Origin of the sequence: Lactococcus formosensis (genome assembly GCF_037892375.1) — a bacterium.
GTDB lineage: Bacteria > Bacillota > Bacilli > Lactobacillales > Streptococcaceae > Lactococcus > Lactococcus formosensis.
The window spans coordinates 1,326,444-1,384,114 of sequence record NZ_CP141721.1; the positions used below are offsets into that span (position 1 = coordinate 1,326,444).

At 38.0% G+C, this 57,671-nt stretch carries 56 protein-coding genes and 2 tRNA genes (2 of these 58 cut by a window edge); 53 read left to right on the forward strand and 5 right to left on the reverse strand.

Going from position 1 to position 57,671, the window contains the following annotated elements; translation table 11 throughout:
* The 19 genes from rplI to VNN39_RS06600 form a co-directional block, all read left to right on the forward strand.
* On the forward strand, positions 1–252 hold the 3' portion of the coding sequence (gene rplI, locus VNN39_RS06510) for a 50S ribosomal protein L9 (RefSeq protein WP_014024508.1). The gene continues 201 nt to the left of window position 1, outside the view; only the last 252 of its 453 coding nucleotides appear in the window; the start codon falls outside the window, past its left edge; the stop codon is at positions 250–252.
* Position 253: 1 nt separating this feature from the next.
* Positions 254–1,630 carry a replicative DNA helicase gene (gene dnaB, locus VNN39_RS06515; protein WP_017369269.1) on the forward strand — a complete coding sequence of 459 codons (1,377 nt, stop codon included), beginning with the start codon at positions 254–256 and terminating at the stop codon, positions 1,628–1,630.
* A 108-nt stretch (positions 1,631–1,738) separates the two neighbouring features.
* Complete coding sequence (locus VNN39_RS06520) at positions 1,739–2,002, forward strand: Veg family protein (RefSeq protein ID WP_003134126.1); 264 nt, start codon at positions 1,739–1,741, stop codon at positions 2,000–2,002.
* 167 nt (positions 2,003–2,169) lie between these two features.
* Positions 2,170–2,943, forward strand: a complete 774-nt coding sequence (locus VNN39_RS06525) for a phosphotransferase family protein (RefSeq protein WP_017369268.1) — start codon at positions 2,170–2,172, stop codon at positions 2,941–2,943.
* 60 nt (positions 2,944–3,003) lie between these two features.
* Positions 3,004–3,657, forward strand: a complete 654-nt coding sequence (gene trmB, locus VNN39_RS06530) for a tRNA (guanosine(46)-N7)-methyltransferase TrmB (protein WP_017369267.1) — start codon at positions 3,004–3,006, stop codon at positions 3,655–3,657.
* Between the two features lie 3 nt (positions 3,658–3,660).
* Positions 3,661–4,110, forward strand: coding sequence for a transcriptional regulator NrdR (gene nrdR / locus VNN39_RS06535; RefSeq protein ID WP_003134132.1), 450 nt, complete (start codon positions 3,661–3,663; stop codon positions 4,108–4,110).
* A 33-nt stretch (positions 4,111–4,143) separates the two neighbouring features.
* The gene (locus VNN39_RS06540) at positions 4,144–5,307 is read left to right on the forward strand and encodes a DnaD domain protein (protein WP_165713446.1); all 1,164 of its coding nucleotides are present in this window, start codon (positions 4,144–4,146) and stop codon (positions 5,305–5,307) included.
* 2 nt (positions 5,308–5,309) lie between these two features.
* A complete protein-coding gene (gene dnaI, locus VNN39_RS06545) occupies positions 5,310–6,194 on the forward strand; it encodes a primosomal protein DnaI (RefSeq protein ID WP_096369285.1) in 885 nt (294 codons plus the stop codon).
* Positions 6,187–6,903 (forward strand): nitroreductase family protein, encoded by a 717-nt coding sequence (locus VNN39_RS06550; protein WP_338997144.1) that lies wholly within the window; start codon positions 6,187–6,189, stop codon positions 6,901–6,903. The genes dnaI and VNN39_RS06550 overlap by 8 nt, the downstream gene beginning before the upstream one ends.
* Positions 6,900–7,520, forward strand: coding sequence for a pentapeptide repeat-containing protein (locus VNN39_RS06555; protein WP_165713443.1), 621 nt, complete (start codon positions 6,900–6,902; stop codon positions 7,518–7,520). The genes VNN39_RS06550 and VNN39_RS06555 overlap by 4 nt, the downstream gene beginning before the upstream one ends.
* A 208-nt stretch (positions 7,521–7,728) precedes the next feature.
* On the forward strand, positions 7,729–9,666 hold the full coding sequence (locus VNN39_RS06560) for a BglG family transcription antiterminator (protein ID WP_165713442.1): 1,938 nt from the start codon (positions 7,729–7,731) through the stop codon (positions 9,664–9,666).
* Position 9,667: 1 nt separating this feature from the next.
* Entirely contained in the window at positions 9,668–9,967 is a 300-nt protein-coding gene (locus tag VNN39_RS06565; RefSeq protein WP_003134140.1) for a PTS sugar transporter subunit IIB, read from the forward strand.
* Positions 9,968–10,018: 51 nt separating this feature from the next.
* Positions 10,019–11,386 (forward strand): PTS ascorbate transporter subunit IIC, encoded by a 1,368-nt coding sequence (locus VNN39_RS06570; protein WP_096369288.1) that lies wholly within the window; start codon positions 10,019–10,021, stop codon positions 11,384–11,386.
* Positions 11,387–11,515: 129 nt separating this feature from the next.
* The gene (gene tkt / locus VNN39_RS06575; RefSeq protein ID WP_165711554.1) at positions 11,516–13,516 is read left to right on the forward strand and encodes a transketolase; all 2,001 of its coding nucleotides are present in this window, start codon (positions 11,516–11,518) and stop codon (positions 13,514–13,516) included.
* A gap of 335 nt (positions 13,517–13,851) precedes the next feature.
* On the forward strand, positions 13,852–14,067 hold the full coding sequence (locus tag VNN39_RS06580; protein ID WP_096369290.1) for a hypothetical protein: 216 nt from the start codon (positions 13,852–13,854) through the stop codon (positions 14,065–14,067).
* Between the two features lie 227 nt (positions 14,068–14,294).
* Positions 14,295–15,632, forward strand: a complete 1,338-nt coding sequence (gene nox / locus VNN39_RS06585; RefSeq protein WP_338997148.1) for a H2O-forming NADH oxidase — start codon at positions 14,295–14,297, stop codon at positions 15,630–15,632.
* 156 nt (positions 15,633–15,788) lie between these two features.
* Complete coding sequence (locus tag VNN39_RS06590; protein WP_338997149.1) at positions 15,789–17,240, forward strand: helix-turn-helix domain-containing protein; 1,452 nt, start codon at positions 15,789–15,791, stop codon at positions 17,238–17,240.
* A 122-nt stretch (positions 17,241–17,362) separates the two neighbouring features.
* Positions 17,363–18,034 (forward strand): WxL domain-containing protein, encoded by a 672-nt coding sequence (locus VNN39_RS06595; RefSeq protein WP_338997150.1) that lies wholly within the window; start codon positions 17,363–17,365, stop codon positions 18,032–18,034.
* A gap of 23 nt (positions 18,035–18,057) precedes the next feature.
* On the forward strand, positions 18,058–18,483 hold the full coding sequence (locus VNN39_RS06600; protein ID WP_165713437.1) for a hypothetical protein: 426 nt from the start codon (positions 18,058–18,060) through the stop codon (positions 18,481–18,483).
* A gap of 43 nt (positions 18,484–18,526) precedes the next feature.
* Here the strand turns inward: VNN39_RS06600 and VNN39_RS06605 are convergent, their stop codons facing one another.
* Entirely contained in the window at positions 18,527–19,291 is a 765-nt protein-coding gene (locus tag VNN39_RS06605) for a class A sortase (RefSeq protein WP_339006979.1), read from the reverse strand.
* A 303-nt stretch (positions 19,292–19,594) separates the two neighbouring features.
* Between VNN39_RS06605 and VNN39_RS06610 the strand changes: the two genes are divergently transcribed.
* From VNN39_RS06610 to der, 17 genes are all read left to right on the forward strand, one after another.
* The gene (locus VNN39_RS06610; RefSeq protein WP_165713436.1) at positions 19,595–19,930 is read left to right on the forward strand and encodes a hypothetical protein; all 336 of its coding nucleotides are present in this window, start codon (positions 19,595–19,597) and stop codon (positions 19,928–19,930) included.
* A 25-nt stretch (positions 19,931–19,955) separates the two neighbouring features.
* Positions 19,956–20,777: a WxL domain-containing protein gene (locus VNN39_RS06615; RefSeq protein ID WP_165713435.1), complete on the forward strand. Its 822-nt coding sequence runs from the start codon at positions 19,956–19,958 to the stop codon at positions 20,775–20,777.
* Between the two features lie 27 nt (positions 20,778–20,804).
* Positions 20,805–21,590 (forward strand): WxL domain-containing protein, encoded by a 786-nt coding sequence (locus VNN39_RS06620; RefSeq protein WP_339006981.1) that lies wholly within the window; start codon positions 20,805–20,807, stop codon positions 21,588–21,590.
* Positions 21,591–21,625: 35 nt separating this feature from the next.
* Positions 21,626–22,339 (forward strand): WxL domain-containing protein, encoded by a 714-nt coding sequence (locus tag VNN39_RS06625; RefSeq protein WP_338997155.1) that lies wholly within the window; start codon positions 21,626–21,628, stop codon positions 22,337–22,339.
* Between the two features lie 190 nt (positions 22,340–22,529).
* Positions 22,530–23,660, forward strand: coding sequence for a DUF916 and DUF3324 domain-containing protein (locus VNN39_RS06630; protein ID WP_338997157.1), 1,131 nt, complete (start codon positions 22,530–22,532; stop codon positions 23,658–23,660).
* A gap of 63 nt (positions 23,661–23,723) precedes the next feature.
* Positions 23,724–24,794: a DUF916 domain-containing protein gene (locus VNN39_RS06635; RefSeq protein WP_338997159.1), complete on the forward strand. Its 1,071-nt coding sequence runs from the start codon at positions 23,724–23,726 to the stop codon at positions 24,792–24,794.
* Positions 24,748–25,317, forward strand: a complete 570-nt coding sequence (locus VNN39_RS06640) for a hypothetical protein (protein WP_165711545.1) — start codon at positions 24,748–24,750, stop codon at positions 25,315–25,317. Before VNN39_RS06635 ends, VNN39_RS06640 begins: the two co-directional genes overlap by 47 nt.
* 12 nt (positions 25,318–25,329) lie before the next feature.
* Entirely contained in the window at positions 25,330–27,357 is a 2,028-nt protein-coding gene (locus VNN39_RS06645) for an RTX toxin (RefSeq protein WP_339006983.1), read from the forward strand.
* Positions 27,358–27,390: 33 nt separating this feature from the next.
* Entirely contained in the window at positions 27,391–28,482 is a 1,092-nt protein-coding gene (locus VNN39_RS06650) for a WxL domain-containing protein (protein WP_338998102.1), read from the forward strand.
* 85 nt (positions 28,483–28,567) lie between these two features.
* Entirely contained in the window at positions 28,568–29,470 is a 903-nt protein-coding gene (locus tag VNN39_RS06655) for an alpha/beta hydrolase (protein WP_339006985.1), read from the forward strand.
* A 24-nt stretch (positions 29,471–29,494) separates the two neighbouring features.
* Positions 29,495–29,896 carry a hypothetical protein gene (locus tag VNN39_RS06660; RefSeq protein WP_086582876.1) on the forward strand — a complete coding sequence of 134 codons (402 nt, stop codon included), beginning with the start codon at positions 29,495–29,497 and terminating at the stop codon, positions 29,894–29,896.
* Between the two features lie 119 nt (positions 29,897–30,015).
* Positions 30,016–31,752, forward strand: coding sequence for a ribonuclease J (locus VNN39_RS06665; protein ID WP_017369240.1), 1,737 nt, complete (start codon positions 30,016–30,018; stop codon positions 31,750–31,752).
* A 135-nt stretch (positions 31,753–31,887) separates the two neighbouring features.
* Positions 31,888–33,210 carry a TrkH family potassium uptake protein gene (locus VNN39_RS06670; RefSeq protein ID WP_017369239.1) on the forward strand — a complete coding sequence of 441 codons (1,323 nt, stop codon included), beginning with the start codon at positions 31,888–31,890 and terminating at the stop codon, positions 33,208–33,210.
* Between the two features lies 1 nt (position 33,211).
* Positions 33,212–33,865 carry a potassium channel family protein gene (locus VNN39_RS06675; protein ID WP_017369238.1) on the forward strand — a complete coding sequence of 218 codons (654 nt, stop codon included), beginning with the start codon at positions 33,212–33,214 and terminating at the stop codon, positions 33,863–33,865.
* 89 nt (positions 33,866–33,954) lie between these two features.
* Positions 33,955–35,511, forward strand: coding sequence for a signal recognition particle protein (gene ffh / locus VNN39_RS06680; RefSeq protein WP_338997166.1), 1,557 nt, complete (start codon positions 33,955–33,957; stop codon positions 35,509–35,511).
* A 118-nt stretch (positions 35,512–35,629) separates the two neighbouring features.
* Complete coding sequence (locus tag VNN39_RS06685; protein WP_017369236.1) at positions 35,630–36,655, forward strand: AI-2E family transporter; 1,026 nt, start codon at positions 35,630–35,632, stop codon at positions 36,653–36,655.
* 181 nt (positions 36,656–36,836) lie between these two features.
* Entirely contained in the window at positions 36,837–38,147 is a 1,311-nt protein-coding gene (gene der, locus VNN39_RS06690; protein ID WP_004256153.1) for a ribosome biogenesis GTPase Der, read from the forward strand.
* Between the two features lie 66 nt (positions 38,148–38,213).
* On the opposite strand, the gene VNN39_RS06695 is transcribed toward der, so the two are convergent.
* Together VNN39_RS06695 and VNN39_RS06700 are read right to left on the reverse strand one after the other, a co-directional pair.
* The gene (locus tag VNN39_RS06695; protein ID WP_017369234.1) at positions 38,214–38,912 is read right to left on the reverse strand and encodes an LrgB family protein; all 699 of its coding nucleotides are present in this window, start codon (positions 38,910–38,912) and stop codon (positions 38,214–38,216) included.
* Complete coding sequence (locus VNN39_RS06700; RefSeq protein ID WP_017369233.1) at positions 38,912–39,307, reverse strand: CidA/LrgA family protein; 396 nt, start codon at positions 39,305–39,307, stop codon at positions 38,912–38,914. Before VNN39_RS06700 ends, VNN39_RS06695 begins: the two co-directional genes overlap by 1 nt.
* 229 nt (positions 39,308–39,536) lie before the next feature.
* Between VNN39_RS06700 and rimP the strand changes: the two genes are divergently transcribed.
* From rimP to VNN39_RS06760, 12 genes are all read left to right on the forward strand, one after another.
* Positions 39,537–40,013, forward strand: a complete 477-nt coding sequence (gene rimP / locus VNN39_RS06705) for a ribosome maturation factor RimP (RefSeq protein ID WP_017369232.1) — start codon at positions 39,537–39,539, stop codon at positions 40,011–40,013.
* A 91-nt stretch (positions 40,014–40,104) separates the two neighbouring features.
* Entirely contained in the window at positions 40,105–41,232 is a 1,128-nt protein-coding gene (nusA, locus tag VNN39_RS06710; protein WP_004256172.1) for a transcription termination factor NusA, read from the forward strand.
* A 4-nt stretch (positions 41,233–41,236) separates the two neighbouring features.
* A complete protein-coding gene (rnpM, locus tag VNN39_RS06715) occupies positions 41,237–41,563 on the forward strand; it encodes an RNase P modulator RnpM (protein WP_017369231.1) in 327 nt (108 codons plus the stop codon).
* Between the two features lies 1 nt (position 41,564).
* Positions 41,565–41,870, forward strand: a complete 306-nt coding sequence (locus VNN39_RS06720) for a YlxQ-related RNA-binding protein (RefSeq protein WP_338997169.1) — start codon at positions 41,565–41,567, stop codon at positions 41,868–41,870.
* Between the two features lie 18 nt (positions 41,871–41,888).
* Positions 41,889–44,612 carry a translation initiation factor IF-2 gene (gene infB, locus VNN39_RS06725; protein ID WP_338997171.1) on the forward strand — a complete coding sequence of 908 codons (2,724 nt, stop codon included), beginning with the start codon at positions 41,889–41,891 and terminating at the stop codon, positions 44,610–44,612.
* A gap of 42 nt (positions 44,613–44,654) precedes the next feature.
* Positions 44,655–45,011: a 30S ribosome-binding factor RbfA gene (rbfA, locus tag VNN39_RS06730; RefSeq protein WP_003135548.1), complete on the forward strand. Its 357-nt coding sequence runs from the start codon at positions 44,655–44,657 to the stop codon at positions 45,009–45,011.
* Between the two features lie 171 nt (positions 45,012–45,182).
* Entirely contained in the window at positions 45,183–46,118 is a 936-nt protein-coding gene (locus VNN39_RS06735) for a cation diffusion facilitator family transporter (protein WP_338997173.1), read from the forward strand.
* A gap of 69 nt (positions 46,119–46,187) precedes the next feature.
* Entirely contained in the window at positions 46,188–46,361 is a 174-nt protein-coding gene (locus VNN39_RS06740) for a hypothetical protein (protein ID WP_157780110.1), read from the forward strand.
* Positions 46,362–46,524: 163 nt separating this feature from the next.
* Positions 46,525–47,481, forward strand: a complete 957-nt coding sequence (gene manA, locus VNN39_RS06745; RefSeq protein ID WP_338997175.1) for a mannose-6-phosphate isomerase, class I — start codon at positions 46,525–46,527, stop codon at positions 47,479–47,481.
* A 265-nt stretch (positions 47,482–47,746) separates the two neighbouring features.
* Positions 47,747–47,947, forward strand: coding sequence for a hypothetical protein (locus VNN39_RS06750; RefSeq protein ID WP_338997177.1), 201 nt, complete (start codon positions 47,747–47,749; stop codon positions 47,945–47,947).
* A gap of 398 nt (positions 47,948–48,345) precedes the next feature.
* A complete protein-coding gene (locus VNN39_RS06755) occupies positions 48,346–50,109 on the forward strand; it encodes an oleate hydratase (protein ID WP_017369223.1) in 1,764 nt (587 codons plus the stop codon).
* 225 nt (positions 50,110–50,334) lie between these two features.
* Positions 50,335–50,422, forward strand: a tRNA-Ser gene (locus VNN39_RS06760).
* A 65-nt stretch (positions 50,423–50,487) separates the two neighbouring features.
* Here the strand turns inward: VNN39_RS06760 and VNN39_RS06765 are convergent.
* A tRNA-Arg gene (locus VNN39_RS06765) sits at positions 50,488–50,560 on the reverse strand.
* A 33-nt stretch (positions 50,561–50,593) separates the two neighbouring features.
* Positions 50,594–51,586 (reverse strand): Gfo/Idh/MocA family protein, encoded by a 993-nt coding sequence (locus VNN39_RS06770; protein ID WP_026063792.1) that lies wholly within the window; start codon positions 51,584–51,586, stop codon positions 50,594–50,596.
* Between the two features lie 248 nt (positions 51,587–51,834).
* Here VNN39_RS06770 and udk point away from each other — a divergent pair, with 248 nt between their 5' ends.
* The 5 genes from udk to smc form a co-directional block, all read left to right on the forward strand.
* Positions 51,835–52,458, forward strand: coding sequence for a uridine kinase (udk, locus tag VNN39_RS06775; RefSeq protein WP_003135541.1), 624 nt, complete (start codon positions 51,835–51,837; stop codon positions 52,456–52,458).
* Between the two features lie 161 nt (positions 52,459–52,619).
* Entirely contained in the window at positions 52,620–53,600 is a 981-nt protein-coding gene (gene pta / locus VNN39_RS06780) for a phosphate acetyltransferase (RefSeq protein ID WP_017369221.1), read from the forward strand.
* A 220-nt stretch (positions 53,601–53,820) separates the two neighbouring features.
* Entirely contained in the window at positions 53,821–54,210 is a 390-nt protein-coding gene (locus tag VNN39_RS06785; protein WP_017369220.1) for a hypothetical protein, read from the forward strand.
* A 103-nt stretch (positions 54,211–54,313) separates the two neighbouring features.
* Entirely contained in the window at positions 54,314–55,009 is a 696-nt protein-coding gene (rnc, locus tag VNN39_RS06790) for a ribonuclease III (RefSeq protein ID WP_017369219.1), read from the forward strand.
* Positions 54,999–57,671, forward strand: partial view of a chromosome segregation protein SMC gene (smc, locus tag VNN39_RS06795; protein WP_338997181.1) — the 5' portion only. It continues 846 nt past the right edge of the window; only the first 2,673 of its 3,519 coding nucleotides appear in the window; its start codon is at positions 54,999–55,001; its stop codon lies off the right edge, out of view. The genes rnc and smc overlap by 11 nt, the downstream gene beginning before the upstream one ends.

A 57,671-nucleotide genomic window follows, 5' to 3' on the forward strand; every position in this document is an offset into this window, starting at 1 on the left:
TTGAAAGAACGTCTTGAACAAGATGATGTTATGGTTGAAATCAAGATGAAGGTTGGAACGACAGGTCACACCTTTGGCGCTGTGGATAAAGCTGATATCGCGAAAGCACTTCAAAGCCAATTGGATGTCAAAGTAGACAAACGTAAAATTCAATTGATTAATAAGATTCAAGCGCTTGGAATTAAAGATGTTCCAATCAAATTGCACCGTGATGTAACTGCTACAGTCAAGGTCAAAGTAAGCGAGAGATAACATGCCTGATATTGATATTATCAAAGCACCGCCACAAGATTTAGCCGCCGAACAAGCCGTTTTGGGGGCTATTTTCCTTGATAGTGACCGCTTGATTGAAGTGAAAGAATTTCTTTCTACGGATGACTTTTACAAAAACGCACACAAGATTATCTTTCGAGCTATGGAACACTTATCGGACAATCGTGAAGCGATTGATGTGTTAACTGTCCGCTCGCTTTTAGAAAATCAAAACGACCTAGAGGCCATTGGGGGGATTGCTTATATTGCTGAGCTTGCCACCGCAACACCAACAGCGGCCAATGCCTCATATTACGCAAAAATTGTTGCTGAGAAATCTTTACTGCGTCAGCTAATCACTAAACTCACTCAAAGCGTAGAGAAAGCATACAGTCAGGAAGATCCAGCCGAGGATGTTCTTGCAGAAGCTGAAAAGTCATTGATTGATGTGCAGCAAGGACGTAATACGTCAAGCTTCCGCCGTATATCAGATGTCTTGTCGATGAATTTGGATGATCTGGAAGAACGTGCTAAACAGAAATCAACAATTACAGGTATCGCGACTGGTTACCCGGCCTTGGATGCTATGACAACAGGGCTCCATGAAGAGGAACTTATTATTCTTGCCGCGCGTCCAGCCGTTGGTAAGACGGCCTTTGCATTAAATATTGCGCAAAATATTGGGACGAAGCAAGATAAAACTGTTGCTATCTTTTCATTGGAAATGGGTGCGGAAAGTCTTGTTAACCGGATGCTCGCAGCGGAAGGAACAATTGAGTCTCATAACTTACGTACTGGACAACTTAATGACGAGGAGTGGAACCAGTATTTTATTGCTATGGGAACACTTTCGAAAGCAAGTATCTACATTGATGATACCCCAGGGATTAAAATTACAGAGATACGTGCACGCTCTCGTAAGTTAGCACAGGAAACAGGTAATCTTGGACTTATTGTTATTGACTATTTGCAGTTAATTTCGGGTACAGGACGAGAAAACCGCCAACAAGAAGTCTCAGAAATTTCACGTCAGTTGAAGATTTTGGCAAAAGAACTAAAAGTTCCTGTCATCGCTTTAAGTCAGCTTTCACGTGGAGTAGAGCAACGTCAAGATAAACGGCCTGTCTTATCAGACATTCGTGAATCTGGGTCAATCGAGCAAGATGCTGATATTGTTGCCTTTCTTTATCGGGATGATTATTATGATCGTGCCGGGGCAGATGATGATGACGATGGCTTTAATGAAGTCCCAGAAGTCGACAATAAAGTAGAAGTTATTATTGAAAAAAACCGTTCAGGAAGTCGGGGAACTGTAGAATTACTCTTCCTGAAAGAATACAATAAATTTGCCAGTATTGATAACAGATATGAAGACTAGCATTTCTAGGGGTATTCGTGTTATAATGGATAAGATTTAAAATTTATAATGGTAAGCTAGGCGGAAAACGCCTGTCTTTGCATTTCTAGAGAAAAATTGGAGAGTAAAATGGATAACCAAAATCAAAGCCAAGAAGTAGGAAAAATCGTAGATATCAGAAAACAAGTTGAAGAACATGTTGGCCAAACCATTGAAATTACATCACAATTTGGACGTAAACGTGAAAATCGTCATAAAGTCAACTTGATTGAGACTTATGCCACACACTTTGTTATTGAAAATATCCCAGCACGTGGTCCAAAAACAACAGAGTCTTATCAATATGCTGACATTTTGACTCAAACAATTTTGATTCACTATCCAAATAAATAATTTGTTCAGTGATGTAATCTATTTGTGAAGCTTTCTATAGCATTTTTTGATGTGTGAAAGACTAGATAAAAGCTTCAGGGGTGACGTTGCCGATAGCGGCACGAACACTCACTAGAAGAAAACTTCCCAAAAGCAAAACCATAAAAAAACCAAAGAAAGGAGTAAATATGACATCTTCAAGCCTATCAATGATGCCTGTCAAAGGCGGTTCAGGAAATGCTTTTGTTGGCGAAAGCGACAATAAACGTGTTTTTATCAAAAAAAATTGTAGCCCTTTTTTGACAAGTGTGTATCTTGAAGGTATTACGCCACAAGTTCTATGGACGAAGCGTACAGCAGAAGGTGACATGTTAGCTGCTCAACCTTGGATTAATGGTCATACGTTGAAACCTTATGAAATGAATGATTCACGTATTGGCGAAATTTTGCGGCATTTACATCAAAGCGAAAAACTTATCGAAGCCTGTAAAAAGTTAGATAACGAAGTCATGCTTCCAGCTGATCTTTTGGAACAAGTACTGAGTAAAAGCTCAATCTTTGAAACCAACGGCTTTCTCTCAAATGTCGTTGTGGAACTCTCAGAAAATCTTCCTGAGTTAAAAGAAGAAGACGTTACAGTTGTTCATGGTGATGTGAATCATAAAAACTGGCTGGTAGATGATGACAGTGACAAAGTTTATCTTGTGGATTGGGATACGGTCCTTTTAAGTAGTCCTTTAGTGGATATAGCACATGTTCTAACCCACTATATAAAACCCGAAAACTGGGAAGAGTGGCTCCATCAAGCAGGTTATAAAACAGCTAAAAATATAGAACATGAATTAATCTGGTATGGAAAGCTTTCTTTCCTACGTCAGATTTCGGAATATATGGCAAGAGAACAAATTAAGGAAACAGAACAAGAAATTGCTCGTTTTCAAAATTTTTGTCGTTTATTTTAAAACTTAGAAAATAAAAATAGGAGGCTTGCCTTCTTATTTTTTCAATAAATAGGAGAAAAAATGCGCGTAAGAAATCGTAAAGGCGCTGCGGAACACTTAGAAAGTAACGCACATGTTGTTGTAGAAAACCCAGCAGACTTTAAAGGACGTTGGGCAGAGCGTTTTGGAAATGATCACCCGATTCATATTGAAGTTGGATGTGGTAAGGGCGGTTTTATCACAGGAATGGCTGCCCAAAACCCAGAGATTAATTATATTGCGATTGATATGCAACTGTCCGTCTTATCTCACGCTTTAGACAAAGCTTTGGAAGCCAATCTACCTAATGTGCAAATGATGTTGGTTGATGGCGCAGCTTTAACAGAATATTTCGAAGATGCTGAAGTTTCGCGTGTTTATTTGAACTTTAGTGATCCTTGGCCAAAAACACGTCATGAAAAACGTCGTTTGACCTACAAATCATTCTTAGAGACTTACGAACAAATCTTACCATCAGAAGGAGAAATCCATTTTAAAACAGATAACCGTGGCCTTTTTGAATATTCATTGGCAAGTATGAGTCAGTATGGTATGATTTTAGAAAAAGTATGGTTAGATTTGCACGCAGATGAAGAGTTTGCCAAAGTCAATGTAATGACAGAGTATGAAGCAAAATTCTCAAGCAAAGGTCAAGTGATTTACCGTTTAGAAGCAAAATTCCCAAAGAGAGGTTAAGCTATGAGATGTCCAAAATGTCAATCTGAATCGTCACGAGTTGTAGATTCACGTCAAGCTGATAATATGATTCGTCGTCGTCGTGAATGTGAAAATTGTGGAAACCGTTTCACGACTTTTGAACGGATTGAAGAAATGCCACTTTTGGTCATTAAACGTGACGAGACACGTGAAGTTTTCAATCGTGATAAAATTATCACAGGAATAGTACGCAGTGCACGTAAACGACCTGTGACGAGTGAATCCATTGAAAAATTAGTTGATCGTGTCGAACAAAGAGTTCGCCGCTTGGAAAAAAATGAAGTACGTACCGAAGTCATTGGTGAATTTGTTATGGAAGAATTAATGGATTTGGATGATATTACCTATGTCCGCTTTGCGAGTGTGTACCGTTCCTTCAAAGATGTGAGTGAAATCGAAGACCTACTTAAAAAGATTACGAAAAAAGACTAACTGTTCTAAAAAAGAGAAATAAAAGGAAAAACTATGAGACCAGGCGATTCATTTTCTATTCTAAATCGAGGAAAAATCAGCTTTGATGCCGATACTTTTTCGCTACTTTACTTGCCTATTATTGGGCGAGACGCTTTTGGCCTCTATCAACTCTTGCGCGTTTTTTCGACGGGCAAGATTTCTCATTTTTTAGAGTATCTTGACTTTGGGCTCAATCCTTTTCTCGAAGCTTTAGATAAACTCTCAGGGATTGGACTTGTGCGAGTATTTGATCAACAACCGGGATATCTTCTAGAAGTAAAAAGTCCTTTAACTTTTGAAGAATTTTTAGCAGATGAATTTTATAAGCAATTGCTGATTTCACGTATCGGGGAAAATAAAGTTAACGCTTTGGCCAAAAAACACGAACCTGATGCTCTAGAAATTACGAAAAAGTTTCATGAAGTTTATGCCGTGAAATTCGAGCCTACGCACACTGCTATTCAAACAGAAAAATTTGATTTGAATTCCTTCAAGAGTATTATGGAAAATCAGCATCTGACTTTTGCAAATGAAAATCAAGATATCTTGACTCTGTATGGTTTGGCTGAAAAATTTGATCTCAACTGGTATGAATTATTTAAAGCAGCTGAGCAAACAGCTAATGCTGACAAAACTTTAAACACAGCCAACCTGACAAGAATGTTAGCTGGAAAATCTGAACCTTTACCTGCCTTGTCAGAGTTTCCTAAGGGATTCCAGGACTTGATTGTCATCAGTAAAGAGGTCAGCCCACGTGATTTTTTAAATAAGCTTAAACAACAAGCTGGTGGTTTTGCTTCACAGGAAGAACTTAAGATATTGAATAATTTAGACAAGCAAAATATTACGGACCAAGTGCAAAATATTTTGATACACTATGTTTTGATTCAACAAGGAAATGCTAGTCTGAATGCTCGCTTTGTTAACACTCTGGCAAATGATTGGATGCGCCATAAAGTTTATAATTCTGAAACAGCAGTAAAAAGAATACTGGAACGTCAACAACAAGCAGAAGAAAAGCAAAAAGCTAACAAAAATTATAAAAACTCAGGCAAATTGGTCAAAAAAGCGCCTGAATGGTCCAATGCCAGCTATGTAAACACGACCAGTGCAGAAGATATTGCCAAGTTCGAGCAATATAAGGCTTCCCGCCGTAAGGACAAGAAGGAGAATTGAGCATGGAATCAATTGGAGAACTTTTGAGTAAGCGCCCAGATGTACGTGGAAATTTTGAAAAGCTCGTCGCTGAAGTCATGAAAAATGAACACGTTCAAGCTTTTATTTCTGAAAATCAAATGACCGAAGATGAGGTGCAGCGTAGTTATTCGAAGTTTTATGAATTTGTTAAAGAACGAAAAAAATTCGAAGAACATGAAAAAATGGCAGCTGATGGCTATGAACCTGTCTTGATTATGAATCATGGCTACGCAGATGTATCTTATCAAACGACAGCTGAACTGGCACGCCGTCAAGAAGCCAGCAATCAATTACGCCGCGTTCAGATTATTGGTTTACCTAAAGAAATGAAGCAAATTGATTTTTATGCGGATGTCTTCACAGACAATCAAAATCAATTTGACTTGTTCCGGAAAGTAGAAAACTTTATTGATAATTTTCCACAAGAAAAAGGACTTTACATCTACGGCGATTTTGGTGTAGGAAAATCTTTTATTATGGCTGCAATGGCAAATGAGCTCTCGAAAAAAGGCGTTTCTACTACTTTATTACACTACCCAACCTTTATCTCTGACCTTGATTTTGACAACGCCAAATATTGGGTTAATGAAATTAAAAAAGTTGAAGTCTTGGTCTTAGATGATATTGGTGCTGAACTCAATAATGCTTGGGTGCGTGACAGCATACTACAGGTTATTTTACAGCATCGTATGCAAGAAAATCTTCCAACATTTTTCACTTCAAATTTGAATATGACAGAACTTGAGCTACATTTGGCAGAGACTAAAAAAGCAGATGAAATCTGGCCAGCAAAACGCGTCATGGAGCGTGTGAAGTATTTAGCGTCTGAAGTTCGTTTAGAAGGAGTAAATCGCCGACATGAATGAAACAATTGATCTGATGATGCAACATAGTTCTGTACGTAATTTTACGGATGAAAAAATCCCAGAACATGTGTTAAAAATAATTATTAATGCGGGGCGGGCAGCACCCAACTGGAAAAACTTTCAATCTTATTCGGTTGTTCTTGTGGAATCCCAAGAACAAAAAGATGCTATTTTTGCCCAACAGCCTCAAAAAGCAATTAAAAATTGTGCTGCTTTTCTGGTTTTTGTTGGAGACCTTAATCGAGCAAAAACAGCAGTCGAAATGAACGGTGGTGAGTTTCAACCAGAAGGTGTTGAATCGCTCCTCATTACTTCAGTTGATGCTGCAGTAGCCGGACAAAATACATTACTTGCTGCACAATCCTTAGGATACGGTGGTGTAATGGTCGGCTTGATTCGTGATCAAGCGCGTGAAATTTCTGAAATATTAAACCTTCCTGATTATACTTACCCAATTTTTGCTGTGGCTCTTGGTAAACCTGCACGTGTAAATCCAGTTAAACCGAGATTACCTTACGAAGCTGTTGTATTTCCTGAGAAGTATATTCCACAAGATGAAGAAGTACTGCGTAATTACGATAAAGTTCAAGATGATTATGCTGGAGCACGTCGTCTAAATTCCACTTGGTCAAGTCGAATAGTTGATCAATGGGGACAATCAGAACAAAAAGCATCTACAGAAAATCTGAAAGAAAAAGGACTTTTATGAAGAAAATTCTTTCACCAAAAATCCCTGCTGAGTTAGAAGCTGTTGATTTTACTGCTCTAGAAGACAACGAAGCCTACCAAGTAGAGTTGAAAAATCAAGAAATCTATTTAGAGGACCGTCAGCTTTTCAGTGGATGTCGTCTACAAAATATCGACTTTGAGTTAGATATAACTGCGGATTTAGAGTTTACGGATTGTATTTTTGAAAAGTGCGATTTTTCTAATCTGGTCTTTTCCAAATTCGGCTTTTACCGATGTATTTTTAAAGATTGTAAATTACTGGGGACTGAATTTACCAATGCTTTTTTGCAGGATGTCCAATTTCAGGATTGTTTGCTTAATTACGTTAATTTTTCAAGTTCTCGATTGAAGAATGTACTGTTTTCAGACAGTATGATGAAAGAGAGCCTTTTTATTGCTAGTCAATTTAAGCAGGTACGATTTGAAGGTAATGACTTGGAACTTACGAATTTTTGGGAAACGTCTTTATCAGGGATTGATTTTTCAAGTAACACTTTTGAACGCCTTGACGTGAGTCCTGAATTGGCTAAAAACATTAAAGTTAATCTAAGTCAAGCAGCTTTCTTTGCGGCTTTACATGGGATTGAGATTGTCTAAGTCTTGGGAGATTCAAGGCTTTTTATTTTAAAATAGTTTATGAGAATTGATCATTTAATTTAAAAATCGCTTTGAACTGAAGCGGTTTTTAAATTAAAAAATTTTTTTAGAAGAGTCCAACCGGCAAAGAAAACGTTTTCTTGTTTTGGACCGAATAGCTTAATTTTGAAGCAAAAATTCGGCTATAATTTAATTGTGAGGAAAAAAGATGCTTAGTTATAACTTAGATATCCTACTGTTTTCAGAAAGACGTTTCTGGAAACTTGATAAAATCCTTGAAGTTACTGGACTCAAAAACCAGGAATTTCAGAGACAACTCTTTGGGTTGAATCAAATTTTGCAAGAGAAATCTCAAAGACCACTAGAATTTACTAATAATGTATTAGCACTTCCAGAAAAATTAGAAAATTTTGAGGAGATTCGCTTTAATATCGAAGAATATGCGCTAACATTGAGTGAAGAGAAGCGAAAATGCTTGATTTATTTACTATGCTTTTCTAAACGTACAGCATTATCGATAAGTGATTTCCAGTCTCTTTTAAATGTGAGTCGAAATACCGTCTTATCTGATATTAAAAAGTTGCGTCGGCAACTGGATAACGGAGACACTAGTTTAGAATACTCCCGTAAATTAGGCTTTTACCTTGAAGGCGAGTCGAAAGAATTACGTAAAATGGCTTGGTGTTTCCTGCAAGAACTCAATGAAGAGAGTGATTACTATGTTTTGTCGAAGTATCTCAATCATAAAAATCCACTCTTTATTTATCAAGTAGGACAGAAAATTAGTCAATTAATTGCTGAATTACGTGTACAGGTCATTCATAGTCGTTATATTCCGATGCTGATTTACCTCGCTTTACTTCAATCACATCTTGGAGAAACAGATATCTTTCAGCAAGATGTACTAGAAGTTGAAGCATTACTGATTGGTATGAGTGATGGTAATTTTGAAAAGTCTGGTTTTGATTTTCTTTATCGTATTGGTTTTGAGATTATGGAAAATGTAATGAAACTTGCGGCAGTTCAATTTGAGGATTTTACAAAAACTTTTGCGGCTCTGCGTGCACATCTGGTTCCTGCCTACTTTCGATTGAAATATCACTTCGAAATAGAGAATGTCCTTTTGGATAAAATAAAAACAGAATATTCCTCTCTGTTTGAATTAATGGACCTTGCTTTAGCACCATTGCGCGAAGCTTGCGGGGAAATCTCCGAAGCAGAACGTGCCTACTTTGTTATTCTCTTTGGTGGAGAAATTTATAAGAAAAAGTATACGCAAAGCTTCCGTGCTATTGTCTTATGTGTAAACGGTATAAGTTCAAGTTTAATCATGCGTAAACGATTGGAAAATATGTTTCCCAGCATGACTTTTATCCTGAGTACAGCCGCTTCTGATTTGGACAAGATTCCTGCTTTTTCTTACGATATTATCTTTTCGACAGTCCCTGTCATAACGGATAAAAAACTCTATGTTATGTCAGCTTTTCCAGACAGTGAAGAAGAGACAAGACTTTACAATCAAATCGCGCAAGATTTTGATTTGCCTGGCTTTTATAAACCAAATGCCAGGTCTATCTTACGTGCGATTGAACCTTACGTTGACATTAAAAGCAATGCGACCAAGAAGCAACTGACGCGGATTATTGACCGCAAACTTAACAATAAAAAGACAGAAAGTGAGGCATTAGGTGTAATGCTTTCAGATTTATTAACTAAAGAAAAGATTCATTTTACAGATAAGAAACTTGACTGGAAAAATGCAATTGAGCTTGCGGCTCAGCCCTTACTGGATCAAGGAGAGATTGACCCCTCTTATATTTCAGCTATTATCAATCGTGTAGATGAGTTTGGACCTTATATTGACTTAGGGATGGGGATTGCTCTTCCACATGCACGTCCCGAAGATGGAGTAAAGAAGCTCGGCATGTCATTTCTCAGGTGTGACCAGCCCGTTTATCTTCAAGATGATCCTAAACATGAAATAAGGATTTTCATTGTTCTTGCAGCGATTGATAACGAAACGCATCTTCGTGCACTATCTACATTAACACAAATATTATCAAATAAAGATGAACTCAATAAAATGCTAACTGTAGAAACAGTAGCAGAACTCGAACAAATTTTTGCAGAAAAAGAAGGAGAATAATATGAAAATCGCATGTGTATGCCAATCAGGATTAGGAACAAGCTTTATGGTACAAATGAACCTCCAAGCACTTTTACAAGAAATGGGCTTAAACGTTAATGACTTTGAGCTTGATCATATGGATGTTGGATCTGCCACACCAGATTCTGCGGATTATTTCTTTGTGGAGTCCACATTAACAACAGCTTTACCTAATATACCCGAAGAAAAGATTGTACCTTTGACTTCTATCATTGATCGTGATGCAGCGCGTGAAGCATTGGTCAAAGTCTTGGATGAAAGAGGGATTGCCCACAACTAAGCAAAAACAGTACTTAAAAAGAATCGAAAATAAACTTAGGAGAACAAAAAAATGAATGGAGTTTTAAACTTTATTGTCTCTGTCGCGACTACGCCTGCCCTTCTTGTCGGATTAATTGCCATGCTTGGGTTGATTTTACAAAAGAAACCAGCAACTGCAGTTATTCAGGGGTCAGTGAAGACCTTTGCTGGGTTCTTGGTCTTGGTTGGAGGAGCTGGTATTTTAGTAGGTGCGCTTGCGCCTTTTGCCGATATGTTCCAACATGCTTTTCATGTGAAAGGTATTGTTCCAACTAATGAAGGCGTTGTTGCCCTAGCTCTCGTTGAGTATGGGACACCGACTGCTTTGATTATGCTTGTTGGGATGATTGTTAATATCTTGCTTGCTCGCTTTACACGCTTTAAGTACATCTTCTTGACAGGTCAAGCCATGCTCTATGTTTCTTGTATGGCAGCGGTAATTCTTGTTTCTGCCGGAATGGGCGAAACTTGGATAACAATCCTTCTTGGGGGTATCTTTGAAGGAACGCTTTTAACAGTGACACCCGCTATTTGTCAGCCCTTTATGCGTAAAATCACTGGGACTGACAATGTCGCGATGGGACATACAGGTAACATTGGTTATGCTCTTGCAGGTTGGTTAGGTAAAACCTTTGGTGATCCTGATCCTGAAAAATCAACAGAAAAGCTAAATATTCCTAAATCATTGGGCTTCTTACGAGATTCAACAGTATCTATTTCCCTATTGATGGCTGCAGTCTACATTCTTTTAGCAATAGCTGCAGGTCCATCTTATGTCGAAACTGAGCTTTCTAATGGTACAAACTTTGTAATTTTCTCTCTTGTTCAAGCAGGAACATTTGCAGCAGGTTTTGTCGTTGTTCTTCAAGGTGTGCGTATGATTTTAGCTGAAATCGTGCCGGCCTTCCAAGGGATTGCTCAAAAACTGGTTCCCAACTCAAAACCAGCTTTGGATGTTCCGATTGTTTTTCCGTATGCACCAAATGCAGTACTGATTGGCTTCTTTGTTTCTTTTATCACAGGATGTCTATCAATGGTTGCCATGCTTCTCATGGGAACAACAGTTATCATTCCAGGTGTTGTCGGACATTTCTTCTGCGGTGCTGCAGCAGCAATATTCGGTAATGCTAATGGCGGACGACGTGGAGCGGTGATTGGAGCAATTGCAAATGGTCTCCTCCTATCTTGGTTGCCACTTTTCATTATCCCATCTTTAGGAGCTTTTGGGGCAGATGCCTCAGCGACATTCGCGGATACAGATTATCTGATTCCAGGTATCATTGTTGGGCGAGTTGGTGAAATGGGATCTGGTGCAATCGCCGCTTTAATCCTAGGATTCCTCGCTATTGTCCTGATTCTCAGTGCAGTCTTAAATGCTAGAGATAAAGCCAAAGCTTAATTGAATGTCAATGTTTACAAAAATCAGTTTTCGCTCAGGAAATCTGATTTTTTAGTAAGATGAAAATAAAAAACGTTTTCAATTATGTTATAATAAACTGTATTATCAAAAGATTAAATGGAGAAAAATATGTTTGACAACACTGATCAGTTAGCTGTAAATTCAATCCGTACTTTGTCAATGGATGCTATTCAAAAAGCAAATTCTGGACATCCAGGATTACCAATGGGCGCAGCACCAATGGCTTATGTTCTTTGGAGCAAGTTTTTGAATGTGAATCCACAAACAGGACGCAAATGGTCTAACCGTGACCGTTTTGTCCTCTCTGCAGGACACGGTTCAGCAATGCTTTACAGCTTATTACACTTGGCAGGCTACAAAGTATCAATGGATGACTTGAAAAACTTCCGCCAATGGGGATCAAAAACTCCAGGACATCCAGAAGTAGACTGGACAGATGGTGTAGAAGCGACGACAGGTCCTTTAGGACAAGGTATTGCTAATGCTGTTGGTATGGCGATGGCTGAAGCTCATTTAGCAGCTACTTACAACAAGCCAGATTTTGATATTGTGGATCACTACACTTATGCTTTAAATGGTGATGGCGACCTTATGGAAGGTGTTTCGCAAGAAGCAGCTTCACTTGCTGGGAAACTAAAACTTGGAAAACTTGTACTTTTCTATGATTCAAATAATATCTCGCTTGATGGTGACTTGGATAAATCATTTATTGATGATATTAAAATGCGTTTCGAAAGCTACGGTTGGCAACATATCTTGGTTAAAGATGGCAATGATTTGACTGAAATTGCAGCAGCAGTAGAGCAAGCAAAAGCTGAAACAGAAAAACCTACAATTATTGAGGTGAAGACTGTTATTGGATTCGGTGCTGAAAAACAAGGCACTTCAGCAGTACACGGTGCTCCTCTTGGTGCAGAAGGCATAGAATTTGCGAAGAAAGCTTACGGCTGGGATTATCCAGAATTCACTGTTCCTGAAGAAGTGACTGACCGTTTCCGTCAAACTCTGAACACACGTGGCGAGGCTATGGAACAAGTATGGAATGATACCTTCGCAGCTTATGCTGAAAAATACCCTGAACTTGCAGAACAATATGTAAAAGCATTTGAAAATGAAACACCTGAACTTGATTTAAGCAAACATGAACTCGGATCAAGCAAAGCCTCACGTGTAACTTCACAAGAAGCCATCCAAGAACTTTCAGCACAAATGCCAAACCTTTGGGGTGGATCAGCTGACTTATCTGCATCAAACAATACAATGGCTAAAAATGATACAGATTTCATGCCAGATAACTATGCTGGTCGTAACATCTGGTTTGGTGTTCGTGAATTTGCGATGGGTGCAATTATGAACGGTATTGCCCTTCATGGTGGTACACGTGTATATGGTGGTACATTCTTCGTCTTTAGCAATTACATGCTTCCAGCTGTACGTATGGCTGCACTTCAAGAATTGCCTGTTACCTATGTGTGGACACACGATTCAATCGCAGTCGGTGAAGATGGTCCAACACACGAGCCTGTGGAACAATTAGCTTCAGTACGTTCTATGCCAAACTTAGACACTATCCGCCCTGCAGATGGTAACGAAGTTATTGCCGCATGGCGCCGTGCAGCTTCAAGCAAAAATCGTCCAACAGCGCTTGTTTTGACACGTCAAAACCTGCCAGTTCTTGAAGGAACAGCACAATTAGCTGAAGAAGGTCTCAATCGTGGTGCTTACATTCTCTCGAAAGAAGAAGGTGAACTTGAAGGAATTATTATCGCGACAGGTTCAGAAGTAGCGCTTGCACTTGAAGCTAAAAAAGAATTAGGAAAAGGCGTACGTGTTGTATCTATGCCTTCAATGAATATCTTTGACGAACAATCTGCAGAATACAAAGAAGAAGTTCTTCCGAAAAATGTTTGCTGCCGTTTAGCTGTCGAAGCAGGAACAAGCTTCGGCTGGGCCAAATATATTGGTTTAGCAGGCGCTACTGTAACCGTAGATAAATGGGGTGCTTCAGCACCTGCAAATGTAGTTTTACCAGAATATGGCTTTACAGTAGAAAATGTTGTTAAAACATATAAAGAAATGAAAGACAACTGTCCTAAAGATTGTTGCTAATTGAGAATCATGCGGTGAAAAAGCTTTTACTGCACTGAGACTTGCAGATTATGATATAATAAGTTCATGCGATGAGTCGATCTTCTACTTTAGTAGATTATTGAAGCACAGGAGTTCTGGAACATTAGGTTGTTCGTGCAGGAAGCATGAGAACTTGTCAGCGTGTGTGAACCGCTCTGACACAACGAAAGTTGCCTGAAAAGATCTCTCTTTTGAGAGGTCTTTTTTTGTTAAATAAAGATAGAAATGACCTGTTGTTTCCTTTAGAATTAATGATATAATAGGGGTGTGTAAATCTATCTATTATATTTTAGGAGAGACTATTGAGCGTAATGATGTACAGCCTTTTTGATGTAGAGGGTAATGCAGAAGCGATAATATCTTATACAGAAAACGCGATGAAAAAAGAAGGAAAAACTTCAGAAGAAATAGAATTGTATAAAGCTGAAGTTGAAAACAGTGATTATCCTGTTCTTGTCAGTGTATCGGTAAGTATGCTGGATGAACTGAACGGAATGCACACCCGTCAAGAAGTTAAACATATGGGGTAAGAAAAAGTGGAGTATTGCAAAAATACTCGCTTTTTTTATAGAAAATTAAAAATGATCTGAAAGTATAAAATACACTAGAATAAAGGTTCCTAAGGTATTCAATTTGTGAAGTTTGTGAATTCACAAACTTCACAAGCGCTTACAAAAGAAATGCGAAAGAAGTGTGCTAAACTTATATTGTAAAAATATTTACAAGCTTTTAAAATAAAAAAAGGAGATTTTCCAACATGAAAATCGTTATTATAGGCACAAATCACGCAGGTATTGCTGCGGCAAATACATTATTAGACAACTATCCTGGTTATGAGATTACTATGATAGACCGTAACAGTAACATGAGTTACTTGGGCTGTGGTACAGCTTTATGGGTGGGCCGCCAAATTGATCAACCGAATGAACTTTTCTATGCACGACCAGATGATTTTGAAGCAAAAGGTGCTCAGGTGTTGACTGAAACTGAAGTATCGACTATTGATTTCGAGCATAAAAAAGTGTATGCTACAACAAAATCCGGAGAAGAGCACGTAGAAGATTATGACAAACTTATCCTTGCCATGGGCTCAAGACCAATTATTCCCAAAATTACAGGGAATGAATTAGAAGGGATTCATTTTCTTAAGCTCTTCCAAGAAGGACAAGCAGTGGATGAGGAATTTGCTAAAGAAGAAGTGAAACGTATTGCAGTTATTGGAGCGGGCTACATTGGTACAGAAATAGCTGAAGCAGCAAAACGTCGTGGAAAAGAAGTTTTATTGTTTGATGCGGAAAGCACATCTTTAGCTTCATATTATGACGAAGACTTTGCGAAAGGAATGGATGAAAACCTTTCAAAGCATGGAGTAGAGCTTCATTTTGGTGAAACTGCAGAAGCTTTTAAAGGAACAAATGGCCGTGTTTCTCAAATCGTGACCAATAAGGATACTTACGATGTGGATATGGTAATCAACTGTATTGGTTTTACTGCCAATAGTGCTCTTGTAGAAGATAAACTTGATACACTTCGAAATGGAGCAGTGAAGGTAGATAAACATCAACAGACAAGTAATCCCGATGTCTATGCAGTCGGAGATGTAGCTACGATTTATTCAAATGCTCTACAAGATTTTACATATATTGCTCTTGCTTCTAATGCGGTACGCTCAGGAATTGTCGCTGGACACAACATTGGCGGAACAGCCCTAGAATCAGCTGGTGTTCAAGGGTCAAATGGTATCTCAATCTTCGGCTATAATATGACATCTACAGGTTTCTCTGTTAAGGCCGCTCAAAAATTTGGTTTAGATGTTGCTTACACTGATTTTGAAGATAAGCAAAAAGCTTGGTTCCTGCATGAAAATAATGATACCGTGAAAATTCGTATTGTTTATGAAAAATCAAGCAGACGCATCGTAGGTGCGCAAATGGCGAGCTATGGGGAGATTATCGCGGGAAATATCAATATGTTCAGCTTGGTTATCCAAGATCAAAAAACAATTGATGAACTTGCGCTTCTCGATTTGTTCTTCTTGCCCCACTTTAATAGTCCTTATAACTATATGACTGTTGCTGCTTTGAAGGCTGAATAACATCAAAATGTAACGTTGATATCTAAGAACATAAGACACAAAAAATCACTAAAATATACTTTAGTGATTTTTTGTTAAATTAAGTTACATTTGTGCAATATTGTCTAATGTTATATAATAGAAAAAATTGACGAGAGAAATGGAGGAAATAATATTGTGTTAAAATATTTAGACGAAGATGATTTTAAAAAACTTCAAATTTTATATTATTTAGAAAATCATCATCTCTCTACGGTACTTTTTGATGACTTAATTGAAGAATTGTACCTTAATAATTATCAAGTCAAGAAACTCCTATCTGAGATACAAGCAGAGATTAAATCTTGGAAATTAGAGAATTATTACCTTATTGATCTCCAGACGCAGAAAAGTTTCGTACGTTACGAAAGAAGAACCCAAGGAAACATTATGCTTCTCTTAAATCATTACGTTAAGAGATCACAGATGCAAGCCTTGATTCGGGCAATCTTTACTGAAGAAGTGAACAAAATTGCTGAACTCGAAGATATCGTCTTTTTATCAAAGTCAGCCACGTATAAATTGGTGAAAAAATTTACGGATTTAACCAAGGAATATGATGTAACAATTGATAAAAATATGCGCTTTGCTGGTGACGAATGGAAGATTCGAGAGTTTCTCTATAATTTCTATCACACCTTGTATGGTGATCTTTATAAGAGTTTTTCGGAAGATGTAGCGACGGACCTTGAACAAATGATAAAAGCTTTAGAGGAAATAGAGGGGCTTTTTATTCAGGGCTTAAGTTTAACAGATAGAACAAAATTGTTGTATCGGCTCTTTGTTATCTATACGAGAAATTATTTAGGAAATAAGGCTTCAGCGCAAGATTTCATGAAGATTGACAGTCGATTTATTGAGCCCATATCCCAGATTTTACGACATTATCTTGATGGTTCTAATGAAGAAGTCTTGGAAGAGACCTATGAGCTTCTTTATTTTCTTTCAAGTGAGAGCATTACGGCACATTGTGATTTTCAAATTCCAACGAATGTAAGAGAGTTAACACTAGCTTTTACAGAGAGTTTCAATGCTAAATTTAAAGAACACCAAAACGAACTAAACCAAGCAGAAGTACAAGTAGAGTTAAACAACATCCATCTTCGCTTATTGGTTTCTCTAAGAGCAAACTTTGATGTATCCAGTTTGAATGATTTTAACTTCATGGGCGAAAATTATGAAGATATTGAGCTCTTTTGTAATAACTTTGCAGATAAAATGTTATTAGATACGCGGTATGCGGCTTTATTTCAAGAAAAACACCAAGCCCTTGTTCGTGAATATATGTTTTTAATTTTGTGTCATACCACTGCTTATCGTACGAGACGCCCAGTAAAAATTTGTGTGGACTTTTCGTATGGTATCTCTTATAACAGATATATTCTAGAGAACATCAAGTCATTAGGATTTTTAAATATTGAAGCCAGCGAAGGAAAAAATAAAGAAAATATTGACATCTATCTTTCTAATCTTCCTTCACGAGAAGTTGAAGCAGAACAAATTATTTGGGCATCACCACCCACATCTTATGACTGGGAATTTTTTGGCAATACAGTAGTTAAAGTAAAAAAAGACAACTTTAATGCCTAGTTGTTTTTTTTTATTTTTTTTCAAAATAAAATAAAAAATGACTTCTTTACGCTTAAATGTTAAAATTACCATAACTAAGCAAATGAGAAGAGTAAAAAGATGAAGGAAAGGAGGGAGAAGTAATGAAAACCTTTATTGTTATGCTATGGCTCTTGTCTTCTATCCAGTTGACAGAGCTAGGAAAGGCAGAAGAATCTAAAGTCAACTATGGAAATGATGCGGCTATCCAGTATTCGACGGGTAAATTTTCAATTGATTTTGTCAGCAGTCTGGATTTTGGGACGAATGAAATTTCTAACCAAAATCAAGTTTATTTTGCACAAGCTCAACGTTATTATAAATCAACACTTGTTACGCCTAACTTTATTCAAATAACAGATAATCGTGGCACATTAAAAGGCTGGACACTTAAAGTTTACGAAAAAGAACAATTTAAAGCAGAAGAGTATTCTCAATATCAGGAATTAAAAGGCGCTTCTCTCTCTTTTCATAAGCCTATTTTAGTGACGAATAACAATGCCCAACAGCCCCAAGCTTACGAGGTGAAGAACTTGGTACCGGGAAGTGAGACGCTGGTAGCTCAAGCTAAAGTCGGTGAAGGCGCTGGTACCTGGATAATTCGTTGGGGAAATAAGGAAGATCTCTTTTCAAGAAACTTTTCTATGAGTGGTAAAGATATTCAAAGATATTTTACTTCGTCAGTTGGTCTTTATGTTCCTGGAGATACACCAAAAGAGGCTACAACTTATCGTACAAATTTAATATGGGTATTGAGTGAACTACCAGATAACTAATAAAATTAAAAAGGAGTATCCTGATGAAAAAAACGAATAAACGAGCATCTAAGATTACTTATTTGTTTGTTTGCGGGTTTGTATTGTTATCTTTTAGTTTAGCAGGGCCAAAGGCACAGAGTGTTTCTGAGGCAGCTGAAATTATGAATCCGCTCTCGCCTGACGATAAGGTTATGCCTCAGGAACCAGAACCCATTACAGTATCACAGTCTTCAGAAGAGGAAAAAGCTCAAACACCACCTAAAAAGACTGAATCACAAGGTGGCAGAAAAGAAGAAAGACAGAAAAAGCAAGAAAAAAAGAAGAAAATCTTTTTTGCACCAGACACAACAGTTGCACTTGAACAATCACAAAAGATTAGAATCTTGGACGGAGATACATCTACATCAACAACTACAGGAAAAGTTCTGTCCATTATGTCAGGCCGTTTGCTCTTTGGAAGTAAGTGATAACAATAATAAAAAAAATCACATCATGTGATTTTTTTATTTGTCATAGCCTCCAAATATAAATAAGAAAGACTAGAGCAAGCATCAGAACGATGAGAAGTGGCAGCAGAAATTTCAACCAGTAAGTTTTTGTTTGAGTTTGTTGGACAGCGTTTTGCTTCTCGTGGAAGGCGACTTGGTCTTTTTTTACGGGTAACTCAGTTACTTTTTTAGCAGTAACAAGTACACGATAAGGTGTTTCGGTGGCGCTGTTACAAGTGATTAAGTAGAGATAATTCGGGCCTCTATCTTGTAATTCTGAAAGATCAGTTTCTCTAATGATACGGTTGGACTCGACTTTATAAGCATAATAATTATCGAAGTAGCGAACATATACATCGGCATCACTTTCTAGCTCTTGAATGCCTCCGAAAAGAAGACTGGAGTCGTACTGTACATGATGCCCAATAATCGTCAAGCTATTGGATTCAGGATTACGATTTGGAAAGAGACTCACAGTTCCTTGAGCCATATTTTCTTGTGTCAGTCCTACAAAAATGGGTTGACTAACGGCAACACTTGGTACAACAATTTGTCCGAGAGCACTTTTATTTTGATTCGCAGAGGCCTTCAGTACATCTTTTAAGCGAGGCGTCTGAATTGGCTCAGGGTCAGCCACATATTTTGGCAAATCTGTTCTTATAGTTTCTGTTTTCATAAGTTGAGAATGGGTAGCTATACTAAAATATTTTGAAAAAGGAACAGAAAGCATGCCCAGCATTAGAATTAAGAGCAGAGTGATCAATATTTTTAAACGTTTTTTCTTCATTTTTGTTCCTTTCATATTTTTTTAATCATAGCAAAATGAAAATCTTTTGTAAATATTCTCTTTTATTTTGAAGTTGAATGTACTACTTTTCCAATAATATAGAAGTTGTATTCCTTTGATTTATAAGGGATTAGAACGTTATTTTTTTAATTTTTTTTTTTGAAAAAATATAAAAGAAAAAAGACAGTTAAATAAGATTGACTTAAGAACAAACCGTGTGATTAAATAAAGGTGTGGTTTGAAGTGAGTGACGTCTAACTTCATGACCTCAAATTAAACAAAGTTAAAAGAGTTGGAGGTGAAATGTTAAAGAAAATTTTATGTGTTATTTTTTTCCTGACGGTTACAGGTTCTCTGAGGGTGCAAGCTCAATCAGAAGATGTGACCTACAGCAATCGTGACAGTATCGGTTTTGTCGGGAAATATGATTTTAAGGATCAACAGAAAGATAACCAAGATAAAAATAACGGTTTAACTTCATCTGAAAATAGACAAGTTGGAAATATCATTCCCAATGCAGGTGATTCAAGCTCTTTACTCTATGTTGTGTTCTCTGCTCTAGGAGGACTGCTCATCGTACTTAGTACAAGAAGTATAATCAAAAATAATTACCAACATAACTTAGAAAAAAAGATCTAGAAAGATTTTAATAGGCGTACAAATTATGAATAAAATTATATTGAAATCCACTGCCACATTAGCTACTTTGATAGCAATTTCTCCACTCGCTGCCACATCAGTATTTGCAGCAGATGCCAACTATTCTACTCCAGGAGATGTAGAATTTGTCACAGGTGATACAGGCACAAAACCAGTGGACCCAGAAAACCCAGGAGCAACAGTCGATCCAGAAAACCCAGATCCCAATATTCCAGTATTGCCACCTGTAGAAGTAACAAAAGGTTTGAGCTTGGACTTTGCATCTAGTCTTTCATTTGGGCAACAAAAAATTAGTTCGACAGATGAAATTTACTATGCACACGGACAGAAGGTTCTTGATGGAAGCGGTACGGTCAGTGGTATTGTTCCGAACTACGCTCAAGTAACCGATGTCCGGGGAACTTTTGCAGGATGGACACTCTCGGTAGCGACAGATGGACAATTCAGAGAAAAAGGTACAGATATGACTGCAACACCTGAAACGGGCGCTCCTCTTGGAACATACTTGACGGGTGCCCAACTGAAGTTCAGTAAAGGCGTATCAAACGGAACAGTTACTGGGGCAAAGCCATCAAATGTTAATGCTTCAACATTCTCTTTAAGTACTTCTGATCAAGTAATCATGTCAGCTAAGGCGAATGAAGGTATGGGAACTTGGACCTATGCATTAGGAGCTACAGCGGATTATGATGCATCTGCAACAGCAAAAGATGCCGTTGCTACTCAATCTCCAATCACATTAACTGTTCCGGGAAGTACTGCTAAAAAAGCTTCAGGCTATACAACAAACCTTATCTGGAAACTTTCGGATACCCCAGGAAACTAAAAAACTGGTTGATGAAAGGCAGGTAGAATGAAAAAAGAACTCGTATATAGTACAAGCTTGATTCTGGCTGCGACAGTCTGCGCTATTACTTCAGAAAGTATTACAGCTGATTCTGTAAATTACTCATCGCTTGGTCAAGTTGGTTTTGTTGCTGGAAACGAGATAACGCCTCCTGTCAGTCCAGGCCCAGAAGAACCAGGAAAGCCGGTTTCTCCTGTATGGCCTGGAGGAGTTACACCACCACCAGGAACGTCGGGACCTCTATCCATAGATTATGCTTCATCGTTTGATTTTGGAATTAATAATATTTCCACTCAAGATAAAATTTACTATGCAAAGTCGCAAAAGTATGCAGATTCGACATTGGAAACACCAAATTATATCCAAATTACCGATAATCGCGGAACGACAGCAGGGTGGACTTTAAAAGTTCGAGAAGTAGCCCAATTTCACCAAGAAAACGCAGCGGCAAAACATCCAGTTTTAGAAGGTGCAATGCTTTCTTTAGTCCATCCCAAAGCAGTTTCCTTGAACGAGGGTACGCCGCCAACCGCACAAGAAGTACTTGATCTTGTTCCTGAAAAAGAAACCGTAGTGGCAACAGCTGTAAAAGGTGCTGGTGCGGGTACATGGATTATACGATGGGGGAATGAACTTGTAGCACAAGATACACTGAACCAAGCGGAACAAAGTGTCAAAGAGAACTTTAGTAAGGATGTTCAGCTTTTTGTTCCGGGAAAAACGGTTAAAGATGCGGCTTCCTACACCACACAACTGAATTGGATTCTTTCTGAACTTCCTCAGAATGGTTGAAATCATACAAAAATAAAGAATAAGGAAAAATAAAAATGAAAACTAAAAAGATTATTTCACTCGCAGCACTTGCTTTAGTTGCTTCATCTACTGGAGTATCAACAGTCTTTGCAGCTGACGGAGGAGTGTATAACTCTGACAGTACAATTACTTATACTCCAGCAAGTGGCCCAACTGCTCCAGTTGATCCAGGTAACCCAGGAATTACAGTTGATCCTGAAGGTCCAAAAAATCCTGGAACTGATGGTCCTCTCTCAATTGATTATGCGTCGAATTTTAATTTTGGTACGCAAGAAATCACTTCTGCTGATAAAACATATTTTGCAGCAGCAACAACACTTACGGATAAAACAACACGTCCAAACTGGGTCCAAGTTACAGATAATCGTGGAACACTTGCAGGTTGGTCCCTTTCTCTTCAAGCCTCAGAATTTACAAACGGAAAAACAGGTACAGGTTCTGTATTGAGTGGTGCTACTTTGAAACTTGAAAATGGTCATATTGTTTCAGCTTCAGATGCAGCAGCAGACAAATCAGTAGCTTCTGTAACTTTAACACCAGGAACTTCATCAGGAACAATTCTTGGCGCTACTGCCGGTAAAGGTGCAGGTACAAACTTACTTGTGTGGGGAGATGATACAACTAAGGCTTCTTCTGTTTCACTAGCGGTCCCAGGTAAAACAACAAAATTAGCTGATGCTTATAAATCAACCCTGACTTGGACATTGACAGATACTCCAGCAAATTAATTTTTTAACTATATGAGAGCAGCTCTTATGTGAAAGCACAAAAGGAAGATACATATCAAGTAAAAGCGAAACTCGCAGCATTGTAAATTTTTCAAAGAATTATATTTCCTTCTCGCAAGAGAGGGAAATAAGGCATTATTTATACAATTATTATTCATCTTCAAAATATCATAATCGAGGTTATACAAAAATGAAAAACTTAAAAAAATGGGTCGCTCTTACAGTTGCACTAACAGGAATGGTTGCCTTTGGCAAACCAGCTTTTGCCAATCAGTTTAACTTTAGCGTAAAAGCAATTCTTCCGGAAAATCAGGCAAGCAAGGCATCCTATTTCGATATTCTTATGACACCAGGTCAAGAACAGACACTTACTGTAGAATTGAGCAATTCAACGGACAAAACAGTTACTGTTGAGCAAGGTTTAGCAAGTGCAACTACCAATCTAAACGGGGTCGTAGAATATTCGCCAAATAAAATCAAGCCCGATACTTCATTAAAATATAATATGAAGGACTATGTCAAACTTGATCAAGAAATTGTCCTAGCTCCCAAAACGACAAAAACTGTAAAAATCAATGCGAAGATGCCCAATTCAGCTTTTAAAGGCTATATGGCTGGCGGATTGACGTATAAGGAAAAGTCAAGTGAGGACAAAACAACAGACACTAAGGGAATCAGTATTCAAAATGAATATGCTTATGTGGTTGCACTTTTAATGAGTCAATCTCAAGATAAAGTAAAACCAGATTTGAAACTGACAAAAGTTTCTCCTGATCAAGTCAACTATCGTAACGTCATCAATGCTAACTTGCAAAACCCAACAATGGGCTATCTCAATCAAATGCAGTTATCCGCAACTGTTAAGGGACTGGATAATCCGAAGATTGAGTATAAATCAAGCAAAGAAATGATGCAGATGGCGCCAAATTCTAACTTTGACTATCCTATTTCTCTAAATGGTGAGAAATTACAAGCAGGAAAATATCAAATCAAAATGCTGGTACACGGTCAAAAAGACGAGAACGGAAAATATCTTGTTAAAGACGATAAAGGAAATGAAACAAGATATAGATATGAATGGACTTTCACAAAAGATTTTGAAATCGCAGCGGACAAGGCGCGTGAGCTTAATAAAAAAGACGTGACCATAAAAGAAGACAATTCTTGGATGAAATGGTTAATCCTTGCCTTGATTCTCTTACTTTTGATTTTTATCCTCTTCTTTATCCTTTGGAAACGTCGTAAGAAAGAAGAAGACGAAAAAGCAGCTCGTATTGCTGAGCTTGAGAAAAAATTAAATGAAAAAGAAAATAATAACTAAAAAGTATTGGCAGTTTTTGATGCTTGATAGTCTAGCTGGGATGCAAGAAGAAAGGTGAAATAAATGCAAAAAAAAATCATCACACATTCACTTTTGTTTTTTGTAACATTTCTGTGCATGATAACAAATGGAAAAAATGTCCTTGCTCAAGATATTGGTGGTGCAGATTTTTCTGCCCGCCCGATACTTGAAAAACACCAGACTAATGATAAGACAGGCTACTGGTGGCTTGATGTCCAACCTGGTGAAGAAGTTGATTTAGAAGTCCAGATAAATAACGGCAAGCAGAAAAATACTTTTGACATTACTTCAAATCAAGCTGTTACCAATCCGAACTTCGTGATAGACTATAGTTTAAAAAAAGAGGAAGCTCATAAGTATCTCTCTAGTACAAAACTGTTCGATTTTTATAATAATGTATTCATTGGTGATAGTAAGAATCCGGGTAGTAAAACCATTGTTTTACAAGCGGGAGAGTCTAAGAAAGTACCAATCAAAATAAAGATTCCTGATTCTTGGAAGAACAATATTTCGATAGGAGGAATCAATGTTACGCGCCGGGCCACAGAGGAAGAGAAAGAGCAAAGTTTAGTGAATATTTATAGCTCAGCTTTTGCCTTGATTCTTCAATCAGGCAGGCAAGACAACTCCTTTTCAGTTTCCTTATCTGCAGCTGATTTGAAAACGGATGAACAGTCTATTCGGCTTCAAAATTCCAAAGATACTCTGCAAGAAAAAACAAAACTTCAGGCAACGATAAAAGATCAAAAAGGCATATTATACTCAAGTTTAGATTACAGCTCAGGGACGATTGTTCCCTATGCCAAAATTGACTTACCACTGAATGTAAAAAAAGAATTAGAAAAAGGTAATGAGTATGAACTGAGTATCAAGGCGACCAAAGAAGATAAAACTTTAAAGGAGAGCTATCTGCTAAAAGTTGACGATAAAGGAAAGGTCCAGGTTACATCAGAGCTTACACCTCAAAACAATAAAAGCTTTCCATTAATAATGCTTATTCTAGCTGCTTTAGCAATAGGTGGAGCAGGAATAATAATCTACGTAACAAAGAAAAGAAAGGGAAAAAATGAAAGGGAAAATGAGAAACCTCATCCTAATATCCTTGATGACTAGTGCTATTTGGCAACAACACAGTACTCAGGCAGATACAGAGATAGATAAGGATAATGGCAGTGCAAATACATATATTACTGTTACTGCACCCACAACTGATAATCTCTACCTTACACAAGCTCCAGACTTTAACTTTGCGAATACGGAAGCTTCTACAAAAGATTCTATAACGACAAGAGGTACAGTTCCTTATAGTATAGTTAATATCACTGGGAATGCAAACGGATATAATTTGCAACAGAAAATCAGTGATTTCACAGGAACTATTGATGGTAAAGCAACAACGTTACCACTAAAATTCTTCAAAATTACTGTTGCTGACAATGCTTCGGGTACGATAAAAGGGAGTAATGCGGTCAACATTTTGGGGCAAGCAGGGCGTGTTTTGACAGGACAAACAAATGCTCAAGGAAACCAAAGCAGTGGAGCTGCAACTGCTGAAATTCAGTTGGATTCAACTCAAACCATAAAACCCGGCGCTTACCAAGCTACGCTTACTCATACACTCGTACAAGGTTTATAAGGAAATAATTTTATGAAAATAAATAAAAAGTATATCACTCCACTCTTGATAGCGGGTACGATTTTGACCTTAACAGTAGTGGGAGAAAAGGCAGATGCGACAGTATTGACGGGCAATGTAGATACTTCTGGTGCAATTACAGGGACGGCAGGTGCAACATATTACAGTACGAATAGCTGGAAGGACATGCTGGATACCTATCAGTCTGTCACACCAACATCTGCTTCCAATAATACGGTCTTCTTTAACATTGTTGGCGATGTTCAAGGTAAATCCTCTATTGGTGGATACGGCTATTCAAATACTGGAAATACCAATAATGGAGTTTCCATTGTAAATGGTAAAAGCTTATCCATAAATGGTAATGGTCACACACTTTATTTGGATTCTGATACCAACTATACAACTCCTGGTTCAGGAAGTGGTGCTGGTGCCGGTTATATCCGTGGACCTTTTCGTGTCCCTAATGCAGGAGTAAGTGAAGCAACGGTTCTACAAATCAAAAATGCATCAATTACAAATAATATAACTGGTGGTATCTTTCAATCCATTGGCACAGGCGGTTCAGCACCAACTTTTATCTATGAAGATGTAAAAGTCAGTAATGGAACAGCACGTTATGCTGCCCAACCGATTCGCAATGATAATGGAAGAATATTATTTTATGGTACAAATGAGTTTAATATACAGCAAGACCATAATATGAACAGTATCGGACTTTTAGGTGCTGATAACCAAGGCGAATGGATACAAGGTGGAAAATGGGTAGAGGTTGTTACAGGGACAACAACACTTAATCAAACCTGGGGCTATGATCAGCCTTTCTACACCTATAATAATAACTCTCATACAATGAAGGTAGCAGACGGGGCGCATATGGTTTGGAATCTGAATGACACCTATACCATGTATTATGATGATGGAAATAGTGGGCCGATGGTTTGGGATATTGGCAATGATGCTTCCTTTGATATTCGAGGAACGGCGGCTACAGCTTCACGATACAGTGGTGGTTGGTTTATGTGGATTGCAAATAATTCGTGGACTGTAAATGTTGGGAATAATGCAAGGCTTGCTGTCTCAACAGGAGGAGGGAGTATCAATCTTAACGAATTTCAAGGCACGAAAGTTATTCGGTGGAATATTGGACAAGATGCAACAGTACTTTTGAATAATCTAAGAACATCCGGCAGCCTTGTTACAGGGGAACCAGGAGCCGGAAGTGCCATCACGCTCAATGATCCTAAAGCTTTTGTTTTGAATACGCAAGGAGGTGTGGTATTTGATTCGACTGTTAATAGGAATAACAATTTTCCGCTTACGATAGCAGGGAATGGATTAAGAACACACGCTTCAACAGTAACGGCACCGTTAGACCCAAATCAATTGGACTTAATAACGCCCAATCAGAATAACCTAGCAAGTAATGATATCTGGTACAGACAAAACACAGGAACAATAACCGGACTGGGGGCGACGGCAAGCTCAGCTTTAACTCCAAATAACTATACTGCGGCAGATTTGAATGCTTTAAAAAATGCCAAGTATATATCCTGGTATCAACCAACTGGTTACTGGATGAGAGCAGATAAGTCTTCAATGGTAAAAACATTCAATATCTCTCTAAATCCCAACGACAGTAATGGTACACCAGCTGATAGCTCTTGGTCAAATTTAATCAATGGAAATGAGACCCAAACATTGGTAGTAGGGGATGATCGAGGACAAGTGCCAAACTTTAATCTTTCGGTAACAATGATGCAAAATAATTTTGCAGATAATATCGACTATTATTGGAGTAATCCTGCCAATCCGGCTGATAGCAAAACTTTAGGTACGGGCTTGGCTGTGTCTATCGCCTCAGTCACCTCAGATACAAGTTTACCTTCATTTATTTCGATGGCTAATGCAGGACAAAATTATACATTGACTGCTCCTAAAACGGCAGGAATAAAAATTAAAGCTAAAAATACACTACTGAAACAAACAGGAACACCATCTGGTATCTTTAAATATACCATCGCAGATGGACCAGCATAGGAGGAGAGGAAAAAAATGAAACGATTTTTTATAATGGGTGTAGTTCTGTCCGTAGCTCTTCCAAGCATGTTTGCAGTTAATAGGGTATCAGCAGCAGTGCCGGTTATTGCACCTAAGGCAACAATAACGATTACTCAAAAGCTTATAGCAGGAAATATTATTCTCTCAGAAAGTATGGCAAAAACGCTCACTGAAAGCCAACTTCAATCTTTGATGGAAGTAAAGGGGCAAGACTTAACAGGCCTAAAGCTTGACGGAAATACTTTAGCGACTGCCAATGCCGGGCTAGATGGTAAAGATTATATTGATATTTCAGTTACGTGGTCAACGACAAATGAAACAGCACAAGCGCATCTTGTCGTTGTTTCTGATGATGCAACCATCTCCTCTGATCGTCAGAAAGCGATCAATGCATACCCGGTAACTTTAGGGCAGGATATCGCTAATACGATTGGAGCAAACAGTGATCAGACAACACTTGATTATTATACGCAAGCAAAAGCTTATCATTCTGATGGAGCAGTTAGTTCAGCAGCTTTAGAGGATTCTGCTGCATACTTTACTGCCTTGAAGAATGCTCAATCTAATGACAATATTGATGTGACTTATAATTTTTCGAGCACAGATAAAAGCATTTCAAAAACTGTTGCCATATCTATCTTTACAGGGAGCCTGAATTTTACCAGTGCGCCATCTACAATGGATTTTGGACAGCTAAAAGTTAAAAATAGTAATGTGGTTGATTTTCCTGCCTATAATCAGGATCTTGTAGTTACTGATACAAGACAAAGCAACAAGAATACAGGATGGACAATGTTTGTAAAAGAAAGTCAGTCCTTAGTCCAAGTTGATGCTACAGGTACACCAATCAGTGGTGGTCGCTCACTGGCCGGGACTTTATTCTTTAGTGCTGATGGTAGCAACCATACCGTGATTTCATCAAGTAATGCTCAAGTACAAAGTCAGCCAAGTGGCACGAATGGTGGAACCTTTAATCTCAGCCAAAATTGGGGGAGTACAACGAAAAAAGGACTTTATCTTGATGTACCTGTGACTCAACAATATGCAGCTAAATATAAAGGTAAACTGACATGGACATTGTCTGATGTTCCGGGTAACAAATAGAAAGAAAAAGGAGATTTTAACTCTCTTTTTTTTATGGATAAGAAAACAATTAAAGTTGTCACGCAAGTCATGTTATAATAGGCTCATGTTAACTTTTTTAATACTAGTGCTAGTTCTCATTTTTTTAGTTCTTATTGTTAGCTTAGGGCTGTTCATGTTTATTGAAAATAAAAATCGCAGTATTTGGATTCAACAGCCCCAAAGCAATGATCCTCTTTATCCTGAATGGTATGCTTTTATGCAAGCCAAAAAAGAAGAGTGGTATTTACAGACACACGATGATTTAACCCTTAAGGCGTGGTATTTACCAGCTGAAAAATCGACCAATAAGACTGTTTTATTGGCAAATGGGTATAAATCTGTCCGAGACAGATATGGTGCTTTTGGTTGGCTCTTTCATGAGCTGGGCTACAATGTCCTTATGCCAGACTATCGTGCAGGTGCAAAGAGTCCAGGGAACTTCATTGGTTTTGGATGGTTAGATCGCAAAGATAACACAGGCTGGATTAAACAGATTATCGAGAAAAATCCAAAAAGTGAAATCGCAATGTTTGGCATTTCGATGGGAGCCTCTGCAACAATGATGCTTTCGGGGGAAGACTTGCCTGAACATGTTAAGTGTTTTATTGAAGACTGTGGTTATGATACGGTTTGGAACGAGTTGGCTCATAAAGCAAAGCATGATTATCATTTGCCACAATTTCCGCTGATTTACCTCCTTTCTTTTTGGTCTAAACTTTTTGCGGGGTACGATTGGAAGGAAGCCTCGTCAATTACGCAATTAAATAAAAATACGAAGCCGTTCCTCTTTATTCATGGGGATCAGGATACTTTTGTTCCCATGGAAATGGTGTACCGAAACTATGATGCTACACGGGGGCCAAAAGAAATATATATTGCAAAAGGCGGTCGACATGTGCGGTCTTACGAAATAGATAAAGAAAAATATCGCGAAGTAGTAGCAAACTTTTTAAAGACTTATTTTTAATTGAAAGAAAATCGAGGAGGTGTGATGTACATAAGCGCAGAGGAAATAGAGGACTACATAGCACAGTCGCCTAATCCACAACTTTTAAGACAAGTTACGCAGTTGGTTAAGACAGTGTTTCCAGATGAAAACTTGCGTTATTTTGATAATGGAAGAACTTTTTCCGCTCTCGCTTTGGGAGCAAATCCTCATCCAAGTCCAGGATATGAAGAAGCGGGTATGCTTAATATTTCTGCTCAAAAAAATTATGTTGCGCTCTATTTTTATGGAAGTAATGTGACTTTACAGGAGCGATTTCCAAAGTCAGTTATAGGACGAGGTTGTTTGCGGATTAAAAATCAAAAGTTTTTCGCAAAATACGAAGAGGATATACGGGAAAGCTTAAAAATGTTAAGTAACGATAAACCGCATGATATGAGGGATTGACGAATATTTGATTGATTTTTTGCTTGCTTTGAGTTATACTTATAGTAAGTATTCTCGGTAGGGATTGGAATGCCAATCCCTTTTATTACGAAATAAGAAAGGTTTTAATTAATAAATAAATGGCAGATATAAAAATTACACCCTTAGGCGGTGTACGCGAATTTGGTAAAAATATGTACTTAGCAGAGGTGAACGAACAAATCTTCGTTCTCGATGCTGGTCTGAAATATGCGGACAGTGACATGTTAGGAATTGACTTTGTTATTCCAGACATTGACTATTTAGTTGAAAATGCTGATCGTGTTGCAGGGATTTTCTTGACGCATGGTCATGCCGATTCGATTGGCGCATTACCTTATATTGTCTCAGAATTACGCGTTCCTGTTTTTGGAAGTGAGCTAACGATTGAACTTGCGAAGATTAATGTGCGCAATTATGATGGCAGCAAGAAGTTTAAGGATTTCCACGTGGTCAACGAAGAAACAGAAATTGATTTTGGTCAAGCTGTAATTTCCTTCTTTTCAACAACACATACAATTCCAGAATCCATGGGGATTGTCATTGGCACAGACTCTGGTAACATCGTGTATACAGGTGATTTCCGTTTTGATCCAGCAGTTGCTCCTGGTTACCGTACAAATATGCGCCGCCTTGCAGAAATAGGAAGCAGTAAAGTTCTTGCTTTACTTTCAAGCTCGCCAAATGCTTTGTCAACAGCTCAATCTGCAAGTGAGCATGAAATCTATGAAAAAATCTTTGATACAATTGATGAAGCACAAGGTCGTGTCATCATTGCTTGTAATGCGGGGAATCTCGGGCGCATCCAACAGGTCGTTGATGCAGCAATCAAGCTTGGACGCCATATCGTCTTTACTGGTCAAGATATGGACCAAATTGTCGAGACAGCAACACGTTTGAAAAAGTTGCAAATTGAAGATAAAAAAGCAATCATTAAACCAAATGAAATCAGTAAATATGCTGATGAGGAGCTTGTCATCATTGAAACAGGACGCATGGGTGAACCCTTAAAAGTTCTCGGTGATATGGCACACAAACGTCATAAATGGGTGAAAATCAAAGAAGGTGATGTAGCGTTTGCTGTAACAACTCCTTCAGTAGCTTATGAAACATTAGTGGCACGCATTGAAAATGACGTTTATCGTGCAGGTGGTGTGATGAAGATGCTGGGCGGGGATTTAAAAGTTTCCGGTCATGCCAATGCACGTGATTTGCAATTTATGATTGATATTTTACGACCTAAAAATCTTATTCCCATTCAAGGGGAGTACCGTGAGTTACGTGCACATGCTGAATTAGCCATGGAAATGGGCATGCTTCCAGAGCATATCTTTATCGCGAAAAAAGGTGAATCTGTTTCATTCAACAAAAAAGACGAAATGATTCCTGCAGGTGTCGTACCAGCTGAAAATGTTATGATTGATGGCTCAGGTATTGGTGACATTGGTTCTGTCGTTTTACGGGATCGTAAAGTTCTGTCAGAAGATGGCATCTTCATTGCTGTTATTACTATTAGTAAGAGCGACCGTAAGATTATCAGTCAAACACGTGTGCACACACGCGGTTTTGTCTATGTCAAAACATCACGTGATTTGATGAAAGATGCCGGAAATCTGGTCAACGAAACGGTTGAAAAATATCTTGCAGGAACGACCTTTGATTGGTCAGAACTTAAGGGTGCTATTCGTGATGCTCTTGGTAAATTCCTTTACAACCAAACACGTCGTAAACCAGTTGTTCTTCCTGTCGTGATGGAAGCTCGTGCCCCACAAGAATTAACACGTCGTTATAAGAGCAATAAAAAGAAAGCAAATAAACCCGCTGAAAAGTCGGAATAAGACTTTTTGAAGAGGGAGTTTGCTTAAGAACGTTGAAAAATTATCATATAGTAAAGGCCTGTCTTTTGCTATATTTTTTTGATAATGGCAAGTTCTCAAAGCATAGTAACTACAGGAGAGTAAAGCAAGCGGCTTATGCAGAAAAATTTAAAAAAATTAACAGCTTTGCAGATTATTTTTATCGCCTTTTTGACCCTTGTCATTGTGGGTGGGACACTGTTGAGCTTACCCATCTCCTCCAAAACAGGACAATTTACTCATCCTGTTGATGCACTCTTTACAGCAGTATCAGCAACTTGTGTTACAGGTCTAACAGTCATTGATACAAGTGCACACTGGTCGCTTTTTGGCCAAGTTATTTTACTCCTGTTGATTGAAATTGGTGGATTAGGATTTATGACTTTGGTTGTCAGTATCTTTTTGCTGCTCAACCAGAAGATGTCGCTGAAGTCTCGTTTGATTATTCAAGAATCTTACAGCCTATCTGATATTAGCTCAGGTGTGCGTGTTGTTACCAATGTTTTAATCATTTCTTTTCTCATTCAATTTTGTGGAAGTGTTCTCTTGTCCTTTGCTTTTGTACCAAAGTTTGGACTGATTAAAGGTTTGTGGTACAGTGTGTTCCATGCAATATCGGCTTATTGTAATGCTGGCTTTGATTTGTTTGGTAATTCGCTCATGCTTTATGAACATTCTCCTTATGTCTTAATGGTCATTGCTTCAATGATTGTATGCGGAAGTTTAGGTTTTATCGTTATGATGGACTTGCTGAACTATAAAAAGCAAAGAAAATTGTCTTTACATACACGTTTGGCATTGACAACAACGACTTTTCTCATCTTTGGTGGCATGATACTCTTTTTAATCTCTGACTTTGAAAGTGTAAGTAATAATCCAGCTATTTTTACCATGCAGAGTTTATTCTTATCCATTTCTCAGAGAACTGCGGGTTTTTCTATCCAAGAGTACAACTTATTCAGTCAAGCCAGTATCTTTTTGACCATCATGCTGATGATTATCGGTGGTACATCCGGCTCAACAGCCGGTGGTTTAAAAACTACAACAATTGGTGTTTTAGCACTTAATGTTCGCTCAATCATTAAACGTGACAAGCACACAAGTTTTAAAAATAGAACAATTCCACAAAGTGTTGTCAAACAAGCTTATGAGTCTGTTTTTCTCTATTTCTTTATGATGGTTATTGCAACGTTTGCCTTGCTCTTAACCAATCCAAAATTCCGAGTGGATCAACTTTTGTTTGAAGTTATTTCTGCTCTATCGACCGTGGGATTAAGTATGGGAGTAACTCCTGGACTTAATGTCCCAGGGAAGATTATCGTAGGTATTCTTATGTTTATCGGACGCGTTGGCGTCTTTACAATTATTTATTCTCTGAATGCTAAAGACAGTCATGAGTCACTTTATAAATACCCTGAAGAAAAGGTAATGGTAGGTTAATATGAAATCATTTGTTGTTATAGGTCTGGGACGCTTTGGCTCAGCGGTTGCGAAAACAATCGCCGAAACAGAGGCAGATTTACTCGTGATTGACCAGAATGAAGATCGTGTCAATCTTTTTAAGGATATGGTTCCTAATGCCATCATTGCTGATGCAAAAGATGAACGTGTCTTAGATGAGATAGGTATTCAAGATTTTGATGTTGCTATTGTAGCTATCGGTGAAGACATCCAATCATCTGTACTTGTTACTATGTTGGCAAAAGATGCTGGAGTACCTCAAGTAATCACCAAGGCTGTAGATAAAAATCATTATCGCCTTTTGGAAAAAATTGGCGCCGATCGTGTGGTTCTTCCCGAAGTCGAAATGGGACGCAAGATTGCTGAAAGTTTAATCTTTGAGAACATCAGTAATGTCGTGGATATTGCTGAGAATATTGAGTTCGCAGAAGTAAAAGTCTGCTCACGTAAAATGAATAACCGGGTTATTTCTGAAATTGATGATTTTAATCACTATGACTTAAACATCAGTTATGTTAAGCATATCAATGGAAAAGTAGAAATAGCCTCAGGAGATACCCGACTCATGATTGGTGACTCACTCTTTGTCATTGGTCGTCCTGAAGATATCCAAAAACTTTCTGAACAAAACTAGAGCTTTTCCAACTTCTGATGGATTTAAGCCTCGGAAGAATATGATATAATAAAACTATCTGAATAAAATAATAGAACTGGAATATAAACATGGCTTTTGAAAATTTAACTGAACGTTTGCAAAATGTTTTTAAGAATTTGCGCGGCAAAAAGAAAATTACAGAACAAGATGTAGCAGAAATTACGAAAGAAATACGTGTGGCCCTTCTTGAAGCCGACGTTGCTCTTCCTGTAGTGAAAAAGTTTATCAAAGCAATCCGTGAACGTGCGATTGGGACAGAAGTTTCAGAAGCATTGAATCCTGCGCAACAAATCATTTCGATTGTTAATGAAGAATTGACTGCGATTTTGGGTGGCGGTGAAGCAGAGCTGCTCAAATCACCTAAAATTCCAACAATTATCATGATGGTTGGTTTGCAAGGGGCAGGTAAAACAACTTTTGCTGGTAAACTTGCTAAAAAACTTAAAGAAGAACAAAATGCACGCCCACTGATGATTGCGGCTGACGTTTATCGTCCAGCAGCCATTGATCAATTAAAAACATTAGGTGAACAGCTTGATATTCCTGTCTATGATGAAGGAACAGCCGAAAGTCCGGTAAATATTGTTAAAAACGGTCTTGCTCAAGCACGTGAAGAGCGTAAAGACTATGTCTTGATTGATACGGCAGGTCGTCTCGAAATTGATGATAAGCTCATGAACGAGTTGCAAGAGATTAAAGCTCTTGCACAACCAACGGAAATTCTTTTGGTTGTTGATGCCATGACAGGTCAAGTTGCTGCTCAAGTCGCGAAAACTTTTGACGAAAAATTAGACATCAGTGGTGTGATTATTACCAAACTTGATGGTGATACCCGTGGTGGTGCGGCTTTATCTATTCGTGAAATTACAGGTAAGCCCATCAAATTCACTGGTACAGGTGAGAAACTAACCGACTTGGAAACTTTCTATCCTGATCGTATGAGCTCTCGTATCCTCGGTATGGGGGATATGCTGACCTTGATTGAAAAGGCTCAAGCACAGTTTGATGAAGAGCAATCGATGAAGATGGCTGAAAAGATGGCTGAAAACCGTTTTGATTACAGCGACTTTGTGGAACAGCTTGACCAAGTGACAAACATGGGCCCAATGGAAGACATTATGAAGATGATTCCGGGAATGTCACAAATGCCAGGAATTGAAAATGTTAAGGTTGATCCGAAAGATATTGCACGCAAACGTGCTATCGTACTTTCTATGACGCCAGCTGAACGTCAATTGGAAGTCGAACTTTTACCTGCTCGTCGTCGACGTATTGCTGCTGGATCAGGAAATAGTTTTATTGAGGTTAACAAATTCATCAAGCAATTCAATCAGTCTAAAGACATGATGCAAGGTATTATGAATGGTGATATGAACTCAATGATGCAACAGATGATGGGTGGCGCTGGCGGCAAAATGCCAAATATGAAGAATATGCCTGGTGGTATGCCAGACATGTCTTCTCTAGGAGACTTGCAAGGTCTTATGGGAGGAGGAGCACCTTCCGGAACACCTGATATGAGTTCTATGTTTGGTGGAGGTCTCAAAGGGAAAGCTACCCAATTTGCCATGAAACAAGCCATGAAACGGGCACAGAAAAAAATGAAAAAAGGTAAAAAGAAATAAAATATCAAAGATACATCTTAAGATGTATCTTTTTGCATGCTAAACATGGTATAATTTAGAAGCTTGAAAATGTGAAAATACAATTTTTTAATCTATAAAAATTGAAGGATGGGAATTAATGGAATACTACCAAAATTTTATAAAAAATGAAAAACTTAGAAGATGGGTCGTTTTGGCGTTTCTCATTGCTGTACTCTATTTTGTAAGAAGCATTCTCCCGCTGATGCTCTTGACCTTCGTCTTTAGCTACCTTGCTTATCGCTTTGTCAGCTTTATTGAGCGAAAAATTAAACTTCCAGGCAAAATCAGTGGTTTTATCCTATACGGTGTTATTCTTTTTTTAATCTACCTAGGCATTACGGAATATATTCCCGTATTGGTCAACCAGCTCACGCACCTCATTAATGCAGTAAGTAAGTTTTACCAGAACAACAGCAATGGCGAGAGTGCGTTGATGGATTCCATATATAATCTTTTCAAAGAATACAACTTGGCAGATAAACTGCAAAGCAGTTTGGGGACCTTGGTTGATTATGTAACCAGTTTTGGGAAAGGGTTACTTATTGTTGTTTTCGCCTTCTTAATGAGTTTCTTCTTCACTATTGATCGTAAAGAAACTAATAAATTTTCGGCTCTTTTCTTGGATAGTGACTTTGCTTGGTTCTTTGAAGACATCTATTATCTGGCAAGCAAATTCTTTACAGGATTTGGTGTTGTTTTGGAAACACAGTTTATCATTGCTCTCGTTAATACCGCTTTGACCCTTATTGCATTAAGCTTTATGGGGTTCCCAGAGTTATTGAGTTTAGGCGTAATGATTTTCTTATTAAGTCTCGTTCCAGTAGCTGGTGTTCTTGTCTCTTGTATTCCATTATCTATCATCGGTTATTCTATTGGGGGGATTAGAGATGTTATCTTTGTGTTACTTATGGTTGCTTTAATCCATGCTCTGGAGTCTTATGTACTCAACCCACATTTGATGGCCCATAAGACAAAACTGCCTATGTTTTACACCTTCGTGATTCTTTTCTTAGGAGAACATTTCTTCGGTGTATGGGGACTTATCGTGGGAATTCCAATCTTTAACTTCGCTCTAGATCTTCTCGGTGTGAAGGAAATTCCCTTTAAAAAACTTAAAAAATAAGAAAAGTGAGGCAGAATTTCTACCTCACTTTTAAACTGAAAAGACGGAGCTATAAAAATAGCTATTAAAATGTTATAATTACAATGCATACTTTTTCTCTTTTATATAAAAAGAAGAAGATGATGAATAAGAGAAGTGAACTTATTACTGATATTACTGATAAGAAAAGGATAAAAAATAAATGACACTACCTACAGTAGCCATTGTCGGCCGACCAAATGTCGGAAAATCGACGATTTTTAACCGTATTGCTGGAGAACGTATCTCAATTGTTGAAGATATTCCTGGAGTAACACGTGACCGTATTTATGCCACAGGTGAATGGTTGAACAAAAAATTCTCGCTTATTGATACCGGAGGGATTGAACTTTCGGATGAGCCCTTCATGACACAGATCCGTGCCCAAGCAGAGATTGCGATGGAAGAAGCGGATGTCATTGTTGCTGTTGTTGATGGAGAAACAGGGATCACCGATGCTGATGAACATGTAGCACAAATCCTCTACCGTACAGATAAACCAGTTATCCTCGTTGTCAATAAAGTAGATAACCCTGAGCGCCGAATGGAGATCTTCGACTTCTATTCACTTGGTCTGGGAGAACCTTATCCTGTATCCGCTGTACATGGCTTAGGGACAGGGGACGTTCTTGATGCAATTATTGAAAACCTGCCAACAGAAACAGAAGAAGAAAACCCAGATGTTATCAAATTTAGTTTAATTGGTCGTCCAAACGTTGGTAAATCAAGTTTGATTAACGCTATTCTTGGAGAAGATAGGGTCATTGCTAGCCCTGTTGCGGGCACAACGCGTGATGCTATTGATACAAGCTTTACGGACGCAGAAGGCCAAGAATTCCTCATGATTGATACAGCAGGGATGCGTAAATCAGGGAAAATCTATGAAAATACAGAAAAATATTCTGTGATGCGCGCTATGCGTGCTATTGATCGGAGCGACATTGTGCTTATGGTCATCAATGCAGAAGAGGGAATTCGTGAATACGATATGCGTATTGCTGGCTTTGCGCATGATGCAGGTAAAGGGATTCTTCTCGTCGTGAACAAGTGGGATACACTTGAAAAAGATAATTACACGATGAAAAAATTCGAAGACGATATTCGTTGGAAGTTTAAATTCCTTGATTATGCACCGATTGTCTATGTTTCAGCTAAAACGGGTCAACGTCTCCATAAACTTCCAGATATGATTAAAGAAATTCACCATTCACAAAATCTTCGTATTTCAAGTTCTGTCTTGAATGATGTTATTATGGATGCAGTAGCAATTAATCCAACACCGACAGATAAAGGAAAACGTTTGAAGATTTTCTATGCAACACAAGTTGCTGTTAAACCACCAACATTTGTGGTCTTCGTTAATGAAGAAGAACTGATGCATTTCTCTTATATGCGCTTCTTAGAAAATCAAATCCGTAAAGCCTTTGTCTTTGAAGGTACACCCATTCATTTAATAGCACGTAAACGTAAATAATAAAAAGCTTGAAGATTAATCTTCAAGCTTTTTATTATAACTGGTTAGAATTTCAGACAGTTAGACTCAATAACCCAGAATAATATGTGCCACTAAAGGTGCAAAAATCACGTACATAATCCCGGTTACACCAATCGCTAAAGCTCCCATGGCACCTTGAACTTTTCCTAGTTCAATAGCAGTTCCTGTACCAACGGCATGTCCAGTGCCGCCGAGTACCACACCTTGGGCCACAGGGTCTTTAATTTTAAAAAGTTTCATCAGCGGTACGCCTAGAACACTGGTTAGAATTCCTGTAGCAACGACGACAACAACTGTGATCGTTGTAACTCCTTGCATTTTTTCTGTTATTCCAATAGCCATAGCCGTGGTTACAGATTTTGGAAAAAGAGACAAGGAAGCTAACTTAGATAAACCGAAAAATTTTAATAATAAGGCTGTAAGAACCGTATTAATAAGAGCAGCAGCAGCGATACTGATTAAAATAGATCTTGCATGATGCTTCATGAGCTGGAAGGTTTTATACAAAGGAATACCCAAGGCAACAGTTGAAGGACCAATTAAGTCGTTTAATATTGCGCCCCCTTTGTAATAATTCTCATAGGGAATTTTAGTTACCACTAAAATTAGAATAATAACTAGAGTCGCAAAAAGTAATGGATTTGTCCATGGCTTACGTATATTTTCATTAATACGTACACCAACAATGAATATTAAAATAGTAAGTGTTAAACCAAACAAAGGGCTAGAAGTAATAGCATCCATCAGTGTACCTCTCTTTTATTTTCTAATAATTCAGGCTCGAGGTAATCTCCTTCATATTTGACTTTGATAAATTGAACCAAATGGCCTAGAACAAAGACATTTACAATAAGTGCAAGAAGAACAATCAGGGCTATTTGCCACCAAAAATTAGAAATTAAAGACCATTTGGCCATGATACCTACACCCGCAGGCAAGAATAAAATTGTCATGTTATTGATTAAAAAACTCCCTACTTCATCCACATCAGTGAATTTTAAAACTTTAAATTGCAAAGCAAGGAATAAAAAAATCATTCCTAAAATACTTCCGGGAACGGGAAGATGCAAACTGTTTGACAGCGTATCTCCCACGAAAGAAAAACCAAAAATAATAAGTAATTGAAAATAAATTTTCATAATCATCTCCTATAAATTACACTCTTTTTATCATAGCCCTTTAATGTTATATTTTCAAGAATTTTCAAAGAAGTTGTTGGGTGCGTTTGAAATTGTTAGGTGATTATCCTGTGTAAGTATGCCACTTGACAAAGATTAAAAATATGCTATAATAGTCTTAAATAAAAACTACTAGAAAGGAGCGTTCGTGAGGACGCTCCTTCTGTGTTGTTTTCTGAAAGGAGAAGAGATGTCAGAAACACTTGTAAAAACAGTAGAAGAATTCATCTTGCCTCATCTACCAGAAGAGTTTGAATTGATTGATGTTGAGTGGGAAAAACTTGGCGGAGATATGGTTCTACGACTCTTGGTGGATAAGGCAGATGGCATTACGATTCAAGATACAGCAGATTTAAGTGAAATTCTTTCACCTTTGCTAGACACGATTTCGCCAGATCCATTTCCAACGGAAGGTTATATGCTTGAAGTTGCAAGCCCTGGTGCAGAGCGTCCGCTTAAAAAAGCTGAACACTTCCAGGGTGCCATTGGTGAGTATATTCTTGTAAAACTTTATCAAAAAATTGAAGGCGAAAAAGAATTTGTTGGAGATTTGGTGAAGTTTGAGGACAACACTTTAACTGTAGAATATATGGATAAAGCCCGTAAGAAAACAGTTGAAATTCCAGCAGATAAGATTTCAAAAGCAACAACTTTAGTGAAGTTGTAAAAAAATCTAAATGCTCAGAGAGTAAATCTCTCCAAAGAAAAATAAAATTAAAATATTTTCCAAAAAACTCAAGAAAGAGGAAAAAAACAAAATGAGCAAGGAAATGCTTAACGCCTTTACAATGCTAGAAGAAGAAAAAGGCATTAAACAAGAGATTGTTATCGAAGCTATTGAGCAAGCAATCACAGCAGCTTACAAACGCCAATATGGTCAAGCCCAAAATGTGAAAGTTATTTTCGATGAGAAAAAAGGAAACTTCAATGTTTATTCAACACGTGAAATTGTTGATGAAGTCTTTGACAGCCGTCTTGAAATCTCACTTGAAGATGCTCAAGAATTAAACCCGCATTACGAAATTGGCGACAAAATCATGTTTGAAGAAAAACCAAAAGATTTTGCACGTACAGCAGCGGGAGCAGCGAAACAAGTTATCATGCAAAAAATGCGTGAAGAAGAACGTACAATTATTTACAATGAATACAGCCGTTATAAAGATGAAATCATCATGGGAACAGTTGAAAAAGTTGATGCGCGTGCAGTTTACGTTAACTTGGGCCGTGTGGATGCACTTTTAACAGCTAAAGATCGTATTAGTCAAGAAAATTATCACGTTGGCGACAAAGTGAAAGTTTATGTAACTGACGTTCTTTTAACACCAAAAGGTACACGTGTCTTTATCAGCCGTACAGCACCAGATATGCTTAAACGTATGTTTGAAAAAGAAATCCCTGAAGTTTACGATGGAACAGTAGAAATCAAATCTGTTGCCCGTGATGCAGGAGATCGTGCGAAAGTTATTGTCGAAAGTCATGATGAGAATGTAGACGCTATTGGTACAATGGTTGGTGCAAAAGGAGCCCGTATCCAAGGTATTATCCGTGAACTTGCGGGTGAAAAGATGGATATTATCGAATATAATGCGGATAAAGCAACACTGATTGCCAACGCACTTAAGCCAGCGCGTATCGAGCAAGTAGCTATCCGTGAAGATGGCTCTGCGATTGCAGTTGTTGCCCAAGATCAATTGTCCTTGGCTATTGGTAAACGCGGACAAAATGTACGTCTTGCTGCACACGTTACAAACTGTAAAATTGATATCAAGTCCGAAGAAGATTTCCAAAAGGAAATGGCTGAGCTTGATGCACTTGTTGAAGAAGTAGATGAAATTGTAGAAGAAGTTGCTGAAACTGTTTCAGAAGAAGCAACAACTGAAGAATAGGCCTATGAAACAAAAAAAGACTCCCATGAGAAAGTCGGTAGTTTCTGGTGAGCAAATCGCTAAACGTGATCTTTTACGTATTGCTTTTAACAAAGAGGGACAAATCTCCATTGACCCTACAGGTAAGGCACATGGTCGAGGGGCTTATATTGCCTTATCGAATGAAGAAGCACAGCTCGCTAAGAAGAGACATGTCTTTGATCGTACGTTCAGTACAAAAATCTCAGACGAATTTTATGACGAACTAATCAGTTATGTTGAACACCAAGTTGCACGCCGAGAATTAGCAGAAGCTACCTATTCGGCAGACTTGGCACCGGACTACGACTAATATGGATAATACAAAAAAAGTGTTGAATTTACTGGGTCTTGCCAAACGGGCAGGAAAAGTCATCACAGGAGAAGAACTTGTGGTTAAAGCCATTCAAAATGGCAAAGCCAGTTTAGTTTTTATTGCCCATGATGCGTCAGAGAATTTGAACAAAAAAATTACCGATAAATCGAGTTACTATGAGGTAAGCGTCTTACAAACGTTCTCAGTAAATGAACTTTCAGTAGCAATTGGTGCTAACCGAAAAGTGTTGGCCATTGCTGATGATGGATTTGCAAAGAAAATGGAGAGCCTTATGACTAACTAAAAAATAAGGAGGACAACATTGTCTGATAAAAAACGAATTAATCAAATCGCAAAAGAAACTGGATTGAAAAATGCTGATCTTGTATCAGCAGCACAAGAATTGGGTTTGGCTGTTAAAGCTCACTCAAGTTCAGTCACAGATGCTGAAGCAGAAAAAATCATTGCACGTGTAAAATCAGAAACTAGTGCACCCGCAACTGAAAAAACAGTTGCTCCAGCAAAAACTACTGAGCCCAAAGCGAAAACATCAAAGAAAAAAGATGAAGCGCCACGTACATTTGCAGGAAAAGCAGTTGTCGAAGATCCTGCAATCTTGGCACGTATTAAAGCTAAGGAAGAAGCCGAAAAAGCCGCAAAAGTTGAAGCCGAAGTAAAAGCAGAGCCCAAAGCGGAAGAAGTTAAAACAGTAAAACAAGAAAAAACAGCGCCAAAAGTAGAGAAAAAATCAGAAGCTCCAGCTCCAGCAGCGAAAAAGCAAGAAGAAAAAACTACAGAGCCAGTGAAAGAAGAACCTAAAAAAGCATTGGATAAAAAACCAAGGATTCAAATCAAAGTCGTAAAACGAGCAGAAGATATTAAAAAAGAAGCAGCGAAAAAAGATGCTGCTCGTCAAGAACGTCGTCAAAATGATCGCCGTAGCAACGACAATCGTCGTGGCGGACAAGGCCGCAATCAAAATGACAACCGTCGCAATAATGACAACCAAAATCGTGGTGGTAATAAGTTTGAGAGCAAACCATCAACAGAAGTATTCGCAGCACCTGCTACTTCTGGTAAAAACAATAACCGCCGTGATCGTGACCGTAAGAAAAGTGAACACGACAAAACTTCAGACGGTCGTCGTCCAGGCGGACCATTGCGTGTCAATGATAACCGTAATCAAGTACGTAATGCCCGTAATTCAAACTGGAATCAAAAAGGTCGCCGTGGCGGTAAAAACCAACAATCTGCTGCACCAGTATCTACACGTAAATTCCATGAATTACCAGAATCAGTAGAGTATGCTGAAGGAATGAACGTTCAAGATATCGCAAAAGCAATCAAACGTGAACCAGCTGAAATTATCAAAAAACTCTTCATGATGGGAACGATGGTTAACCAAAACCAATCGCTTGATGAAGATACTTTGGAATTAATCCTTATGGATTATGGCATTACGCCAGTTAAAAAAGTGGAAGAAGACCAATCAGATATTGAACGTCTTTTCGTCGAAGATGGTTACCTTAACGAAGAAAACATGGTAGAACGTCCAGCTGTTGTAACAATCATGGGTCACGTTGACCATGGTAAAACAACCTTGCTTGACCGTTTCCGTGAATCTCGTGTTACTGAAGGCGAAGCTGGTGGTATCACACAACATATCGGGGCTTATCAAATCAAAACTGGAGATAAGAAAATTACTTTCTTGGACACACCAGGACACGAAGCCTTCACAAGTATGCGTGCTCGTGGAGCCTCAGTAACTGATATTACAATCTTGGTTGTTGCAGCAGATGATGGTGTTATGCCACAAACGATTGAAGCAATTAATCACTCCAAAGCTGCGGGTGTACCGATTATCGTTGCCATTAACAAAATCGATAAACCAGGTGCAAACCCACAACGTGTGATTCAAGAATTAGCTGAACACGGTGTTATGTCACAATCTTGGGGCGGCGAATCTGAATTTGTTGAAATCTCAGCTAAATTCAATCAAAATCTTGATGCCCTTTTGGAAACTGTTTTGCTTGTTGCTGAAATGCAAGAACTTAAAGCAGACCCAACTGTCCGTGCTATTGGTACAGTCGTTGAAGCACGTCTTGACCAAGGACGTGGTGCTATTGCAACACTCTTGGTTCAACAAGGTACACTTCACGTTCAAGACCCGATCGTTGTTGGTAACACATACGGGCGTGTACGTACGATGACAAATGACTTAGGCCGTCGTATCAAGGAAGCTTTGCCATCAACGCCAGTCGAATTGACAGGTCTCTCTGATGTTCCTCAAGCGGGTGATCACTTCGCTGTCTTTGAGGACGAAAAATCTGCACGTGCAGCTGGTGAAGAACGTGCCAAACGTGCCCAATTGATTAAACGTCAAAGCACACGTCGTGTAAGTCTTGACAACCTCTTTGATACACTTAAAGAAGGTCAAGTGAAAACAGTTAACATCATCATCAAGGCTGATGTACAAGGTACAGCTGAAGCGATGGCTGCTTCCTTACAAAAAATTGATGTTGAAGGTGTAAAAGTTGATATCGTTCACGCGGCCGTTGGTGCGATCAGTGAATCAGATGTTTCATTAGCAGCAGCTTCAAATGCGATTATTATCGGTTTCAATGTTCGTCCAACTGGACTTGCACGTGAGCAAGCAGAACATGAAGATGTAGATATTCGTCTTCACAGCATCATCTATAAAGTTATCGAAGAAATCGAAACAGCGATGCGCGGTATGCTGGATCCAGAATACAAAGAAGAAATTATCGGTGAAGCGATTGTCCGTGAAACATTTAACGTTTCTAAAGTCGGTACAATTGCCGGATTTATGGTTATCCGTGGTAAAGTTCAACGTGATGCCAGCGTTCGAGTTATTCGTGACGGTGTAGTTATCCATGATGGAGCTATTGCTAGCTTGAAACATTACAAAGATGATGTTAAAGAAGTCGGTAATGCACAAGAAGGTGGTTTGATGGTAGAAAACTACAACGACATTCTTGTTGACGATACATTTGAAGTTTATAAAATGGTTGAAATCAAGCGTTAAAATTCAAAATGCTTGAGAAAAAAATAAAAAAGGAGAATGAGTATGGGCACTTCCTTCCGTAGTGATCGTGTGGCTGTCGAAATCCAACGTGAAATTAATGATATTTTACGTCATAAAATTCGCGACCCGCGCGTTCAAGATGTGAATATTACAGATGTTCAAGTGACAGGCGATTTGAGTCAAGCAACCGTGTATTACAGCTTGCTGTCTAATCTTGCCAGTGACAATGAAAAAGCCAAAAAAGGTCTGGAAAAAGCTACAGGTCTTGTTAAACGTGAGTTAGCACAACGTATGACAATGTACCGTATCCCGGATTTGAAGTTTGCCAAAGATGAATCTGTTGAATATGGTTCAAAAATCGACGAACTTCTCCGTAATCTGGATAAACCAGAATATTAATAAAAAAATAAGCCTCAATTGTGAGTGCTTATTTTTTTTATAGAGAAACCTGCAAAAATGTAGGGACTGTGCTATAATACTCATGGCAAAGCACACAAAGATACGCTTAAAGGCGTGGTTAGGTTATTGTGTTAAGATAAAAATATAAAGTTTAGTAAGGAAAAAAATATTATGGCAGAAAAAGAACATACTGGCGGCATGGGTTCTGTTATTGCAGCCCTTGGTGCCAATGTACTAGTGGCAATAAGTAAGTTTGTAGGCTATGCCTTAAGTGGTAGTGCGGCAATGCTCAATGAAAGCATACACAGTTTAGTTGACTGTGGAAATCAAGTTTTACTGCTTTTTGGTGATAAGCGGGCCAAAAGAGCACAAAGCCAAGTGCATCCTTTTGGAGAAGCGCGGGCAAAATACTTTTTTAGCATGCTGGTCGCTACTTTCCTTTTCTTTGGCGGTGGTGTTATTGGTGTAATGGAGGCTTATGACAAGCTGGTCCACCCTGCTCATGAGGTCAATAACCCTTTAATTCTGATCGCTATCTTAGTCTTTGGCATGATCATTGAGGGCAGTTCACTTCGCGTTGCTTTTAAAGAAATTAAGGAGCTCAACACTGAAAAATTACCCTTGTTTAGATTCTTACATGAGAGCAGGCACAGTGAGATTTTAGTTATCTTTGCGGAGGATTTCTGTGCCATTATTGGTTTAATTTTAGCACTTGGAGGAACAGTACTCACTTTCGTTACTGGAAATCCCATGTATGATGCTCTATCAGGGATTTTGATTGGTTTATTGCTTATGGCAGCAGCTGTCTTTTTGGTGCGAGAGTTCTACAGTTTAATCGTCGGTGAAAGTGTTACTGCTTCAGATTTAGAAAAGATTACACGTAGTTTTGTTCGTGAAACAGTTAAGCAGTTGATTGATATTAAGACAATTCACATCGGTCCAACTGAGATTCTAATTGCTGCCAAGATTGATATTCCTGCTGAGTATGAAGCACACAGCTATGAGATTATTAATGCAATTGAAAAAGATATTCGAAAAGCACTACCGGATAAAAAGTCTTATATCTACATTGAAGTTGACGAATTTGATAATAATTATCAGCATTGATGCAAACAATTCTCAAGAAATTGGAGACTAACGATTGCGTTTTTATAATTTATCTGATATATTATGTTTATGAAACAACACTGGATGGACAAAATTGCAGATAAATTATACATTGATGGAGTTCATCCTTTGATTATCCTGATGGTGTGGGAAATCGCCTTGCTTGGAATTTTGGTTGTGATTATTTCTTTATTTGTCGCAGAAATTCCGAATGCTTTATCTCATATAAATTTTAAGTACTGAATAAGAAGACAAGCAATTGTTCGAAAGAAAAATCGATATACAATAAAAGAGAGAATCCTTAGAGGGAGCTCTTTTATTTTATAAAAACATTGCTTCTATAGGCAAAACAAATAGTTTTTGTGCTATAATGAACGAAGTATTATTAAACAAATGAGGAGAAACAATGTCAATAGAACCATTATTTTTAGATTCTGTATTGCAAGAGAAAATCTGGGGTGGCGATCATCTCAAATCTTTTGGCTATGAATTACCATCTGATAAAATCGGTAAATACTGGGCGATTTCAGCTCATCCACATGGTGTCTCAACAATCAAAAATGGACAGTTTGCTGGACAAAAGTTAGACAAGGTATTTGATCAACACCGTGAGCTTTTCGGCAACACGAAAGAAGAAGTCTTCCCTCTCTTGACAAAAATCTTGGATGCCAATGACTGGCTTTCAGTGCAAGTTCATCCTAATGATGAATACGGTATGAAACATGAAGGCGAGCTTGGTAAAACAGAATGTTGGTATATCATTTCAGCAGAAGAAGGTTCTGAGATTATTTATGGACATAATGCAAAATCACGTGAAGAACTTGCAGAAATGATCAATTCTGGAGACTGGGATCACTTACTACGTAAAGTGAAAGTCAAAGCGGGTGATTTCTTCCATGTACCTGCAGGAACCATGCATGCAATTGGTGCGGGCATCGTTATTCTAGAAACGCAACAATCAAGCGACACAACTTACCGTGTATATGATTTCGATCGTAAGGATGACCAAGGCAATCTTCGTGAATTACATATACAACAGTCAATTGATGTACTTCATATTCCTGGGGATCAAACACCAGAAAACAAAGTCCAAGTCGTTAAAGAAGAAAATGCAGACTTAACAACTTTAGTAAAATCAGAGTTCTTTGACGTCTATAAATGGTCAATCCACGGAACACAAGACTTTGAAGCTAAAGCAGACTATATGCTCGTGTCTATTCTTGAAGGAGAAGGACAACTTACGGTGGCTGATAAAACGTATGCATTATCGAAAGGCGACCACTTTATCCTCCCTACAGGGATTGAGCAATGGCAACTTTCAGGTAATATGGAAATTATTGCTAGCAATCCAGTAGCACATTAAGTATAAAAAAAAGCTCCTCCTTAGGGTGCTTTTTTTATTTTAAAATGTATGAGTTTGATCTTCAAATAAAGTGAGCCAAAAACGGCTCATTAAATTAATAGAATAGTATATAAAATTAAGTTTGACTTAAGACGAGCTTGTTAAGCTTTTATTGATCAAATAAAAAAACCTTTGATGGAAGGAGAGTAAAACTTTAAGAAGGCAACTGCAAATAAAGTGTGCTGGATGAAGTGCTTCAGCATTAGATTAAGAAAAGGAAAATCTTATGGAGAAGAAATTGAAAAAAGTTATAACTATGAGTATCTCAGGTTTAACTTTATTATCGGCATCAATGCCATCAGCCGTTGGTATGATTCACGCGAGTAATGTGAATGTAGTGCAAGAACCAGATTCAAAAGCGTTGGAGTTTACCTTCCACGAGTATCTCTTTCTCGAACAGTATCTATCCCATAGAGCTTATGAATAAAAATAAAGAGCGTGCTTATTACCTCTTTATATTTGTGGTAAATTCTCTGTGTTGCTCTTATTTTCTGAACGGATAACACTTAGAGAGATTCTTCTTCTCTTCTTTGTCTCTATTCTCATATATGCTTTGGCAATCTATCATGCTAAAAAGAAACAAAAACTTAGAGCATTACATCGTGTAAAAAAATAAAAAGAAAACACAGAAAAGATTTTAGTAAAAAGGTAATATACAAGGTGAAATGAAGCAAGTGATATCAAGATAAGGAGCTGGTTTTTGTTTGAGCTTCTTTTTTACTCAAAAAATATAGACTTGTCCAAAAGAGCCAGAAGAAATTTGAAATCGCTATCTTTTAAGAATATAATCAAATTATAAGAACAATTAGAAAAGAGGGATTGAATATGCGTTATACAAACGGAAATTATGAAGCTTTTGTTCGACCAAGAAAACCACAAGAGGCTGACAAAAAGTCTGCCTATATTGTTGGGGCAGGTCTTGCAGGACTAGCTGCGGCTGTCTTTCTGATCAGAGATGGCCAAGTCCCAGGGAATCGTATTCATATCTTAGAAGAACTTTCTCTTTCAGGTGGTTCTTTAGACGGTTCCTTTATTCCCCATGATGGTTTTGTGATTCGTGGGGGACGCGAAATGGAAAACCATTTTGAATGTCTTTGGGATCTTTTTCATTCTATTCCAAGTCTAGAAGTAGAAAATGCTTCAGTTTTAGATGAATTTTACTATTTAGATAAGGATGATCCTAATTCTTCTAATTGTCGCATTATTGCGAATCGTGGTGAACGTGTTGCTGATGATGGACAATTTACCTTAAGTCGACAAGCCCAAGATGAAATTGTGAAACTTTTCATGGCACAGGAAGAAAGTTTGGTAGGCAAAAAAATTGAAGATGTGTTCAGTGAAGAATTTTTTGAATCAAACTTTTGGCTTTACTGGTGCTCAATGTTTGCTTTTGAAAAATGGCACTCAGCGATTGAAATGCGACGCTACATTATGCGATTTATTCATCACATCAAAGGGTTACCAGACTTCACAGCACTAAAATTTACAAAGTATAATCAATACGAATCTTTAGTAAAACCCTTGCTTGCCTTTTTGAAAGACCATGGTGTAATCTTCCAATATGAAGCACAAGTTGAAAATATTGAAGTAGATTTTTCGAACAACAAAAAAGTAGCTAAGAAGATTATATTTGCAGATGGAAAAGTACAAGACTTGACGGAAGATGACCTTGTTTTCGTGACGAATGGTTCAATTACTGAAAGTTCAACACAAGGAAGTCCAACAGAAGCAGCGCCAATTACAAAAGATTTAGGTGGCTCTTGGAAACTTTGGAAAAATCTGGCTGCACAGTCTCCAGAATTTGGGAAACCCGAAGTCTTTTATGACAACTTGCCTGATGAAAGTTGGTTTGTATCGGCGACCGTTACTTGGAAGAATCTCAAAATACAACCTTATTTTGAAAAATTAACGCATCGTGAGTTACGTTCAGGTAAAGTTGTGACAGGCGGAATTATCACTATTAAGGATTCTAACTGGCTGATGAGTTTCACTACCCATCGTCAACCTCATTTTAAGGAACAAAAAGATGGTGAAACTGTGACATGGGTTTATGGTCTCTTGTCTAATACACCAGGGAACTATATTAAAAAACCAATTGAGAAATGTACAGGTGAGGAAATAACACAAGAGCTCCTTTATCATTTGGGTATGCCTGAAGCAGAAATAGAGGAATTTGTTAAAGAAAATACTAATACCATTCCAGTTTATATGCCATTTATTACCTCTTACTTTATGTTACGTGAGCCAGGGGATCGTCCTCAAGTGATTCCGGAAAATTCTGTGAATCTGGCCTTTATTGGGAATTTTGCTGAGACAGAGAGAGATACGGTCTTCACAACGGAGTATTCAGTGCGTACCGCGATGGAAGCTGTCTATCAATTTCTAAATGTAGAGCGTGGTGTGCCTGAAGTTTTTGCTTCGGCTTACGACTTGCGTACACTAGCTCGCTCGGTTTATTATCTTTCAGACAAAAAGAAATTGATGGAAATGGATTTGCCTCTTTTGAAAAAAGAATCTTTGAAGTTTGGTTTGAAGAAGATAAAAGGTACCTATCTTGAAGATATCCTAAAAGATGCAGGACTACTTTAAAAGAAGTAAAAGTGTATTTCTGTTTCAGTTTATTTTGACTTGAGCTCCTTTTAAGGAGTAAACAGTATAATACATTTATTCCAATAAAATTTTTTCATAAAACTCCTACTCTTCCATGTCATGTGGAAGAGTTTTTTAATCGTTGTTATAACAAACCACACATAAATTGGCATTTATGGCAGAGGATATGGTATAATATATTTTGAAAATTGATAATTAACATTTGGAGAATTACTCAAGAGGCTGAAGAGGTACGCTTGGAAAGTGTATAGGTGGGTAAAACCGCGCATGGGTTCGAATCCCATATTCTCCTTTATAGGTTTTATGCCTCAATGGAATAAGTATAAAGAAAAAGCTTCCTTAAGGAAGCTTTTTTAATGATCCCTGCCAGGTTCGAACTGGCGATTCAGACTTAGGAGGTCCGGGTTATATCCAATTTAACTAAGGGATCAGAAGACTCCGATAAGGAGTCAATGATTAAATCTTATTTTTTATCAGCTTCAAAGACGATTCCTGCACTTTGGCGCATCATATAACTTGTTTCGGAAACATCTTGTGCCAACTGGTGCAAGTCTTTGTAGAGAGAACGAGCAGCAGGAGTTGAAATGGTTTCAATGATTTCAGCAAAGTGAAGAGCTTCATCAAAGAGAGAATGTTTTGGAGCTGTAACCTTGATGACTTCTTTACTTCCATCAAAACGAATGAATTTTGCAGAGGTTATAGCATTGACCCCATCTAAAATCAAGGTACCTTGATCAGTGTAGATTTCACTCGAGAGGTAGCTTGTGAGATTACCCGCACATTTAATTGCAACTTTGAAATCACCATAATTTAAGCTTCCGATACCAGAGATATCTACACCACTTGGGAGAACAACAGCATCGTAGCAAGCAGATTGAGGTTTATCAAACCAATAAACAGCTGCATAGAGAAGATAAACACCTAAATCTGCGAGGAGTCCACCAGAAAATTTACTGTTGAATTTATTAGGAAGTTTTCCTGCCAGTAGTGCAGGCATTTTCGAAGAATATTTTGAATAGGTAAAATCAGCACCAACAACTTTTTTATCTGCTAAGAATAAGTTGATGGTTTCAAAAGCTTGTTCGTGGATGTTTCGAGCAGCCTCAAAAAAGAGAACATTGTTTTCATCCGCTAACTTGATAATTTCAGCTAATTCATGTGGATTTGAAAATGCTGGTTTTTCAACGATGATATTGTGACCTGCTAAAATAGCAGCTTTCGCTTGTTCAAAATGAATAGCATTTGGACTGGCAATATAGATGATATCCAAATCATGTTTGAAAAAATCATCTAAATTATCGTAAAGTTCAATATCGTCAAAGTCTTCTGTGAAAGATACTGCACTCTCAAGATTACGTGAGTAGACAGCCTCAAGACTATATTTTTTTGTGAGATGGGCAGCTTCGACAAAAGATCCACTGATCCATCCTGTACCGATAATTCCAAGTTTAAGCATCATACACCCCTTTTCCTATCAAAAATTTATTAAAACCATTATAGCAAATTTTTCGGTAAAACTCATTTAAAACTTATGTATAATCTTTAAAAAATATCCCGTTGAATTTTTAAAATATAAAAAAAGATTGCTTATAAATAATTTTCAGAGCTGAAGCTGGTTGAGATTTGTGATAAAATAGGTAGAATAACATAATATCCATGAGTAATTGAAGTTTTAGTGGATACACAAAATATGGAGAAGTAATTTTGAAAAAACCATTGATTATCGGTGTAACAGGTGGCTCAGCAAGTGGGAAAACCAGCGTGTCTCAAGCTATTTTATCTATGTTTAAAGATGAAAATATCGCTATGATTGAACATGACAGTTACTATAAAGATCAATCACAGCTGACATTTGAAGAACGTACAAAAACAAACTACGACCATCCATTGGCTTTTGATACAGACTATCTGATTGCTCAACTAAAAGAGCTACAAAATGGTCGGGCTGTTGATATTCCGACCTATGATTATGCCAATCATACACGGAGTGAAAAAACTTACCGTCAAGAACCTGTAGATGTCTTGATTGTAGAAGGAATCTTGGTTTTAGAAAATGAAAAGCTACGAAACCTGATGGATATCAAGGTGTTCGTAGATACTGACGATGATGTACGTATTTTACGTCGTATCCGTCGGGATATTGAAGAACGTGGCCGTACTTTAGATTCTGTTATTACACAATATATGGATGCTGTAAAACCGATGTATCATCAATTCATTGAACCAACAAAACGATATGCGGATGTCATTATTCCAGAAGGCGTTTCAAACACAGTTGGGGTTGATATCTTAACCACAAAAATCGCCAGTATCTTACATGGAGAGTAAGAAGCAATCGAAAGATTGCTTCTTTTTGTGAGGAAAAGAAGAATGAACAGAAGAAACCCTTCTATCCATAATTTCAAAAAAACGTTTACATAAGTGGGCATTTTTTGTGACATTGTGATATAATCATTATTGAAATTCTAAAAATAGTAAAAGGAAGTATTATGGAACTCTTTGAATCGCTCAAACAAAAAATTTCTGGCAAAGGCCTACAAATCGTTTTTCCCGAAGGAACAGATGCACGTGTATTAGGCGCAGCTAACCGTCTTTACGCTGATAAATTGATTACACCAGTATTTATTGGTAATATCTCTGAAGTAACAGGTACATTAATTTCTCGTGGGATTAATCCAGACGGTTTCCAAATCTACGATCCATTGAACTGTGAACGTTTTGAAAAGATGGTCGAAATTTTTGTTGAACGTCGTAAAGGTAAAGTAACAGAAGAACAAGCACGCGAAATCTTGAAAGACTCAAACTATTTTGGAACAATGCTTGTACATATGGGTATAGCTGATGGTATGGTTTCAGGTGCAGTTCACTCAACTGCTGATACTGTACGACCTGCCTTGCAAATCATTAAAACAAAACCAGGCGTGAAATCAGTATCAGGCGCATTTATCATGGTTCGTGGTCGTGATGATAATGAAAAATATATCTTTGCGGATTGTGCGATTAACATCGATCCAGATGCAAATACTTTAGCAGATATCGCCGTAGCTTCAGCGGAAACGGCAAAACTTTTTGATATCGATCCAAAAGTTGCAATGTTATCTTTCTCAACTAAGGGTTCAGGTAAATCGGATGATGTGACTAAAGTTGTTGAAGCAACGGCTTTAGTCAAAGAAGAGCATCCAGAACTTGATATTGATGGGGAACTTCAATTTGATGCAGCATTCTCTCCAGCAGTTGCCCGTCAAAAATCACCAGACAGCACAGTGGCAGGACGTTCAAATGTATTTATCTTCCCAGATATTCAATCTGGTAATATTGGCTACAAAATTGCCCAACGTTTAGGAAACTTTGAAGCAATCGGCCCAATCTTACAAGGCTTGAACGCCCCAATCTCTGACCTTTCTCGTGGCAGTAACGAAGAAGATGTTTATAAACTTGCTATTATTACAGCTGCCCAAGCACTTAAATAATATATGAGTTTAAAAAAATCATGACAAAATGTTATGGTTTTTTATTATCATTGATTTATTTTAGTATGTTAGGCTCATGCATCTAAAGATTATAATGATGAACGGAAAGCATGTAGGACTTTGATGAGCGCTTTATTTAACTTTTAGAATATTGGTCCTACTTTAGTGTTAATTTAAGTTTATAATTATAAAATACAGTCATCAAAACAACGGAGAAAAGATGAAACGAGCGAAAATTTGTGCCTTGATCGGGAGTATTTTTACAACTCTCATTGCTGTATTAATGATGTTTGCCTTTATTCGATTCATAATTAACTGGGAAGAAAAAGATCTAGAAATGACTCTGACCATTGCAGGGCATAGTGGCCTTTTTCTATTGAAACTTTTTGCTTTAGTGGTTGTCATTGTCATGTCAATTATGATTGTAAATTGGGTCTCCTTTATTCGTATGGATCGACCAACGGGGGGGATATGGCAACTTTATCAGTTAGTTATTGGAAGTTTCTATATTCTAATTTCAATGCTAAATTTGTATGTGATGGTAGTGGCTCTGCCCTTAGGCCTTTGTTTCGTTCTGGCCTTTATATTAGCACGTATGGATAGCGTTTAAGAGAGTTTGCTTAAGCAAGCTCTTTTCTTTGTAGCCTACACCAAAAAGACTCAAAAATTTGGTATAATAACTAAGTTAATAATAAAATCTAGGAGGGTTTTTTATGTTTGAGCTTCAAAATAAGCTTAAAAATGAATTTGGTATAAAATTTGCTGATGAAGAATTATTAGAAATAGCTTTTACTCACTCGAGCTATACGAATGAAGAACGCCTCCCAAAGGTTGCAAACAATGAACGTTTGGAGTTTTTGGGAGACGTCGCTCTGTCTTTAATCATCTCAGAATATCTTTATCGTACTTACCCAGATAAACTTGAAGGTGAACTATCGAAGATGCGTTCTAGCATTGTCCGCACAGAATCTTTAGCTAATTTTTCACGTCAGTGTGAGTTTGGACGTTTTCTACGTTTAGGAAATGGTGAAGAAAAAACAGGTGGACGTAATCGTGATACAAACCTTGAAAATCTCTTTGAAGCCTTTTTAGGTGCCCTTTTCTTAGATGCTGGCATGGAAGAAGTGCGTCAGTTTATAAATCGAGTAGTTATCCCACACGTAAAGGCTGACGATTATTTTAAAGTCATTGATTATAAGACAAACTTGCAAGAAGTATTGCAAGTGGATGGTGAGACAATCATTGAGTATAAGATTCTAGAGGAAACAGGTCCCGCACATGCGCGTGAATTCGTCGCAGCTGTTTATAATAATGGAAAAGAGCTTGGGCGTGGGCGAGGTAAATCAAAAAAAGTTGCAGAGCAAAAAGCAGCGGAAAATGCAATAAAAGGTCAGATTCATGTATCTTAAAAAAATGGAAATTATCGGCTTCAAGTCTTTTGCCGACCGTACGAAAATTGAATTTGACCAAGGGGTTACAGCTGTTGTTGGTCCCAATGGTTCTGGGAAGTCCAACATTGTTGAAGCACTACGTTGGGCTTTAGGAGAACAATCTGCCAAGTCACTTCGTGGCGGTAAAATGCCAGATGTTATTTTTTCAGGTACGGCTAAGCGTAAAGCCCTGAACTATACTGAAGTTATTGTAACTTTTGATAATGCAGACCAGTACCTTACTGGTTATGAAGAGGATGCCGAAGTGACTGTTACACGTCGCTTATATCGCAATGGTGATTCTGAATTTTTGATTAATGGGCGTAAGTGCCGTTTGAAAGATATTCATGAACTTTTCACAGATACAGGCTTAGGGCGTGATTCTCTTTCTATTATCTCCCAAGGACGTATCGAATCTGTCTTTAACTCTAAAGCAGAAGAACGACGGGCAATTTTTGAAGAAGCAGCTGGTGTTTTGAAATATAAGACACGACGGACTGAAACAGAAAGTAAATTGCAGACAACACAGGATAATCTCGATCGTCTCGAAGATATTATCTTTGAGCTTAATGGTCAATTAACCCCCTTGCGTGCTCAGCGTGATGTTGCTTTGCGTTTTCAAGATTTAGAAGCGCAACGCTCTGAGCTTGCTCTTTCTGTGTTGGTTGCTCAGCTTCTTGATGAGAAGAAAAGATACGAACAAGCGAAGCAAGACTTAAGTACAGTTGAGGCTGAGCTAAGTATTTTAAAAAATCAACAAGCAAGCTACGAAGAACAACTTCTTAATTTAAAAAACTCTCGGCTGAAAATAGAACAAGAGCAAGAGAAAGCTCAACAAGACAACTTGTCCTTAACAGAACTCAAGTCTGATTTACAACATAAAATAGATGTCTTTGATCTCCAAAAGTCTTCTTCTCAAAAATCAGCCGCAGAACGCCAAGAGCGCATCGAAGAACTTGATTCAAAATTGGTGGAAGTTTCTCAAAAGAAAAATGCATCGCAAAAGAAAAAAGCAGAGCTCAAAGAAAAAGAGAATGAAGCACAAGTTCAACTGGATGAGTTAGAAAAAGAATTAGCGCGTTTTGCTGAAAGTCCAGAAAGTTTAGCAGAGAAACTTCGCGAAGATTATTTGCAATTAGTGCAACAAGAGGCAGAGTTTTCCAATCAATTGACTAAAAATAGGGCTGAATATGAAAATATTTCACGCCGTCTGGTAGAATCTGATGAGAATGTAAAAGAAAACACAGAAAAATTTCAAACTATTTCTGCTGATCTTACAAAAGCAGAGGCTGCTTTAGAAGCGCTCAATCAAACTGCTCAAACACTTGAAAAAGAAGTGCAAGAAAAGAGTGAAGCAGAAGCAAGATACGCTGAATCAGAGCGTCAAGGTCAAAATGTGATGTATGATCAAATGCAACAACTCAGCAAATATAAGGCCAATCTTTCAAGTATGCAAAATATTCGTGACAGTCACAGTAACCTGTATCAAGGGGTACGTGCTGTAATGACTCAAAGTGCGGCACTTGGTGGTATTATTGGAGTAGTTGCTGATCTCTTAACTTTTGACAAAAAATACACTACTGCCATTGATATTGCCTTAGGTGGCGGCAGTCAAAATATCGTGGTTGAAGATGAAAACTCAGCCAAAAAAGCAATCGCTTATTTAAGAGAAAAACGCTTGGGACGAGCAACATTCCTTCCACTCACCACGATAAAACCTCGTGAATTTCGAAACTACGAACGTCTCGTGACGATGGAAGGATTCATTGATACCGCCTTAAATTTGGTTAATTTTGAACCACGGTTGCAAAGAGCAATGTCGAGTTTATTGGCAACCACTGCTATTGTTGATACAGCTGAAAATGCAAGTCAAATAGCGCGTGCAATGAACTATACTATTCGTATCGTAACTTTAGATGGTACGCAGATTAATCCTGGGGGGGCTTACTCAGGGGGAGCAGCGAAACGCAATAATACAACTTTTACCAGTACAGAAATTGAACATCTGACTGAAGTCATCGCTTTAGCAGAAAGTAAGCTTAAAGCAGTCGAAGATAAATTGCAAAAGCAACAGCTTGCACGTCAATCCTTGAGTACACAACTTGAGACGCTACGTTCTGAAATTCAAGAAAAACGTCTAACTGAGCAAAGTTTGAAGTTACAGATTAAGCAATTATCAGAACAAAAAGCAAATCTTCAGGCATTAGTTACGGATATCGAAAATACAGAATCACATCAAGCGCTGCAAGAATTATCAGGGATGAACGAAAAACTGGTACAGCAGTTGGCTAAAATTGCTGAGGATAAGCAGGCTTTAGATGATCAACTTGAAGAAGTCAAATCTAACAGTCAAAGTTTTAATGCTCTTAAAGAGCAGAAAAACAGTGCATATCATGACACGAAATTACTTTTGTCAAGTCTGAAAAACGAATTACGTTTTGCCCAAACGGAGCAGGAACGCTTAATGCAAGAATATGAAGTTCTAGAGGCTGAAAAAGGTAAACTACAAGCAATCGGAGAAGCACAGATTGATGAAGCGAGTCGTAATCTTTATGCTCAGCAATTAAAAGAGACAGAGGCAAAACTTCAAGAAGCTAATGTGAAGTTAGTGAGTTTGCGCTTTGAGAGGGATGACCTGCAA

Coding starts and splice junctions, on each gene's coding strand:
- dnaB (WP_017369269.1), top strand. CDS start 254: ATGCCTGATATTGATATTATCAAAGCACCGCCACAAGATTTAGCCGCC.
- VNN39_RS06520 (WP_003134126.1), top strand. CDS start 1,739: ATGGATAACCAAAATCAAAGCCAAGAAGTAGGAAAAATCGTAGATATC.
- VNN39_RS06525 (WP_017369268.1), top strand. CDS start 2,170: ATGACATCTTCAAGCCTATCAATGATGCCTGTCAAAGGCGGTTCAGGA.
- trmB (WP_017369267.1), top strand. CDS start 3,004: ATGCGCGTAAGAAATCGTAAAGGCGCTGCGGAACACTTAGAAAGTAAC.
- nrdR (WP_003134132.1), top strand. CDS start 3,661: ATGAGATGTCCAAAATGTCAATCTGAATCGTCACGAGTTGTAGATTCA.
- VNN39_RS06540 (WP_165713446.1), top strand. CDS start 4,144: ATGAGACCAGGCGATTCATTTTCTATTCTAAATCGAGGAAAAATCAGC.
- dnaI (WP_096369285.1), top strand. CDS start 5,310: ATGGAATCAATTGGAGAACTTTTGAGTAAGCGCCCAGATGTACGTGGA.
- VNN39_RS06550 (WP_338997144.1), top strand. CDS start 6,187: ATGAATGAAACAATTGATCTGATGATGCAACATAGTTCTGTACGTAAT.
- VNN39_RS06555 (WP_165713443.1), top strand. CDS start 6,900: ATGAAGAAAATTCTTTCACCAAAAATCCCTGCTGAGTTAGAAGCTGTT.
- VNN39_RS06560 (WP_165713442.1), top strand. CDS start 7,729: ATGCTTAGTTATAACTTAGATATCCTACTGTTTTCAGAAAGACGTTTC.
- VNN39_RS06565 (WP_003134140.1), top strand. CDS start 9,668: ATGAAAATCGCATGTGTATGCCAATCAGGATTAGGAACAAGCTTTATG.
- VNN39_RS06570 (WP_096369288.1), top strand. CDS start 10,019: ATGAATGGAGTTTTAAACTTTATTGTCTCTGTCGCGACTACGCCTGCC.
- tkt (WP_165711554.1), top strand. CDS start 11,516: ATGTTTGACAACACTGATCAGTTAGCTGTAAATTCAATCCGTACTTTG.
- VNN39_RS06580 (WP_096369290.1), top strand. CDS start 13,852: ATGTACAGCCTTTTTGATGTAGAGGGTAATGCAGAAGCGATAATATCT.
- nox (WP_338997148.1), top strand. CDS start 14,295: ATGAAAATCGTTATTATAGGCACAAATCACGCAGGTATTGCTGCGGCA.
- VNN39_RS06595 (WP_338997150.1), top strand. CDS start 17,363: ATGAAAACCTTTATTGTTATGCTATGGCTCTTGTCTTCTATCCAGTTG.
- VNN39_RS06600 (WP_165713437.1), top strand. CDS start 18,058: ATGAAAAAAACGAATAAACGAGCATCTAAGATTACTTATTTGTTTGTT.
- VNN39_RS06605 (WP_339006979.1), bottom strand. CDS start 19,291: ATGAAGAAAAAACGTTTAAAAATATTGATCACTCTGCTCTTAATTCTA.
- VNN39_RS06610 (WP_165713436.1), top strand. CDS start 19,595: ATGTTAAAGAAAATTTTATGTGTTATTTTTTTCCTGACGGTTACAGGT.
- VNN39_RS06615 (WP_165713435.1), top strand. CDS start 19,956: ATGAATAAAATTATATTGAAATCCACTGCCACATTAGCTACTTTGATA.
- VNN39_RS06620 (WP_339006981.1), top strand. CDS start 20,805: ATGAAAAAAGAACTCGTATATAGTACAAGCTTGATTCTGGCTGCGACA.
- VNN39_RS06625 (WP_338997155.1), top strand. CDS start 21,626: ATGAAAACTAAAAAGATTATTTCACTCGCAGCACTTGCTTTAGTTGCT.
- VNN39_RS06630 (WP_338997157.1), top strand. CDS start 22,530: ATGAAAAACTTAAAAAAATGGGTCGCTCTTACAGTTGCACTAACAGGA.
- VNN39_RS06635 (WP_338997159.1), top strand. CDS start 23,724: ATGCAAAAAAAAATCATCACACATTCACTTTTGTTTTTTGTAACATTT.
- VNN39_RS06640 (WP_165711545.1), top strand. CDS start 24,748: ATGAAAGGGAAAATGAGAAACCTCATCCTAATATCCTTGATGACTAGT.
- VNN39_RS06645 (WP_339006983.1), top strand. CDS start 25,330: ATGAAAATAAATAAAAAGTATATCACTCCACTCTTGATAGCGGGTACG.
- VNN39_RS06650 (WP_338998102.1), top strand. CDS start 27,391: ATGGGTGTAGTTCTGTCCGTAGCTCTTCCAAGCATGTTTGCAGTTAAT.
- VNN39_RS06655 (WP_339006985.1), top strand. CDS start 28,568: ATGTTAACTTTTTTAATACTAGTGCTAGTTCTCATTTTTTTAGTTCTT.
- VNN39_RS06660 (WP_086582876.1), top strand. CDS start 29,495: ATGTACATAAGCGCAGAGGAAATAGAGGACTACATAGCACAGTCGCCT.
- VNN39_RS06665 (WP_017369240.1), top strand. CDS start 30,016: ATGGCAGATATAAAAATTACACCCTTAGGCGGTGTACGCGAATTTGGT.
- VNN39_RS06670 (WP_017369239.1), top strand. CDS start 31,888: ATGCAGAAAAATTTAAAAAAATTAACAGCTTTGCAGATTATTTTTATC.
- VNN39_RS06675 (WP_017369238.1), top strand. CDS start 33,212: ATGAAATCATTTGTTGTTATAGGTCTGGGACGCTTTGGCTCAGCGGTT.
- ffh (WP_338997166.1), top strand. CDS start 33,955: ATGGCTTTTGAAAATTTAACTGAACGTTTGCAAAATGTTTTTAAGAAT.
- VNN39_RS06685 (WP_017369236.1), top strand. CDS start 35,630: ATGGAATACTACCAAAATTTTATAAAAAATGAAAAACTTAGAAGATGG.
- der (WP_004256153.1), top strand. CDS start 36,837: ATGACACTACCTACAGTAGCCATTGTCGGCCGACCAAATGTCGGAAAA.
- VNN39_RS06695 (WP_017369234.1), bottom strand. CDS start 38,912: ATGGATGCTATTACTTCTAGCCCTTTGTTTGGTTTAACACTTACTATT.
- VNN39_RS06700 (WP_017369233.1), bottom strand. CDS start 39,307: ATGAAAATTTATTTTCAATTACTTATTATTTTTGGTTTTTCTTTCGTG.
- rimP (WP_017369232.1), top strand. CDS start 39,537: ATGTCAGAAACACTTGTAAAAACAGTAGAAGAATTCATCTTGCCTCAT.
- nusA (WP_004256172.1), top strand. CDS start 40,105: ATGAGCAAGGAAATGCTTAACGCCTTTACAATGCTAGAAGAAGAAAAA.
- rnpM (WP_017369231.1), top strand. CDS start 41,237: ATGAAACAAAAAAAGACTCCCATGAGAAAGTCGGTAGTTTCTGGTGAG.
- VNN39_RS06720 (WP_338997169.1), top strand. CDS start 41,565: ATGGATAATACAAAAAAAGTGTTGAATTTACTGGGTCTTGCCAAACGG.
- rbfA (WP_003135548.1), top strand. CDS start 44,655: ATGGGCACTTCCTTCCGTAGTGATCGTGTGGCTGTCGAAATCCAACGT.
- VNN39_RS06735 (WP_338997173.1), top strand. CDS start 45,183: ATGGCAGAAAAAGAACATACTGGCGGCATGGGTTCTGTTATTGCAGCC.
- VNN39_RS06740 (WP_157780110.1), top strand. CDS start 46,188: ATGAAACAACACTGGATGGACAAAATTGCAGATAAATTATACATTGAT.
- manA (WP_338997175.1), top strand. CDS start 46,525: ATGTCAATAGAACCATTATTTTTAGATTCTGTATTGCAAGAGAAAATC.
- VNN39_RS06750 (WP_338997177.1), top strand. CDS start 47,747: ATGGAGAAGAAATTGAAAAAAGTTATAACTATGAGTATCTCAGGTTTA.
- VNN39_RS06755 (WP_017369223.1), top strand. CDS start 48,346: ATGCGTTATACAAACGGAAATTATGAAGCTTTTGTTCGACCAAGAAAA.
- VNN39_RS06770 (WP_026063792.1), bottom strand. CDS start 51,586: ATGCTTAAACTTGGAATTATCGGTACAGGATGGATCAGTGGATCTTTT.
- pta (WP_017369221.1), top strand. CDS start 52,620: ATGGAACTCTTTGAATCGCTCAAACAAAAAATTTCTGGCAAAGGCCTA.
- VNN39_RS06785 (WP_017369220.1), top strand. CDS start 53,821: ATGAAACGAGCGAAAATTTGTGCCTTGATCGGGAGTATTTTTACAACT.
- rnc (WP_017369219.1), top strand. CDS start 54,314: ATGTTTGAGCTTCAAAATAAGCTTAAAAATGAATTTGGTATAAAATTT.